Annotated in this window: 49 protein-coding genes and 3 pseudogenes (2 of these 52 only partly in view); 16 read left to right on the top strand and 36 right to left on the bottom strand. The window is 62.3% G+C overall.

The window, feature by feature from the left end; translation table 11 throughout:
• Positions 1-1,028 carry the 3' portion of a S9 family peptidase gene (locus tag A3M3_RS0116640; protein WP_028267269.1) on the top strand. It extends 979 nt beyond the left edge of the window, so 1,028 of the gene's 2,007 nt are visible here — the last part of the coding sequence; the start codon falls outside the window, past its left edge; it ends in the stop codon at positions 1,026-1,028.
• A 9-nt stretch (positions 1,029-1,037) separates the two neighbouring features.
• Here the strand turns inward: A3M3_RS0116640 and A3M3_RS0116635 are convergent, their stop codons facing one another.
• From A3M3_RS0116635 to A3M3_RS25660, 5 genes are all read right to left on the bottom strand, one after another.
• Positions 1,038-1,715, bottom strand: coding sequence for a peptide deformylase (locus tag A3M3_RS0116635; protein ID WP_028267268.1), 678 nt, complete (start codon positions 1,713-1,715; stop codon positions 1,038-1,040).
• A gap of 93 nt (positions 1,716-1,808) precedes the next feature.
• Positions 1,809-2,951 carry an FAD-dependent oxidoreductase gene (locus A3M3_RS0116630; RefSeq protein ID WP_028267267.1) on the bottom strand — a complete coding sequence of 381 codons (1,143 nt, stop codon included), beginning with the start codon at positions 2,949-2,951 and terminating at the stop codon, positions 1,809-1,811.
• Positions 2,944-3,672, bottom strand: a complete 729-nt coding sequence (locus A3M3_RS0116625) for a class I SAM-dependent methyltransferase (RefSeq protein ID WP_028267266.1) — start codon at positions 3,670-3,672, stop codon at positions 2,944-2,946. Before A3M3_RS0116625 ends, A3M3_RS0116630 begins: the two co-directional genes overlap by 8 nt.
• Positions 3,672-4,808, bottom strand: coding sequence for a type III polyketide synthase (locus A3M3_RS0116620; protein ID WP_028267265.1), 1,137 nt, complete (start codon positions 4,806-4,808; stop codon positions 3,672-3,674). Before A3M3_RS0116620 ends, A3M3_RS0116625 begins: the two co-directional genes overlap by 1 nt.
• Positions 4,809-4,953: 145 nt before the next feature.
• Entirely contained in the window at positions 4,954-6,465 is a 1,512-nt protein-coding gene (locus tag A3M3_RS25660; protein ID WP_035741951.1) for an MFS transporter, read from the bottom strand.
• Positions 6,466-6,698: 233 nt separating this feature from the next.
• Between A3M3_RS25660 and A3M3_RS25655 the strand changes: the two genes are divergently transcribed.
• The gene (locus A3M3_RS25655) at positions 6,699-7,364 is read left to right on the top strand and encodes a DsbA family protein (protein WP_197023283.1); all 666 of its coding nucleotides are present in this window, start codon (positions 6,699-6,701) and stop codon (positions 7,362-7,364) included.
• 17 nt (positions 7,365-7,381) lie between these two features.
• On the opposite strand, the gene A3M3_RS25650 is transcribed toward A3M3_RS25655, so the two are convergent.
• From A3M3_RS25650 to A3M3_RS25635, 5 genes are all read right to left on the bottom strand, one after another.
• Positions 7,382-7,897, bottom strand: coding sequence for a DUF7793 family protein (locus A3M3_RS25650; RefSeq protein WP_155854410.1), 516 nt, complete (start codon positions 7,895-7,897; stop codon positions 7,382-7,384).
• 155 nt (positions 7,898-8,052) lie between these two features.
• Positions 8,053-9,276, bottom strand: coding sequence for a non-hydrolyzing UDP-N-acetylglucosamine 2-epimerase (gene wecB / locus A3M3_RS25645; protein ID WP_081736845.1), 1,224 nt, complete (start codon positions 9,274-9,276; stop codon positions 8,053-8,055).
• Between the two features lie 337 nt (positions 9,277-9,613).
• Positions 9,614-9,955 carry a hypothetical protein gene (locus A3M3_RS27055; protein ID WP_028267263.1) on the bottom strand — a complete coding sequence of 114 codons (342 nt, stop codon included), beginning with the start codon at positions 9,953-9,955 and terminating at the stop codon, positions 9,614-9,616.
• 333 nt (positions 9,956-10,288) lie between these two features.
• A complete protein-coding gene (locus A3M3_RS0116585; RefSeq protein WP_028267262.1) occupies positions 10,289-10,489 on the bottom strand; it encodes a hypothetical protein in 201 nt (66 codons plus the stop codon).
• A 204-nt stretch (positions 10,490-10,693) separates the two neighbouring features.
• Complete coding sequence (locus A3M3_RS25635) at positions 10,694-11,482, bottom strand: RNA polymerase sigma factor (RefSeq protein ID WP_028267261.1); 789 nt, start codon at positions 11,480-11,482, stop codon at positions 10,694-10,696.
• A gap of 1,196 nt (positions 11,483-12,678) precedes the next feature.
• Here A3M3_RS25635 and A3M3_RS0116575 point away from each other — a divergent pair.
• The gene (locus A3M3_RS0116575) at positions 12,679-13,698 is read left to right on the top strand and encodes a LacI family DNA-binding transcriptional regulator (RefSeq protein ID WP_028267260.1); all 1,020 of its coding nucleotides are present in this window, start codon (positions 12,679-12,681) and stop codon (positions 13,696-13,698) included.
• A 60-nt stretch (positions 13,699-13,758) separates the two neighbouring features.
• Here the strand turns inward: A3M3_RS0116575 and A3M3_RS0116570 are convergent, their stop codons facing one another.
• The 3 genes from A3M3_RS0116570 to A3M3_RS28190 all read right to left on the bottom strand — a co-directional run bounded on the left by A3M3_RS0116570 (position 13,759) and on the right by A3M3_RS28190 (position 18,311).
• Positions 13,759-15,087: a zf-HC2 domain-containing protein gene (locus A3M3_RS0116570; RefSeq protein ID WP_028267259.1), complete on the bottom strand. Its 1,329-nt coding sequence runs from the start codon at positions 15,085-15,087 to the stop codon at positions 13,759-13,761.
• Complete coding sequence (locus A3M3_RS0116565; RefSeq protein ID WP_028267258.1) at positions 15,084-17,453, bottom strand: DUF7927 domain-containing protein; 2,370 nt, start codon at positions 17,451-17,453, stop codon at positions 15,084-15,086. The genes A3M3_RS0116570 and A3M3_RS0116565 overlap by 4 nt, the downstream gene beginning before the upstream one ends.
• 687 nt (positions 17,454-18,140) lie before the next feature.
• Complete coding sequence (locus tag A3M3_RS28190) at positions 18,141-18,311, bottom strand: hypothetical protein (protein ID WP_155854409.1); 171 nt, start codon at positions 18,309-18,311, stop codon at positions 18,141-18,143.
• A gap of 938 nt (positions 18,312-19,249) precedes the next feature.
• On the opposite strand from A3M3_RS28190, the gene A3M3_RS0116555 reads away from it, so the two are divergent.
• Positions 19,250-21,304, top strand: coding sequence for a hypothetical protein (locus A3M3_RS0116555; RefSeq protein WP_028267257.1), 2,055 nt, complete (start codon positions 19,250-19,252; stop codon positions 21,302-21,304).
• A gap of 409 nt (positions 21,305-21,713) precedes the next feature.
• Here the strand turns inward: A3M3_RS0116555 and A3M3_RS28185 are convergent, their stop codons facing one another.
• Positions 21,714-22,277, bottom strand: coding sequence for a transposase (locus tag A3M3_RS28185; RefSeq protein WP_155854408.1), 564 nt, complete (start codon positions 22,275-22,277; stop codon positions 21,714-21,716).
• A 283-nt stretch (positions 22,278-22,560) separates the two neighbouring features.
• Here A3M3_RS28185 and A3M3_RS25630 point away from each other — a divergent pair.
• Positions 22,561-23,618 (top strand): annotated as a pseudogene (locus A3M3_RS25630) (IS110 family transposase).
• Between the two features lie 1,273 nt (positions 23,619-24,891).
• Here A3M3_RS25630 and A3M3_RS29315 read toward each other — a convergent pair.
• Complete coding sequence (locus A3M3_RS29315) at positions 24,892-25,020, bottom strand: hypothetical protein (RefSeq protein ID WP_269317312.1); 129 nt, start codon at positions 25,018-25,020, stop codon at positions 24,892-24,894.
• A gap of 551 nt (positions 25,021-25,571) precedes the next feature.
• Between A3M3_RS29315 and A3M3_RS0116535 the strand changes: the two genes are divergently transcribed.
• Positions 25,572-26,225, top strand: coding sequence for a dihydrofolate reductase family protein (locus A3M3_RS0116535; RefSeq protein ID WP_028267255.1), 654 nt, complete (start codon positions 25,572-25,574; stop codon positions 26,223-26,225).
• 28 nt (positions 26,226-26,253) lie between these two features.
• Here A3M3_RS0116535 and A3M3_RS0116530 read toward each other — a convergent pair whose 3' ends face one another.
• On the bottom strand, positions 26,254-26,838 hold the full coding sequence (locus tag A3M3_RS0116530) for an HhH-GPD-type base excision DNA repair protein (protein WP_028267254.1): 585 nt from the start codon (positions 26,836-26,838) through the stop codon (positions 26,254-26,256).
• A 194-nt stretch (positions 26,839-27,032) separates the two neighbouring features.
• Between A3M3_RS0116530 and A3M3_RS29045 the strand changes: the two genes are divergently transcribed.
• On the top strand, positions 27,033-27,209 hold the full coding sequence (locus A3M3_RS29045; RefSeq protein WP_035741945.1) for a CsbD family protein: 177 nt from the start codon (positions 27,033-27,035) through the stop codon (positions 27,207-27,209).
• A 48-nt stretch (positions 27,210-27,257) separates the two neighbouring features.
• Here the strand turns inward: A3M3_RS29045 and A3M3_RS25620 are convergent, their stop codons facing one another.
• The 3 genes and pseudogenes from A3M3_RS25620 to A3M3_RS29040 all read right to left on the bottom strand — a co-directional run.
• Complete coding sequence (locus A3M3_RS25620) at positions 27,258-28,052, bottom strand: transglycosylase domain-containing protein (RefSeq protein WP_051423238.1); 795 nt, start codon at positions 28,050-28,052, stop codon at positions 27,258-27,260.
• A gap of 350 nt (positions 28,053-28,402) precedes the next feature.
• A pseudogene (locus A3M3_RS0116510) lies at positions 28,403-28,618 on the bottom strand (ABC transporter permease); the annotation flags it as partial.
• A 2-nt stretch (positions 28,619-28,620) separates the two neighbouring features.
• A pseudogene (locus A3M3_RS29040) lies at positions 28,621-28,707 on the bottom strand (PadR family transcriptional regulator); the annotation flags it as partial.
• 231 nt (positions 28,708-28,938) lie between these two features.
• On the opposite strand from A3M3_RS29040, the gene A3M3_RS0116505 reads away from it, so the two are divergent.
• Positions 28,939-29,838: a diacylglycerol/lipid kinase family protein gene (locus tag A3M3_RS0116505; protein WP_028267252.1), complete on the top strand. Its 900-nt coding sequence runs from the start codon at positions 28,939-28,941 to the stop codon at positions 29,836-29,838.
• 86 nt (positions 29,839-29,924) lie between these two features.
• Complete coding sequence (gene glgX, locus A3M3_RS25615) at positions 29,925-32,165, top strand: glycogen debranching protein GlgX (RefSeq protein WP_035741943.1); 2,241 nt, start codon at positions 29,925-29,927, stop codon at positions 32,163-32,165.
• Positions 32,166-32,249: 84 nt separating this feature from the next.
• Here the strand turns inward: glgX and A3M3_RS0116495 are convergent, their stop codons facing one another.
• From A3M3_RS0116495 to A3M3_RS0116480, 4 genes are all read right to left on the bottom strand, one after another.
• Positions 32,250-32,783 carry a hypothetical protein gene (locus A3M3_RS0116495; RefSeq protein WP_028267251.1) on the bottom strand — a complete coding sequence of 178 codons (534 nt, stop codon included), beginning with the start codon at positions 32,781-32,783 and terminating at the stop codon, positions 32,250-32,252.
• Between the two features lie 204 nt (positions 32,784-32,987).
• Positions 32,988-34,070 carry an ABC transporter permease gene (locus A3M3_RS0116490; protein ID WP_028267250.1) on the bottom strand — a complete coding sequence of 361 codons (1,083 nt, stop codon included), beginning with the start codon at positions 34,068-34,070 and terminating at the stop codon, positions 32,988-32,990.
• A 17-nt stretch (positions 34,071-34,087) separates the two neighbouring features.
• Positions 34,088-35,197: an ABC transporter permease gene (locus A3M3_RS0116485; RefSeq protein WP_028267249.1), complete on the bottom strand. Its 1,110-nt coding sequence runs from the start codon at positions 35,195-35,197 to the stop codon at positions 34,088-34,090.
• Positions 35,194-36,132 (bottom strand): ABC transporter ATP-binding protein, encoded by a 939-nt coding sequence (locus A3M3_RS0116480; protein ID WP_028267248.1) that lies wholly within the window; start codon positions 36,130-36,132, stop codon positions 35,194-35,196. Before A3M3_RS0116480 ends, A3M3_RS0116485 begins: the two co-directional genes overlap by 4 nt.
• A gap of 191 nt (positions 36,133-36,323) precedes the next feature.
• Between A3M3_RS0116480 and A3M3_RS0116475 the strand changes: the two genes are divergently transcribed.
• Complete coding sequence (locus A3M3_RS0116475; protein WP_028267247.1) at positions 36,324-36,890, top strand: type 1 glutamine amidotransferase domain-containing protein; 567 nt, start codon at positions 36,324-36,326, stop codon at positions 36,888-36,890.
• 100 nt (positions 36,891-36,990) lie between these two features.
• Here A3M3_RS0116475 and A3M3_RS0116470 read toward each other — a convergent pair whose 3' ends face one another.
• From A3M3_RS0116470 to A3M3_RS0116445, 6 genes are all read right to left on the bottom strand, one after another.
• Complete coding sequence (locus tag A3M3_RS0116470; protein WP_028267246.1) at positions 36,991-38,715, bottom strand: CocE/NonD family hydrolase; 1,725 nt, start codon at positions 38,713-38,715, stop codon at positions 36,991-36,993.
• Between the two features lie 6 nt (positions 38,716-38,721).
• The gene (locus A3M3_RS0116465) at positions 38,722-39,675 is read right to left on the bottom strand and encodes an MBL fold metallo-hydrolase (RefSeq protein WP_028267245.1); all 954 of its coding nucleotides are present in this window, start codon (positions 39,673-39,675) and stop codon (positions 38,722-38,724) included.
• Positions 39,672-40,604, bottom strand: coding sequence for an alpha/beta hydrolase (locus tag A3M3_RS0116460; RefSeq protein ID WP_028267244.1), 933 nt, complete (start codon positions 40,602-40,604; stop codon positions 39,672-39,674). The genes A3M3_RS0116465 and A3M3_RS0116460 overlap by 4 nt, the downstream gene beginning before the upstream one ends.
• Positions 40,605-40,619: 15 nt before the next feature.
• On the bottom strand, positions 40,620-41,729 hold the full coding sequence (locus tag A3M3_RS0116455; RefSeq protein WP_028267243.1) for an FAD-dependent oxidoreductase: 1,110 nt from the start codon (positions 41,727-41,729) through the stop codon (positions 40,620-40,622).
• A gap of 79 nt (positions 41,730-41,808) precedes the next feature.
• The gene (locus tag A3M3_RS0116450) at positions 41,809-42,762 is read right to left on the bottom strand and encodes a phosphotriesterase family protein (RefSeq protein ID WP_028267242.1); all 954 of its coding nucleotides are present in this window, start codon (positions 42,760-42,762) and stop codon (positions 41,809-41,811) included.
• Between the two features lie 50 nt (positions 42,763-42,812).
• A complete protein-coding gene (locus tag A3M3_RS0116445) occupies positions 42,813-43,823 on the bottom strand; it encodes a phosphotriesterase (protein WP_028267241.1) in 1,011 nt (336 codons plus the stop codon).
• Positions 43,824-44,138: 315 nt separating this feature from the next.
• Between A3M3_RS0116445 and A3M3_RS0116440 the strand changes: the two genes are divergently transcribed.
• The 5 genes from A3M3_RS0116440 to A3M3_RS0116420 all read left to right on the top strand — a co-directional run bounded on the left by A3M3_RS0116440 (position 44,139) and on the right by A3M3_RS0116420 (position 49,202).
• Positions 44,139-45,866, top strand: coding sequence for an MFS transporter (locus tag A3M3_RS0116440; protein WP_028267240.1), 1,728 nt, complete (start codon positions 44,139-44,141; stop codon positions 45,864-45,866).
• Positions 45,867-45,905: 39 nt separating this feature from the next.
• Positions 45,906-47,078, top strand: a complete 1,173-nt coding sequence (locus A3M3_RS0116435) for a cytochrome P450 (protein WP_028267239.1) — start codon at positions 45,906-45,908, stop codon at positions 47,076-47,078.
• Positions 47,075-47,269: a ferredoxin gene (locus A3M3_RS0116430; RefSeq protein WP_028267238.1), complete on the top strand. Its 195-nt coding sequence runs from the start codon at positions 47,075-47,077 to the stop codon at positions 47,267-47,269. Before A3M3_RS0116435 ends, A3M3_RS0116430 begins: the two co-directional genes overlap by 4 nt.
• Positions 47,266-48,480 (top strand): NAD(P)/FAD-dependent oxidoreductase, encoded by a 1,215-nt coding sequence (locus tag A3M3_RS0116425; protein ID WP_035741940.1) that lies wholly within the window; start codon positions 47,266-47,268, stop codon positions 48,478-48,480. Before A3M3_RS0116430 ends, A3M3_RS0116425 begins: the two co-directional genes overlap by 4 nt.
• Positions 48,481-48,587: 107 nt before the next feature.
• Complete coding sequence (locus A3M3_RS0116420) at positions 48,588-49,202, top strand: TetR/AcrR family transcriptional regulator (protein WP_028267236.1); 615 nt, start codon at positions 48,588-48,590, stop codon at positions 49,200-49,202.
• A 38-nt stretch (positions 49,203-49,240) separates the two neighbouring features.
• Here the strand turns inward: A3M3_RS0116420 and A3M3_RS0116415 are convergent, their stop codons facing one another.
• From A3M3_RS0116415 to A3M3_RS0116385, 7 genes are all read right to left on the bottom strand, one after another.
• Complete coding sequence (locus A3M3_RS0116415; RefSeq protein WP_028267235.1) at positions 49,241-50,212, bottom strand: magnesium transporter CorA family protein; 972 nt, start codon at positions 50,210-50,212, stop codon at positions 49,241-49,243.
• 73 nt (positions 50,213-50,285) lie between these two features.
• Positions 50,286-50,879, bottom strand: a complete 594-nt coding sequence (locus A3M3_RS0116410; RefSeq protein ID WP_081736841.1) for a histidine phosphatase family protein — start codon at positions 50,877-50,879, stop codon at positions 50,286-50,288.
• Positions 50,867-52,489 carry an AMP-binding protein gene (locus A3M3_RS0116405; protein WP_028267233.1) on the bottom strand — a complete coding sequence of 541 codons (1,623 nt, stop codon included), beginning with the start codon at positions 52,487-52,489 and terminating at the stop codon, positions 50,867-50,869. Before A3M3_RS0116405 ends, A3M3_RS0116410 begins: the two co-directional genes overlap by 13 nt.
• Before the next feature lie 31 nt (positions 52,490-52,520).
• Positions 52,521-52,826: a hypothetical protein gene (locus A3M3_RS0116400; RefSeq protein ID WP_028267232.1), complete on the bottom strand. Its 306-nt coding sequence runs from the start codon at positions 52,824-52,826 to the stop codon at positions 52,521-52,523.
• Between the two features lie 107 nt (positions 52,827-52,933).
• On the bottom strand, positions 52,934-53,311 hold the full coding sequence (locus A3M3_RS27050; protein WP_051423237.1) for a YegP family protein: 378 nt from the start codon (positions 53,309-53,311) through the stop codon (positions 52,934-52,936).
• Positions 53,312-53,504: 193 nt separating this feature from the next.
• Positions 53,505-54,404, bottom strand: coding sequence for an HNH endonuclease (locus A3M3_RS0116390; RefSeq protein ID WP_028267231.1), 900 nt, complete (start codon positions 54,402-54,404; stop codon positions 53,505-53,507).
• Positions 54,405-54,432: 28 nt separating this feature from the next.
• Positions 54,433-54,897 carry a GatB/YqeY domain-containing protein gene (locus tag A3M3_RS0116385; protein WP_028267230.1) on the bottom strand — a complete coding sequence of 155 codons (465 nt, stop codon included), beginning with the start codon at positions 54,895-54,897 and terminating at the stop codon, positions 54,433-54,435.
• Between the two features lie 170 nt (positions 54,898-55,067).
• Between A3M3_RS0116385 and A3M3_RS0116380 the strand changes: the two genes are divergently transcribed.
• Positions 55,068-57,202, top strand: partial view of an ATP-dependent Clp protease ATP-binding subunit gene (locus tag A3M3_RS0116380; RefSeq protein ID WP_028267229.1) — the 5' portion only. 361 nt of this gene lie beyond the right edge of the window; the window shows 2,135 of its 2,496 coding nt (coding positions 1-2,135); it begins with the start codon at positions 55,068-55,070; its stop codon lies beyond the right edge, outside the window.

Raw genomic sequence — 57,202 nt, 5'->3', positions numbered from 1 at the left:
TGGACGGCATGCTTGCGCTCAACGCCAGCCGTGGCAGCGTGCAGCTGATCAAATGGACGGCCGACGGCGAGAGCAAGGTCCTGCTCGAGGGGCCGCGGGTGGCATCGGGTGCATCGGTGGGGGGAGACACCGTGGCCGTCAGTGTCAGCGACGCTTCCAGCAACGGCGAGCTCGGCGTGCTTGAACAGGGCGGGCTGCGCTTGCTCACCGATTTTTCCGGCGCGCTCAGGGCTCAAGCAAACATTCTCGAACCGCGGGAATTCACCGCCAACGGCAAGGACGGCTATCCCGTCCATGGTTGGGCGGTCCTGCCTGAGGGCTCCGGCCCCCACCCGGTGTTGCTCACCATCCACGGCGGTCCTTTCTCGCAATACACGGCTGCCTTCTTCGACGAAGCCCAGGTCTACGCCACGGCCGGATACGCAGTGCTGATGTGCAACCCCCGCGGATCGGCCGGATACGGACAAGCCCACGGTGGCGCCATCAAGGAAAAGATGGGGACCGTCGACATGGCGGACGTCCTGAGCTTCCTGGACGGTGCACTGCACGCTTTTCCGACGATGGACAAAGACGCGATCGGGATCATGGGAGGGTCCTACGGCGGATATCTGACCGCTTGGATCATCGGACATGAACACCGCTTCAAGGCGGCAATTGTGGAACGCGGATTCCTTGATCCCGTGAGTTTCGTTGGCTCCTCGGATATCGGCTGGTTCTTCGGCGGCCAATACACGGGTGGCTCGCCCGAGGAGATGGCAAACCAAAGCCCCATGGCCGTCGTGACTTCCGTTCGAACGCCCACTTTGGTGATCCACAGCGAAAACGACCTCAGATGCCCGGTTGAACAGGGCCAGCGCTACTTCACCGCGCTCAAGGCACAGGGTGTGGACACGGCGTTGCTCCTCTTCCCGGGAGAGGACCACGAGCTTTCACGCTCCGGCGCCCCACACCACCGGCGTCAACGCTTCGAACAGGTTCTCGCGTGGTGGGCAAAGCACCTGCCGTCAGCCGCGAACCCCGAAGTTTGAACTCCACGGCTAAGGGTTGAGGAATCCCAGCCCGTGGCGTGCCTCGTCGATTCCGGGGTACGCCCAATGGGCTGTGTATTCCGCATCGTTGGCCAAGGAACGCAGCTCGGCCCTGTCCAGATAGAGTCCTCCGTTCAGGTGGTCCGTCTCGTGCTGGACTATCCGGGCCTGCCATCCGGAGAATTCGGCCGAGGCGGCACTCCCATCGGGACGCTGGTAGTGCAGGTGAACATCGCGGTGCCGCGAAACCACAGCCTGGAATCCACGCATCGACAGGCATCCTTCATAGAAGGACGCGGTAGACGTTCCCTGAGGCTGGTATCTGGGATTAAGGATCGCGAAGAAGCTCAAGGGCGTCCTCTGCCGGATCTCCGATGCAATCGGATCGATATCGAAATGGTCCTCGAGCACAGCCAGCTGCAAGGGAATGCCGAGCTGCGGTGCTGCGAGCCCCACGCCTGGGGCGGCATGCATGACATCCCGCATGCGTTCGATGAGCTGCGCCAGTTCGGTGTCCTCTAGCTGGCCATCATAAGGCGCGGCGTGTTGCCGTAACACGGGATGGCCGACTTGCACGATAGGCGGGAGGCCGTCGAGACCGAGGAGCTCCTGAACCGCGGTGCGGATCTCGGAGGCGGTAAACGGCGTGTGCGGGCCTGCAGTCAAGGGGCGCGTCTCAAAGTCCATGGGTTGAGCTTAGTGCGATGGCCCGCCAACCGTCCGGGCAACCCATCAGGGCTCCGACGTCCGACCCGCTGGCGGTTGGGCGGAGATCAGTACCTAGTGCATCGTGAATCGTCGGACCACCAGCTCCGAGAACAGCGGAAAGGTGATGGCACGGCCGATCAGCGCGTTGCGTGCGCTGAGGAGCTTCGGGGGAAGGGGACGGCCCAGCGCCATGTTCAGGCTGGCCTGCCAGATGGCTTTCTTTGCGGCGCGCTGCCTGTCCCGTTCGAAGTCCGCGAGTTCCTTGGCAGCCGGACTTCTTGCTGCTGTGCGCAAGGCATCGCTGATTATGGGCGCCAAGGCAGCCGCATCCAACCAGCCCAGGTTCATCCCTTGGCCGCCGATCGGGCTGATCTCGTGTGCGGCGTCGCCGAGCAGGAAAATTCGTCCGTGAACCATTCGGGAGACCAGGCGTGAGGTGACACCGAAGGCGCTGATCATCGTATTGCTTGCGGAATCCACCGCGCTCCCGGTCCGCTTCTTGATGAGGGCGGCGAGCGTGTGCGGAGTGGGTTCCGCACACGGGACGCCGAGCCGGACTACCCACCGGCGGATCCCGCCCGGCAGCGGAAATGACTCCACAATTCCGCCCGGCTCAAGGAAAAGGACGGCCTTGTTGCCGTACATCGTTTCGTCCAGGAAGTCGCCCATCACGTAATAGTCGGGATAGGTGCGCAGCCGTGGCTCCAGTCCCAGCCCCCCGCGCACGACGGAATGGACACCGTCGGCTGCAATGACGAAGCGGCCCGAAAACTCCACCGCGCTACCGTCTTGCTGTCCACGCAAACGCAGGCACCCGTCGTCGTCGACGACTTCCTCAACGTGCACCCCGCGACGAAGCGCAGCAGGATCGAGGGCCTCCACCGTGGACTCAAGAGTCCGGGTGGTGAGATATTGCGGAACGGAAAGGATGAAGGGGTACTCGGCCGAGGGTCGGGCGAAGTCCATGTCGGCTACTTTTCGGCCGCCGCTGTATGCGGCACCGTGGGTGATCCGGATGCCGGAAGAGACCAGCGTGTGCGCGGCACCTACGGCGTCGAGGGCCGCGAGTGCCGGGGGATGGATTCCGATGGCGCGGGATTGGCGGCTCGTTGTCACGTGTCGCTCCAGAACTGCAACCCGGTGCCCGAGTTGCAGCAGCAGGGCAGCAATATAGAGCCCGACCGGCCCTGCACCGACTACCACGACGTCAAACATCGGGAGCCTCGCCCGGCCGGTAGATCAGTAAGTTATGCCACATGCCGCTGGGTTCGACCATCCAGGCGGGGGGAGTGGCAGCCCGGAGTTCCGCTGCTGTGTAGCTCCGCCTGATAGAGGTGAGGCCGTCACCGTGAATGTAGGAGCCAAGGCCGAGCGGCCAGAAGGTGGCCCAGAAGAGGGCGTACGCGAGGGGGCTGCGCGTCAGGTCGTTGTGCAGGGCAAGTCGTCGGCACAAGTGTTCGGAATCGCGAAGGAAGGAAGCGAATTCCGGAGGGGTCAAGTGGTGCAGGATATGGTTTGAGATGATGATGTCGTAGCTGAGCCCTTCCGCCACGAGCTCCGAGCTGAACGCTTTTCGGTAGCGCACGCCCTCGACTGGCGCCGCGGAGTTCGCGAAGTGGAAGGCACGCTCGTCCGGATCGATTGCGGTAACGTCCAGACGATAACCGTCTGCCGCGGCCCGGCGCGCAAGGCTTCGGGCGACGTCACCGCCGCCGCAGCCGATGTCGAGGACCGTGGTGGGCACCGCCGTCGTGAGCAATGGCTTGATTCTGGAGCTGTACGTATTCCGCCAACCAGACACCACAGCGTTGACCAGCGCAAACCGCGCGTAACTCCTGTTCAGGCGATCGATCTCACAATCGAGGCGGTCCATGTCTTCAACGGCCGTCAGGTCCCGCGCGCCGAGAAAGCCGCCGGGGCGTGGGAAGGCGGACATCACAATCCAGGGGAAACGCGAGTGAACAGTCCCGTCTCAACCGTGAGTCCGGGCCCGAAGGCCATGGAACAGATGCGTTCTTCACGCTGTGCCGGGGTTTGTCCCAGAATGTGTTTCAGGACGAAGAGAACGGTGGCGCTGCTCATGTTGCCGTAGTTGCGGAGGACTTCGCGCGCGGGGACGAGCTGCTCTTCGGTGAGTTCAAGTTTCGATTCGACCTTGTCAAGGATGCTGCGGCCGCCGGGGTGGATGGCCCAATGGGTAATGTCCCGGTAGGGGAGCCCGGCCAGGGAGGAATCCCGCGCAAGCAGGGGTTCGAGCGCTCCGGTGATGTGCTCCTCGATGATGTGCGGCACGTATGTTCCGAGAATCATTTCGAAACCTTCGTCACCGATGTTCCAGGCCATGGCTTCTTCGCCAACGGGTGTCAGGACTGTCTCGAAATGATCCAGCCTGATCACCGGGTCCGGCCCTTCAGGTTCACGGCAAGTCACGACGGCGGCCGCCGCGCCGTCCGCAAAGATCGCCGAACCCATGATGGTGTCCGGATCATTCGAGGTCCGGACGTGGAGAGAGCAAAGCTCCACGCAGATAACGAGGACGACTGCTGAGGGGTCAGCCTGACAGAATTGCCGGGCTGCGCGGAGAGCGGGGAACGCGGCGTAGCACCCCATGAAACCCAGGTGATAGCGTTGCACCGCCGGGCTGAGCCCGAGTGCACGGACCACCTTGTAATCGGGCCCGGGGTTGAAGAACCCGGTACACGACACCGTGATGACGTGAGTTATGTCGAGTAAATCGATATCAGGACATTTCCCCACGGCGGCTTTGGCGGCCTCAATGAACAGCTTGGTGGCCTCGACCGCAAAGATCTCGTTGCGGACCTTGGTGCTTGGACTCAGCACCTGGCCCGAGACGGGGTCGAAGAATGCCGGATTTTCGGAATGGTTATCTAAGGTCAGTTCGGCGACGGCGGTGAATCGGGTGTCAATGGCGGCTGAATCGAAGCAGGTCTTCACAAGCCGGGATCCGAGCCGCGTCAAGCCAGGTTGGGATGCAAAGACGTCACGTGCTTGTGGCTGTATGAGCACTGTGGGCGGTACGGCAGTTTCCAGAGACCTCACGTAGACCGGCATGCTTCATTGTTGGCGACGAATATGCCGTTGACAATGGCAAAGGGCGGAATTGTGGTCGTTTTGAACATTTGATGTTGCCGCGTGGTGTGTAATTTCGCTGAGCCGCGGGTCGAGTGGGTCGAGCGGGGAGGAACTCAGCTCGGAATCAGCTTCCTAGCGATGGCGTAGCAGGGACCTCCGGCCGTTTGGCTGGCCGCTCGTTCGGCACCGTGATCATGATGGCGATGATGGCGACCACCACCATGAGGAGGTTGAACAGGATCCCGATGGCCCCGCCGAAGCGAAGGCCAACGTTTTCCTGGTTTCCGATGAACAGTCCCCAGGACCGGATGGTGGCCGGGTCCATGGCCTGGGCGGCCACGTACAGGGCCGCGGAGGCGGCGACGCCGATCGCGTTGCCCAGTGAGGAGGCCATCTTGTAGATGCCGGCGGCGGCACCGGCCTCGTCGTCGGGCACGTTCGAGAGGGCCGCATCCGTGGACGGTGTCGCGTAAAAGCCGAGGCCGATGCCGAACAAAGTGAAACCGATGACGGCCAACACAATGTATTGCCCGATGAGGGTGAAGGTCATTGACGTCAACAGGATTCCGATGCCGGCGATCGCGCTGCCCCAGATCATGGGCCGCTTGGGCCCGAAGCGCTGTAGCAGTTTCTCCCCGACGCGGATGGTTGCCAGGATCGCCACGAGGTAGCCGAGGGTCAGCAGGCCGGACTGCAACGAGGACAAGCCTGCGGCGACCTGGACTAGGCCAAGGGCGACGATCAGTGTCCCTGCCGCGCCATTGAGCAGGAAATTCGAGAGGGTCGCGCCGGCGAACGTCGGGTTGCGGAACAGCTTCAGGTTCAGGACCGGGTTGTTCCTGCTGGTCTCGATTCCGAAGAACACCAGTGCAGCCACGACCGCGACGACGAGGAGTCCGATTCCGGTCCAGCTCAGCCAGCCGATCCGAGGGCCCTGCGAGATATACACGTTCAGTGCCACGAGCGCGATGATGAGGCTCACCATGCCGCCCCAGTCGAATGATCCGCCGGCTTTCGCAGCCGACTTGGATTCCGGGGTGCCCCGTAGCAGGAACAATGCGATCACCGAGAGGACGATCGAGATCCAGAAGATGGACCGCCAGCCCAGGAATGATGTCGCCATCAAGCCACCGAAGAGGGCGCAGAAGCCGGAGCCGCCCCATGAGCCGATCGACCAGAAAGACAGCGCTCGCTGGCGTTCTTTTCCCTCATAGTAGTTCTTCACCAGGGCCATAGTGGACGGCATGATGCACGCTGCCGAGAGGCCTTGGACGATTCGGCCGCCCAACAGCGCTGTCGCCGTGAGACCGCCGGCGTTCTCGGGGGTCAGGGCGATCAGCAGGGACCCGAGGATGCTCAGGTAGATGCCGATGTTCATGATCCTGACGCGCCCCAGCCGGTCCGCCAGCCCGCCGGCAACCACAATGAAAATGCCTGAGAACAGCGAGGTGATCGACACCGCGAGGTTTCCCAGGGTTCGCTCGATCCCCAGTGATCCTTGGATGCCCGGGATGACGTTGAGGAGGGTCTGCGCGAACAGCCAGAAGTTGATGACCGCCAGGACGATGCCGATCAACCATGCATCGTTTGGCTTCCACTGGGTTTCGGTCTTTGTCGGGAACTGGGAAGTGCTCATAGTTCACGCATCCTCGGAGAGGTAGGACAGTCCCGTGGCTTCGTTGACGGGTGGCGCATTAAGATCAAGCTACTCCAAGACGAGGCGAAATTGGCACCCTTCGCCTGAAATTCCGCGAGGATCTGAGCAATCGAGGGGCCTGGATCTGGTGCGAACGTCGGCCGCGACGGTGTCCTTCATCACATATTCCTCAAGCCTGACTGCGGGCAGGAACTATGTGGAAGAATCTCACCATGCGTAGAAAATCCCCACGTCGTCCAGCTTTGGCCGCCACTGCTCTTGCGGGAGTTCTACTAACTGGCTGTTCTGCGCCGTCGCCAGTGCCGACTTCATCAGCTAGCATCGCGCGCCCTTCTCAGGAAAGCGCCGTCCTGGCTCGAGCGGATTCACATCATCTTCTGAAGAGCACCAACGCGAAAGCCGCGTTGGTGCTCTTCACGGATTTCCAGTGCCCCTATTGCGCCGAGATTGATCCTTTGATTCGCCAGGTAGCGAAAGACTACGCGGGCCGCATCAATGTGGTGGTTCGGAACCTCCCGCTGCCGATGCACCAGAACGCCGGGCCCGGTGCACAAGCCGTGGAGGCCGCGGCATCCCAGGGCAAGCTCTCGGAAATGATGGGATTGGTTCTTGGCGGACAGGCGGAATGGTCGAAAGCAGCGAATCCTCAACCGGTGTTCACTGAATACGCGCAGCGGTTGGGACTGGATGCCGAGAAATTTGCGGCCGCTTATTCCTCGGCCGCAGTTCAAGAACGGATCAGCAGGGATTATTCCGATGCTGTCGCACTTGGACTGCGCGGTACACCTTCGTTGATCCTCAACGGCAAGATGCTGCGCCTGGATTCCTATACCTATGACGAGATCAAGGTGCCGCTCGATGCTGCACTAGCCAGCTAAACAGGCCAACGCCCGGGTCAGTCCGCGGAGGAAATCCTCCATACGGCCTCGGCGGAGCTCATCCCGGCCGTTCGGCGCCGGGCGTGTAGCCACGCGAGAGCGTCTTGTTTATCAGAGAAGTACCGGCTGGGGCACGGCGGCAAGGGCAGCCCGCGCCGACCGTGCGCAATGACACGGTCCACGGGAGTGCTGCCCAGGATCGCGAAGGCTGTGATGGTCACTGCTTCGCTGAAGTAGCGGACCGCTTCGCGGCTGACGTGCTCGACGCCCGTGATTTGTAGCAATACTGCAGCGCCCGCGCCACCCGTCAACGCCAGATACCGTTCTTGGACCAAGGTCCCGTCCTCAGCGCTGATCCGTCCTCCCGGACGCAAAGTGATCAGGACGATCCCTTCCCCAGTGTCCTCCACCGTGACGTTCGGCGGGTTTGCAGAGGACGGTTCCGGGCCGCGTTCTGCGCCGGTCACGTCGGAATCAGGATTCACCTTCGCAGGAAGGTGCAGTTCAGCCTCGTCTTGGATCAGCATCGTCATCAAATCCCCCAGAATTGATTCAGCTGCGACCCCGTCGACGCAGCCCCACCCGGAATCCGCCGGAGCCGAGTACGGCCTAGGCTACCCGCGAACAGGTTCGGTGTCGATGAACCGAGTTATCTCACGTTACTTCGTTCCCAGGGCCCACGCGGGGACTACATCCAGTCCCAGCTGGGAAGTTGGTCGGCCCGGCGTGTTTCGACAGGTCCAGATGTAAACCGGAACGCAATCGTGAGGGGATAGAGGGAATTGGTTTCTGCAATTGCTTCTTTCGGGGCGGCGCCGTCGGCAACTCGGAGGGCGATGGCTGCAATGCGGTTGCTGGCCATGCCGTCACCGTAGGGGGAGGGGACGGAAGCCAATACCTGTTCACGGTTGCCGATGAGTAAATGGTTTGCGGTGTCGCTGATGCTTTCTCCGGGCGTGATCAGCTGGGCGAAGCCGGCTTCGATGGACTCGGGTCTTTCGGTGCTGCGCCTGATGACAAGCAGTGGCTTCTTGAGCACCGTGCATTCTTCCTGCAGGCCGCCTGAGTCCGAAACCAGCAAGCTTGCCGAGCGGGCGAGGCGTAGGAATTCGTGGTGTGGCAAGGAGTCAACAACCGACAGGCGTTCCGCGTAGTGGTCCAGGCCGAACTTTCGCATTGCGGCGCGAGTGCGCGGGTGGGCGATGAACAATACTGGCACGACTATCTCGGTAAGGCCCAAAAGTATCCGTTCAAGGGCGTCCCGGGTGTCGGTGTTTTCCGGCCGGTGGATCGTGGCGAGTACATAATCCCGGCCGAAGCTCAAAGGAAGGTTGCTTTTGCTGGTAGTACTGGCGAAGCTGTCCGCCAGGGCCAGGGATGCTTCCGTGGCTTCGACAATGGTGTTCCCGGTTACAGTGATGTGGTTGCTGTCGACGCCTTCGAAGAACAGGTTCTTGCGGTTGTTCAGGGTGGCGGCACAGTGGACATCCGCCAGCGTCCCGGTCACGAGCCGATTGATTTCTTCAGGCATCGCTCGGTCATAGGACCGCAACCCGGCTTCGACATGGATGACCGGGATTCCTGCGTAGCTGGCGGCCTGGGCGGCAGCCGAGACAGTGTTGGTATCACCTTGGACAATGACGGCCGAAGGTAGCCTTCGCTCGAACTCTGTTGCGAGCCCAGTCATGCAGGTGGAGATCTGAGTGGCACGGTTCTGCCCGCCGACTCCGTTGAGCACAACGTCCGGACCCGGAAGTCCCAAGTGTTTCTGTACTTGGCCGGAGAGCTCATCATCAAAGTGCTGCCCGGTGTGGATCAGCCGTGCACGCTCGCCCAGATGCCGGACGACGTGCGCTAGCTTAATCATTTCGGGTCGCGTACCCATCACGACGGCGACGTCGGAATCGATCATTACTTACTCCTTGAGTGGTGCAACAGCGTCAGTTCTCTCGTTGGGGAAACCGTGTCGCGGTACGAATGGTGTTTCACGGGCAAGTAGCCTCGTGGGGCCGGAAAATGACGGGCCGAAGTTGCCTGGTTCCGGCAGACGCGGACACACTGGATGTTGCCCTGGGACCAGCTCGTTCTTTGGGTAGCGAAGCGGCTGAAACTGCTGAGGGCTTACTGACCGACGCGGGGGTCATGGACGTGTCTGTTTTCATAGCCGGCAAGCAGCACGTGAACACCAAGTTGGTAGTCCTCGAGCAGGGCACCGTTCCACGGTTTGCCATTCTCGGGGCTGATCGCGTCTAATTCAGCCAGCGGGTGAATTGGCCATTCCCTCCCAAGCCCACTGTCCTGATGCGTTCGCATAGTGACTGCGCTGCAATCGCGCTTCGGAATTCCATGTCCTGCATGCGGATCAGGTAACGTGCGGCGGCGTTGACGAGCCTGCCGAGCTCGGGCAACGAACGACGGTGGTTGCGGTTCTTCATCCAGGCGATGATCTGGGATGCACCTACGGCCGGGTCCTCGAAAAGGTCACGTCCGGCAACCTGCTCCAAGGCATTGGCGGCCATCTCACCGTCAGCGTCGACCACGCACACAATCGCCTTGTCACGATCCGCGCCTGGCGGGAGGAAATCGTTCACGCAGAGTAAGCGGAATTCAAGGCATCGCCCTCGCCCGTGCGCGCGTTCAGGTGGGTGCGTTGTATGAGATGTATGGACGGGTCGGTAGCAAGCGGGCGTGGACCAGCCCGGCGGTTGAGTCGGGACGAGGATGGATAAGGACACGACAAGTGCTGTTGAGGTCGCCTCAAGAGGTGAGGCCCGCGATGTCCGCTTCCTGCTGATCGTCTCCGCTCGATGGACGAGTGGAGTGAGCGCTGACGAGGCCGCGTGCTGTTGCACTTTCACCAAACAACCGCACCCGGCCTCGCTCGGGTTTCTTAGCTTTGTTGCCCGTTGCGACGGAGGATGTATTTAGTGCGCACGAGCAGCAAGCAGGCTGCCAATAGCCCGCAGCCTGCGATGAGGTCTCCGGTAGCGGGGAACCCCGGCACCGAGCCCGACTATCGGCTCAATCATGGGGGTCGAGGCGGACGGCGCGATATTCACGTCCACCGTGCCGTTGTTGTCGAATTGCATGGCTGCTGGCGCGGACTCACCGGTGATGGAACACATTGATTCGTCTCCTTGTGGTCCTCCCACGGACGTCTGGCCGCTTTGTCCCGGTCTGGTCAGTTTCCTGGGGGCGCCGGTTATATAGCCGGGCGGGTCTTGGATGTGACGGCGTTCCCGGGAGGTTCTTTTGATCCGCCCCTCCGGCTGCGTACCGGCGGGGGTGCGGCGGTACCCGCGATTCTGCCGCAGTCTCCAGCCGCGGGGCTAGCCTGACGTGGATCCGGGAGCAACTGGTGAGCGCCTTTGGATGCCGGCTTCAAGTACTTCCGACAGGGACGTTGCACAGTTGGTGCAGGACTTGAGATGTTCTTTCATTTTCCCTATCTGCTTGTCCTTGAGGGTGCCCAGCGCATAGGTGGGGATGAGCTTGGATGTATTGTGACAGGCGGGATTTTCAGCCGCGGGGAGCAACTCTCTGAGGTATCGTAGCCTCAGTCCGACTTTGGCTCTGCGATGGAGGGCGACGGTTGCATTCGGCGTCAAACCGAGGATTGGTCCGACTTCTCTGGGAGCCATAGCTTCGACCTCGAGATACCAGAGGACTTCCTGCCACCGGGGCGGTAATGATCGCAACACTGTCTGGACAAGGTCATCAGTTGTGACTCCCGCGAAGCGTTCATCGGTTCTGCCAAGAGCGCCCTCGAGCGTCTCTATATCCATCGGTTTCTCCCGCAGTTTTCTGAGGTTGAGACGACGCATCGCATTGATCACGCTGGAGTACAGGTATGGGCCGAAGGTTTGGCTGGGGCCAAAACCTGAACGAATGGCGGACAGGATCGAGGCAAAGGCTTCATGGACAGCGTCTTCGGCTAAATGTGTGTCTGACGAATAGCGGCTGGCGACCCTGAGGGCCGTTCGCCGGTAGCGCTCGAAGAGGATGCCGTATTCTTCCGAGGAACCTGCGCGTACGGCTTCCAGCAGCTCTCCATCGCTAAGTCCCTCGAGGTACCGCGGCGTTGGTTGCGTCGGACTAGAACGCGTTTCTTGGGTCAACTTATGTCTCCTGGATAAGGTTTTTCGGGTCATCCCTTTCGGAACCTTCTTGGGGATAGGCGAATCGGGGCGGACCTTCAGTGACCTGTGTATCTGGGCCGGTTAGCGGCTGACTGATACCGAGCTGAGAGGCCTGTAACCACGCATGGGTCAGGCCCTTCTCCTTGCTATGTCATCCAGGCGGGGGCTCTGCGATGAGTTGTTGTATCCATTGCGGCGAGATGCCTGGAATCGCGCCGCTGTCGTCAGGTGGGAGGCTGGCTGGTGCTGCTCCTGCAGTGCCCGATAACTAGCCGCGTGTTGTCTGCGCTATTTCCGGCGTAGACGTCTACGCAACGCTTCGGGAACCACAGGGTTCGTGTAAGTCCCGGTCGCATCGGTCGGGCTGTTGTCACAGCGCTGGGTGGCGTCCCTGTTCTTGTCAGTCGAATCGCTAGGGTTCACCGCATCGCTGATCGATGACCGGGTGGCGTAGTCGAAGTTCGTTCCAGAGTGAAAATCCCACGTCCATGGGCCCGTCTTTGCATACCGTGCTGCTGACTGTTGGAAGTAAAATGTCCCGTCGCGATCGGTAAACGGATTCGCTGGAGTGTCCTTGGCATTCCCGTACGGGACAACGGCGCCGGAGGACACATCGTAAGTTGTTCCGGTAACCGTGTCAGTGGCCGCATTGGCACCCGGCGTCCCTAATCCCATCGTCAGACAAGCTGCGGACGCAATCATCGCTGAAACACGCAGGGTTCATTGCTCCAACGTAGTGGTCATTGGCCCTCCAACAGTTCGGTGAAGGGAAGAGGCAGCCCTGGTCGACCCTGCTGCCGCCAATGGCAAGTAACGGCAGTCGGTAGAGAAAGGGGGAATGCTGGTTCGATACATACATGCAGGCATGGGTGTTCCTTTGCATTGGCCGGGGGTGTTGTTGGTGCGCCGGGTTTGGGCCCACGCTGCAACTCACGAATGTTATGGATAACTTGAAGTTGCTAGCTCTACTTTGAACCCAGGATCCGGTGCCGTCAAGTCCCTATGTGACCCGTCTTTATTGCATCGTCACAGATCCGCGTTCAGCCGTGGACGCCGGACCGCACCGGCGCTACTGACATACAGCCTTGCCCCGTGCCGGGCGGCGTGTTACGACTGTTATGGTTGACTTGGCGGTGACTGACTTTTGGAAGCCCCGCCTTACCCTGGAGGAAAACATGGCCAAAACGCGGGCAAACAGGGCCCCGGCAATGCTCGATGTGGCGCGCGTTTCGGGCGTTTCGGCTCAGACTGTCTCCCGCGTCCTCAGCAACCATCCCAATGTTCAGGAGGGCACCCGAGACCGGGTGCTCCAAGCCGTCGAACAGCTCGGATACCGGCGCAACAACACCGCCCGGGCCCTGGTCACCGGACTTAGCCACACGATCGGCCTCGTTTCCTTGGCCACCAACTACTATTCCCGCTCCTCGCTGGCCTTGGGCATCGAATTGGAGGCGCGGGAATCTGGTTATGCCGTCAACTCGGTCACGGCATCCAGTCTCAGCGTGGAGGGCCTGACGGAGGCCGTGAACCGTCTGATTCTGCAGGGCGTGGACGGGCTCATCATTGCGACCCCCCTGCTCGGTGGAGCCAGCAGGATCCGCGAGCTCACTGCCCGAATTCCCACAGTGACCATCGACGGTTCCTTCGGGACGACGGACGAATCCGTCGGCGTCGACCAGGACACCGCCGTCGTACTGGCCACCCGGCATCTTCTGGATCTGGGTCATCGGACCGTCTGGCATCTTGCTGGCCCGCAGGAATGGTCGGATGCATCAGCCCGGCTGACTTCCTGGCGCCGCGTGCTCCAAGAAGACAACAGAGAGGTCCCCCCGGTGCTGTATGGAGACTGGAGCCCGGCATCCGGCTACCACAACGGCCTGTTGCTGGGGCGGATGCCGGAAGTGACGGCAATCCTGGTGGCAAGCGATGAAATGGCCTTCGGCGTCATGAGCGCGTTGACCGAAATGGGGCGGCGGATCCCCGAGGACGTCTCTGTCGTCGGCATCGATGACATCGATCTCTCCGCCTACGCGACCCCGCCCCTGACCACCGTGAGGCAACCCTTCCAGGACACCGGACGGCGCGCAGTGTTCCACCTGCTGCAACAGATCGCCGACCCCGAGGGGCTGCACGTTCCTCGGACAGAACAACCCACCCTGATTATCCGCGGAAGCACGGCTCCTCCGCAGTCCTAAGCAGGTTTCAGGACCCTTCTCGTCCGTGGTCAACTGTGTCTTGTGGGCCTCAAGAGGGTCTTAGCTGCCGGCGCAGGGGCTTTGCCAGGACTGTCGGAGGGATTCGACGTCGTTGAGGGATACCAATAGCGAGACGGGTGTGCCGCTGGGGCACGGGGGCCTGTCCATTTTCAGGGTCAGGACAAGGTGTGAGGACGGAAGCCCGGGAGCGCGGCAATCCACGGTCCCGTTCGCTGTGGTGGTGCACGTCCACCCGTCGGCAGGATCCGGTGTGATTTGGCTGATCGCGTGGCCGGATCCGGGATTGAGTTCCACGTGTGCGGTTGTCGTTGGATTGTCTGGGAATTGGACTTTGACATTCGCGACGACTTGGTTGGCCGAATGGCTGAGCACGTCGAATTGTGCCTCGAGTGCCGGTGGTTGCGGCGATGCGGGGTCCGACGTCGGGGGCCCCTGAGTCTTCAGCGGCACCTGACCTTGTTCAGCGGAAGTCGGAGCCAGGAACGAAAAGGACCCGAGGACCAACGCGGAGGCGATCATGACCGTTGTGAATATGGTCAACAGGGTGTCCTTGTTCCATTTCTTCGGGGCATCTGGATCCGTGGACTGGCGCTCACTCGAAGGGCATATCTGGGACAGGGGCGAGAGAGTCAGCGCAGGGAGGATTGCAGCACGATGTACCGCCACGTCCTGGATCTGGAGCAAGACGGTTCCGCACTTCTCGCAGGATTCGAGGTGCCGCTCAAGCGCGGCTTTGCGGCTTTGCTTGAGCGTGCCAAGGACGTAGGCCGGGATATGGGATGCCATATCCCGGCAGTTATCGGGCCCATTGACGGCGACGTGCTGCTGCAAGTAGCCCAAGCGTAGACCGTCTTTGGCACGGCGGTGGAGGGCAACTGTGGCGTTGGGTGACAGACCAAGCAACGGGCCGGCGTCGCGGGGTTGCATTTCCTCGATTTCCAAGTACCACAGCACTTCTCGCCAACGTGCCGGGAGGGCCTTGAAGGCCTCCCTGGCAGCGGCATTGTCGAACTCGCTGAGTACGGTATGCGTTTCCGGCGCGGCGACGTCGGGGAAGGCCGTGTCGAGGACCGGGGTTTCGCGCATGCTGCGGTGATTCATCCGGTAGACCGTGCGCGTCACGCTGGAGAGCAAGTACGGACCGAAAACTCCGACGGGACCGGAGCCTCCATGGATCGCGGAGAGGACGGCGGCGAAGGCTTCATTGACCGCGTCCTCGGCTAAGTGTCGGTCCGGAGTCTGCCGGCGGGCGACCCTCAGGGCGGCGTCTTTGTGGCGACCGAAGAGGATGCCGTAGGCGTGTCCGTTGCCCGCCCGAACGGCTTCCAGCAGCTCCCCGTCAGTGAGGGAATCCAAATCGGTTGTCACAGCCTGTTCCTCTTTACGCGCGGGTTCCTTTCAGCGCGTGATCGGCCCCGGAATTGGGCTGAGGCAGATGCCACGCCGGCAGTGAGGGCACCCACCCCCCCGACAAAAAGTGGCCAGTTCGGCGTCCTGCTGGTCGCCGTCGTGATCGTCGCCAGATCATGCTGGTCTGCTGGTGGAACGGGGGCGGCGCTGGGACCGTTGGCCGTGTACGCACTGACAATGGTGTCGGCGCTGCACTCCGGCGCCGGGGAGCCGGCAGGACAGTTGGAGCCGCCATCGACCACGCTGCGGAGCCTGTGGTTGGTTCCAGCGGTCGGTTTTACGGTCACGGTAAAGGTGATGGTTCGCTGCTCTCCCGCAGCTAGCCTCGTGGACCAGCTCAGCCGAGGGATGGTGTAGTCGACGGCGGCGGGAGCGTCACCGTTGTAGTGGGCGTCCTGAAGGGTCCCGTTCAAGTCAATGCTGATCCGGGGAGGATCTTGGATTGCGACAGCACCGGTGTTTGTTTGTTTTGCCGTGTAGCTCACCGTTTCTCCCGGAGCAGCGGCGGGTTTGTCCGTTGTCAGGGAGACCGACCACGACGAGACTGGATTTTCTAGGCATGCCTCCGCTTGGCGGCAGCTCTTGCTGGGGGTGGAATCCTGAGGGACGCCTGCCGGCAGGAGCCGGCTCAGTGCGACGTTATCGCCTCGTTTACCGTCAGGCTTGATCTTGGCAGAGTAGTGGATGGTCACGGTCTGGCCCGGCGCGAGTGCGCCCCGGATGGGGGCGATCCCTTCCTTTAAGGGCCCGACAGTCCATGTCGGGTTCGATGCGGTGAGGGGCCCGGCGAGTGTGGCGTCGTCGAGAACGCCTCGGAGGTCCTCGACGCGGTCGATGTGAGCGACGTTGGTGCCGTTGTTCCTGAATGCCACTGAGTATGCAAGGTCCTGGCCGACCTTGACAGGGGAGCCCGAAGCGGGGGCGATCGATTTGGTCACAGTGACTTGCGGAGACGCCGCAGGGATGTCAAGAACCTGCGCGGACGCTGCAGGCTTGCCAAGAACCTCTACCGTGGCACACTCGGGGGCTTTGAGCCCTACGAGAGTGGTGAAGTTCGCTGGGCAGTTGGTGAAAGTCTTAGGGGACGGGGCGTCGCTGACAGCGGACGTTACGTTCACCGTGATGGTGCAGTCTGACTGGCTTTGAAGCAGATCACCCGAGACCGTGAACGACTTGCCTCCATCGCTTGGGGATCCGGTTCCATTGGCGCACGTGCTGGCAATCGGTACGGCGCCGGCCAGGGTGAGTCCCGACGGGAGGGCGTTGGTGAATGACCAGCCAGGTTTGGCTTCAAGATCACTCGTGTTGGTGACGGTTATTCGCAGTTCGGTCGACCCCCCTGGAGGGACTGGGACGGACGTGAATGTCTGGCTCAGGGTCGGTGTGAGGTCATAGATACTGAGGTTGTCGAAGGCATGGTCATCGCCGAAGCTGGACGGGGCTTGGTTCCTCATCTGAACACCTGCATTGTTGCCGCGGATGAGGACGGGTTTTGTCCGTTTCATGGTTCCGACCGCGACCGAATTCCCGCCGAACGTCCAGCCTGAGACGCCCTGGGGTACCGGCGAGGCGAAGAACTTCCGTCCCGGGTCGTCACAGACCGAATATGGAGCGCTACCGGTGGGGACTTCGGTTCCTGCCTGGTCGATGAAGGAAATATCGAGCTTTGAGTGGCTGGGGACGGCGCATGAAACGTCGGCGACATCAACGGACAGGGCCAGAAACCGGTTCGATGCAGGCAAAGGGATAGGAGTGGCCGTTCGGAACTCGATCTGACCGAACGGTCGTGGGGAGGATATGGTGGCTTCGCCGACGACGCGGTTTGCCTGTGAGGAGGTGGCAGGATTGGTGCCGGCCGTTGAACCGTTCGCCGGTGCTGCCGGGTTTATCGAGCCCGGCACTCCCAGCCGGTATTGGCCAAGGGTGTCGGCCAGCCGCTGAAGGTTTTGCCGGGATCCGCCCCCGCCTGCCGCGTCAACGGGGCAGTCCGGCGTTGATCCGGAGTTATAGCTCAAGATGGCTCCGTTGCACAGACTCTGGTTGAGCCAGTACGAGTCCGCCGTGTAGGTGGAGCCAGAGGCGGACGTGTACGAGCGCAGCGCGGTAGCCGCCGGGCCTGCCATCTCGAAGTCTTCGGACCAAATTTTCACCGGATCCTTGATTGCCCCAACTGACTTGGATCCCGGAGCTGCCGATGCTGGCAACGCAGGGCCGTAGCCAGAGGCAACCACTGCACCCAGGGTGAGCCCGATGCCGGTGGTCAGTCCGGCGAACGCGCGGAAACGGGTCTTGCGCAGAGATAAGCGGCGGACAGAGCTCAACATGTGTGTTCTTTCGTCGTCTAACTTCGCCGCAACGGGTGCGGCCGATCCGGCGTACTTTCAGGTGATTGATGGCCAGGGCACATTGCGGGCTGTTCTACTTTCCGCTTGTCCGAATCACTACGGCGTGCCAAACCCCTCCGGGTCCGAACACATCTAACTAGCAACCAGGGGGCCGATTGTGACGCAGTGAGGAATATTGGTTTTCACGCAGGGCTCAAGCAGGGCTCTATCGGGCGAGCTGACGTCCAGTAGGGGCCATCGACTGTTGCCGCGTCGTTGTACGGCGAATTCCCATGGCTTGGTTGACTGGATTCGTGAATCCGCTGACTGTCCTGCCGATGCGCTGACCTGTGCCGAGCTGCTGGACCACGCCGTTTGCGTTTCGTGTCCATTGCTGTGTTTGGCTTCCGTTAAAGGTCGCGGTTCCGATCGCGGTCCCCGCTCAGGCGCCCGAGGCGAGAGTTCCTAAGCGCCGACGGGGGTGAATTTAGTGTTGCCCGTGCGGGGGAGATTTGCCCTGTCGGTACGGCTTGTCCGCATGTTCCGGCCGCCGGATGACAGTTGTTGTCGCTGACCCAGGCCCCGGAAGGGTGGTAGTCCTGGTCGACGGCGATGATGTCCGTATTCGTCTGGGTCGCGATGCTGCTGCCCTGGGCGGTCAGCCCATTGTCTCGGATGAGGAGTTGGTTAGGGTTTAACGGCCGAGTTGGCCAACGTCGCCGGTGCGGTGAACAGGAACTTGCGGGGATTGCCGGTTGTCGCGGTGTTGAGGGTCTGGGCCACGGCCGTGAACAGATCCTTAGTGGTGGCGCCGGTGATAGCGGTGCAGTTGTCGAGCTTCAGGGAGTCAATTCCCAAGTTGACGTAGGAGTTTGCATCCGTTGTTTGTGTCCTTGGGAACCCGACGCGACGCTCTGGCGCGTCGACGCGCCGGAAGTGTTGTAGAGACCCGCAAGCTCTCTAAGTCCCTGGTTTGGGGCGTAGTCGTTCAGTTCGTAATCGATGCCCGGCTGTGACGAGGAGCCCCAGTTGGCGCCACGGAGATTTCCTTCGGTGTTCCGGGGAACCATCCAGCAGTCGTCGACGGTCACGTTGGCGTTACGGCGTCCACCATCCGAGGCCCTTCGTGGCGACTCCTTGGTCCTGCATGCAACTGCTGGAAGGAGTAACTGCCTGTCGTCCCGTCCAGTTTGGCCTGCGGAGTGCACTGGAATCGGGCCCAGTCGTTGAAACCCATCATTGGGCGCGTGCCCCCTGAGGCATTTGTGTTGTTCGCGCCGGGGTCCGTCGACATTGGTATTCCTGATTGATAAAGATCATAAATGATTATTTTCAGTCTGAATATTCCAAGGAATGCAGGGAACTTAATCATCTGGCGAGCTCCGCGTCCAGGGTTCGGTGACAAGCTATCAGCGGCTGTGGGCTCGTGAAGCTCCTCGTCCACCAAATGCATTTCCCGCGGTTGAGCGCAGCTGGCGTCACTTAAGCCCGGGTTCCCGCTACTCCGTCTTGCGAGGGCGGGCGGCGCAGGAGCGTCAGAGCTATGGACCGGCCGGAATGACGAATAGGAAGCAGGAATCGTGACTGTGCAAAATGCGGACCGGCACCCAGTGGTCGGGGTCGGGGCAGAGACTCACTGGCAGCGCACGACGAATGGCTACCCGGGATGCACATGCCCACCGTGGCGCTATCACCCGCGATACCCAAAACCCACTGACCCCGGTTGCGCCGAGCACGGCCCCGCCGAAGAGAAGCGTTGACCACGAGGGACTGACCCGGCGGAAAGGACCTTGTGGGTGTTTTCAGAACCAATCGAAGACAGAAAGATGCGTGAAATCGCCATGACGACTTTTGCTCTAAAGAACCACGGCGGCACCGAAGTCCCCCAACCGGTCCCGCGCCCCAAAATCAGGCGCTTTCTGAAGGGCGCCGCGATTGTTTGCATCGCGCTTGCTGCCGCTACAACTGTTGCCACAAATGTGCCTCCCGCATTCGCAGCAGCCGGCGCAGACGTATTCGTTCCAGAGCTGAGTGTTATTCCTGCACAAGGAAGCCGCCCGTCTGCTCCAAAAACCATCTTTCTGAACTTCGATGGCGGTTCTTTGACGAAAACGTCCTGGAATAAAGTCACTGGATTAAATCTCTTGCCCTTCAAAGCGAGCGGTATGACTGACGCCGAGAAGCTCGAGACATACCAGGAAACAGTCCAAGCCTTCTCTTCATTCGACGTAAATGTCGTGACGACGAAGCCGAGCGTAGATGATCTCGTGAAGACTACGCCCGCCGACTCGCGCTACGGCGTGGTGGTCAACATCAGCAGCAACACCAGGGAGGACCCCGGGTTCGACAAGATCTATAGCGACCCCAGCAACACGGGAATCGCCCCGGAGAACGGCTTCGGTAGTGCCTACGCGAACCAGATCTTCGTTTCTTCCACCTACGCGAGGAACCAGGCGGGCACTCGTATTAATGGGCAAAAGGCGTACGACGGAGATCCCGGACATGCAATCGGAAACGTCGCGTCCCACGAAATCGGCCACACCCTCGGCCTGCATCATCACGGGTTCACCCCATCATCTACCGGTCAGACCGGGTACTACCGGCCGGACGACGGGATCTGGGGACCGATCATGGGTTCAACAGACCGTGTGGCGTTCTCCCGCTGGTCTGATGGCTACCCCGGGGACACCAACCCGGCACAGGACGATATGAAAGTGATGACGACAGAACAAAATATCAAAGATGCAACAAGTTCTGTCGGATTCGATTCCGCTGGTTCCCAAGTCAGAAGCTATTGCACGTCGAGCGATGGAACGACATACGCACCGGAACTCACCGGGGGAGCCTCGCAATGCTCAGCTGCGGCCAAAGCTAATCCTGCTAATGCTGTTTCTGTTGAAACCTATTACTCTGGCAAGGTCGCCTTCGTCAAGACTTCGGAATCAAACAATCCGGCAGCTCCTCGCGAATTAAATACCACCACGACATCTCTGTCCGCGAACGGACAACTCGTAACAAACGATGCACCCAACTACTATTCCCTTCATCTTGGCAAGGGGCCGGCGTCAATTGACGTAACGCCTATCGGCCCCTTTAGCCGACTTGACGTCAAAGTTTCTCTGTTTCGATCGGGTGGTGAAATCCTCGCCGGACCCATCGACCCAGCTGCGCAGACAGTCGTTCAGACAATGAGGAGCGGAAACGGAACTTTTGTTCAACAGATCCCCGGCGAGGCCACTGGGACCGGTGCCCGGATTGATCTGGATGTTCCCGCCGATGGTTTATATGTTCTCAAGGTTGAGCAGGCTTCACTGGGCAACATGAATGCCAACACCGCTGAAAAGACCGTGGCTTCGCCTGCATACGGAAGCCTCGGCTGGTACACGGTTCGCGGAACAATCACGCAAGCTGCGCCGACTGCTTCTGCGGCCGTGCCGCCGTCTGTGCCGTCTGCTTCTGCGGCTGTGCCGCCGTCTGTGCCGTCTGCTTCTGCGGCTGTGCCGCCGTCTGTGCCGTCTGCTTCTGCGGCTGTGCCGCCGTCTGTGCCGTCTGTGCCGTCTGCTTCTGCGGCTGTGCCGCCGTCTGTGCCGTCTGTGCCGTCTGTGCCGTCTGTGCCGTCTGCTTCTGCGGCTGTGCCGCCGTCTGTGCCTGCGTTTGCAGGAGCGCCGCGGCCGGAATCTACGGCTCTTAAAGGGCGGCAGACGGGCCCAGTTTCAGCAGTCGTAGGCACTGCCCTCGCCGAAACTGGCGCAGGCAGTGCTCCGTATTGGTTAATCACCGGCGTGTTCGCTCTGTTCATTGGGGGCTGGGTGGTTGCTATTGCGTCCGGTCGGCGTCGCGGACGGCACTAGGCAGTCGAACAACTTCCAATCGAGGGTCCGGCTTCTTCGTCAATTCGACAGGGTTTCTGCTGTTAATTTCACGAGGCAGCCGGTGGAAATGACGTGCCGTGACCGGGAAGGAGAAGGGAGGGCAAGGCGCTCGTTGATGCAAGAGTTCGGTTTAGGGGCTTGTATCCCTTAAGTACCCCCTGTTGAGGTGGGGTGGTCGTCGTTTACGGTGGCCTTGGGAGGGGCCGGGGTGGTGCCGGTTTTCGGCTCGGCGTCATGGCTCTCGAAAGAGATCGTTGCCGCTGGCCTGTCTTCCAAGTAGACCCGATTGAGGGAATTGGTGAAGGAGGGAGGCGGTGCGCTGCACCGGCGTTCCTCCGTCAGCACCGGATAACTCACAAGCGCGGGAGGCCCGTATCAGAGGGCATCCTCAACAGTTGCGGGCGTGTCTGGGAGATCGCCCCAGGCGCTTGAATTGGGCGCATGACGGTTCTCCCGAGGCGGGATGCCCGCTTAGTGGCTTTGGCTGGTGGACCGGCAACGACGGGTTGTCCCATCGCAGGTATTTGATGCGAGAAGGAGAACCATCAGGCAGGATCAGGATAAACCCGCCGTCCTTGTGCGGGCAGAGGCCGGTATCGACGCCGCGATCACGGCACGGCACCACATCGCATTGCGCGAATTTTTCGATGACGGAACCGAGCATCCGAGCCGTTTCACGGTCGACCCCACCCTGGCCGGTCTGGAGCGTCTTTCGCAGCGGCTGGCCCGGCAGCTGAGGTTGTCGCCGCCGCGCAGCAAGAGCATCCTGTGTGCCCAAGCCTTGTCGATGGCCCGGCCGGGCGCCCTTGACCTGCTGCGAGGGGTCTTGCCGTGTCTCGGTCATCGCCTGGTTGGTCAGGGAGCTCAGCTGGAAATGGTCAACAGCGACACCAGTGCGGGGAAGCCACATCCGCAACGCTTTGCGGAACGCCGCCGAGAGATCGATCGCCACGACCTAAATGGCCAGCCGCCAGCGCAGGGGCCGGGCGAACAACCAGTCCCCGACCCGTTACATCTTATTGGGTCCCGAGAGCCGGGGGTTTGGCCGCTGGACCCGGTATGACTTTCTTGCTCTGTCATTGATGATCAGGGGGTGTTGTCACCGGCTCCGGAGACACGCGTTGACTGCTGATAGGGACAGCGCCGGCCCTTTTTTTGAGGGGCGAGGTCTCTTTGTAACGGGGGTGCCAGCATCGGGTGTCGTGACTGCGGCCAGAGGACGCGAAGGGGTGCGTATGGACGAGGAGATCGCAGTTTTCTGCGGGCTGGATGTCGGAAATCCGAAGATCACGCGACCGCTCTGGACCGCTCGGGCGAGCGGATTTTCGAAAAGCCGTTGCCGCAGGACGAGGCCAGGCTCCGTGAGTTGTTCACAGGCCTGCAGAAACGCGGCAGAGTGCTGGTGATCGTTGACCAGCCCAACACCATCGGAGCACTGCCGATAGCCGTGGCTCGGGACTGCGGATCCACCGTGGCCTACCTGCCCGGACTGGCCATGCGCTAGGCCGCGGACCTGTGCCCGGGCAAGTCCAAAACCGATGCCCGGGACGCCTTCATCATCGCGGACACCGCACGCTCGGTGCCCCACACCTTGCGGTCGGTGGACCGGGACAGCGAAGTGCTGGCCGCCCTGAAAGTACTCTCCGTTTTCGACGCTGACCTGACCCACGAATGCACACAGGCGATCAACCGGCTGCGGACCCTGCTCCTGCAGATCTTCCCCGCCTTGGAGCGCGTCTTCCCCGGCACCGCGCTGACCAGGACCCTGGTACTGGAGTTGTTCATCAAATACGCCGGGCCGATCGGACTGCGGGCCGCCGGGCGCTGAAACGTGCTGCGCTGGGCCAGGAACCACAGCCGGAAAGACCCCGCCAAGCTCATCGACGCGATCTTCACAGCCCTGGACGAACAGACCGTCACCGTGATCGGCACCGACGCCGTTGAACTCGTGATTCCACGCGTCGCAGCCCAGATCAAGGAACTCAAAGAACAGCGGGCCTCCGCAGGCCACCTTGCCGCCTATGCCGGAATCGCACCCGTCACACGGCGTTCCGGCACCTCGATCCGCGGGGAGTTCCCCGCCCGTTCCGGCAACAAACAACTTAAAAAACGCGCTCTTCAGATCCGCCTGGATCGCCAGCTGCCACACCCGGAGTCCAAGGACTACTACGAAAAGAAGCGGGCCCAGGGAAAGAAGCACAACGCCGCCGTCATCTGCCTGGCCCGCCGCCGCTGCGACGTCATCTTCTCAATGCTCAAACACGGCACCCTCTACGAAGACAAACCTGCCTAGACCGCTTGACGAAAAACATAGGGACCCCCTGTGGTCCCGGCCGTCGACTTGTCAGGGATCTTCGCCTCGTGAAGGGGAAGATCCCCGGGGAGTTGGCCCCGCGGCCGGTACTGACCGGAGCCATTGATCCACGCCACCGCATCGTCAGGTGAGGTTCTTTCGGATGAATGCGACGCAGTGGTTCCTGTCGCCGCCGGGACTGACTGTGGTGAATGGCTTTTCAGGGTACCTGGCGGTCGCCCACAACCGCGTTGTTCAGCAGCCCCTAGGGCGCCGCGGACGTGAAGTGGACGATGAGGCTCAGGGGTCGCAAAACTTTTCAGAACGAAAGTGTTTGTTTTTGTTGGAGTCCCGTCACGATCAATGGATTGCAAGCTACTAGTAGAAAGCTGGGTAACGGATGGTCCCCCGTCCGTCACCTAGCCAGTGTGCCCCTATTGTCCGCTTGGCTGTGGGGTACGGGGTTGCTGCCTGAGACCTGGCAAACTCCGCGGCCGGCCGTGAACGTGCGGCCGGCCGCACTATTGAATGCTCTGGCATCTGAAACCAGAAAATGGCTCGAAGAAGATCAATGAGCCAGATCCCAGCTGGAACGCCGAGCCGTCAAAACTTCGCGTAGCCACACGGCGCCACCTACCGACCCAGCAACCGCTTCCGCGGATCCGGCGTATGGGCCGCCCCAAAAATCTGATCCAGCTTTGTTATCAGTTTCGCGTCACAGGAGTCAAACTCGGGCCTACTACTTATGTAACAGCACAAGTCAAGTCACAAGCCAGTGATAGCTCGGCTGTTATATCAAGGAATCCACGACGGTCGTTTGAAAGCAGAAGCGCACTGCCTCAAATCTCCGGGCACCCGGGTCCATGCACACGTGGAGCTTCGTCCGCAGTTCAACTCGACAAGAACGGAATAATCATGACTCTTTTTTCTTTGACGCCCACCTTTAACTTCAACCTTGCCCTCCACTTCCTCAGGATCGGCTGAGGAAGTCCCGTACCCAGTAGTCGAGAAGTGCCCCGCACGTTGTGTGTGCGGGGCACTTCTCCTTGGCTGGGATCTCCACCAATCCTGCGCCAAGCTGCAACACCACGGGCCGCAATTGAGGTCCTCAGGTTCACGATCTGGGTTCCACGATCACTGCGGCACGCAAGCTGCACCCTCAAAGGCGGAGCTTTGACGCAGCATTCAAATCCATCGGACTACGGCACACCCTGCAGATGCCTCCGTAACGACTCGTGTCAAGATGCTCGCAAACGGGTCGCGCATGCCTCAGCTATTTGTGCTCGCGTGGATGATCATTCAAGGGCTGTGTCTTTGAGGCGGCGAGGGAGATGAGCTGGGTTTGGATGGTGGTAATGCCCCGGGCCAAGTCGGCGGGGTTGGTGGCATCCATCAGTGCCACTTGGTCCGCGACTTATCGTAGATCCGGGTTTTCTTCCCGTGGTTTGTTCGAGTGCCAGCCGGTTGCTTTGGTGGTGGCGGTGAAGAGATTCAGCCGTTCCCGGACCAAGGCCTTGAGGAGCTTGACCTCGGCGGCGGTGTCATAGCGGTAGTGGAAGGCGCACCGGGCGGACCGCGTCGTTCTCGGTCCGGGCCCTGGGAGTCATCGTGGCGGCAGATACTTACCCGGTGACAGTCACGAGCGCGCATAGAACCGGTATCTTCTCCGAACCGGGTTCCGCGGGCATGCGCCCGCGCCTTGATCACCGTGACTGCCCTGCGGTGGCTCATCGTCAGTCCCATCCCTCAAGGATGTCCGCACCTGCACCTTCCCGGACCTTTTCCAGTGAGGCAACGTATCCGGCTACGCGGAGGTTTTCAATGAGTCAACACGCCCCCTTGAACCCTGTTAGCTCCAAGTCTAGCATTGCCGGCACGCACACGGCAGGAACCAACCGTCTTGTGCTGTGGGCCCACCCGAGACCGACGTCTATCAAAGGCGGATCGAAAGCCATGTGCGAGACAACTGGGGAGGCGTCATCAGCCGGGCTGATGATTGATCTGATCATTTCTTTGGACGGGTACGCCTCGGCCGAGGGATGGCCCGGCTGGTGGGGACTGGAGGGGCCGGAATACCTGGCGTGGCTCCAGCAAGAAGGGGAAAAGGACTACGCCACCCTCCTTGGCGCGAAAACGTATCGGCTCATGTCCGGCATGTCAGAGGCTGCTGCGGCCGAGGGCTCGGGTTTCTCCGTCGACGAGGGGGCCAGCCTGACCGGCCTGGCCGCTGTGCCCAAGGTCGTCTTCTCCTCCACATTGCAGGCGCCCCTGACTTGGCCGAATTCGGAGCTGGTCACCCGGGACGCCGTCGAAGCCGTGGCGGAGATGAAACGGCGCGGGACGGGATCCTTGCGCACCCTCGGCAGCCTCAGTCTCTGCCGATCGCTGCTGGCCGCGGGCCTCGTGGACAGGTTCCGGGTGGTCGTCTTCCCTGTGATCACCGGCCGGACGGGGCGGGAACGGATCTACGACGGCTATCCGGATGTCTCGCTCGAGATGGTGGAGAGCAGGACCTTTGACGGCCGGCTCCAGTTGCTTGAGTACGTCCCAACCGTGCTCAACGGGCCGCCAAGCAGCGGTTCAACGTGGAGCACAACAAGGGAATAGGCAACGAACAATTTTGGTAACGTGCTTCTCAGCGTTCGGTTGCCTTGGCCGCTTTGCTGGCGGCCTTGGCGGCCTGCTTGTTCGCCCGCACTTTTTTGAGCGAGTCCGAGTCCACGATGTCGGCGACAGAAAGATATGCGCCCTCCTGGCCGTAAGGGTTCGCGGCCTCGCGCCAGCCTTGCGCCTGGAGTCCGCACTGTTTGCCCAGTAGCGCCAGGAAGATCTTTGCCTTTTGTTCTCCGAAGCCGGGCAATCCCTTCAACCTGCGGAGCACTTCCTCGCCGTCAGGGTCGTCCTTGGTCCAGATCGCAGTTGCGTTCCCATCCCAGTCGCGTTCTACCGTCCCGGCGAGGTTCTGAACGCGGCTCGCCATGGAACCAGGGAAGCGGTGGATGGACGGACGCTCCTTGAAGATCTCAACGAAGTGTGCCGGGTCCAATTCGGCAATAGCTGCGGGCGCCACGGTCCCCATGCGCGTCCGGATCTTTTCGGGGCCCGCAAACGCAGATTCCATGGTCACCTGTTGGTCAAGCAGCATGCCGATGAGAAGTGCGAACGAGTCGTCGCCGAGCAATTGATCGGCGGCCGGGTCGCCAGTGATGTGCAGTTCCATGCGCCCATCCTCCCACCTGCTTCCCCTCATCCGCAGGACGCAAATCGAGTTTGCTACCCGGAAGCCCGATCGCCTCAGCCCAGGTCAGTAAGGAAAGTCTCGTGAGCAGTGCCATTGCAACAGCTCCGTCCCTACAATTAATTGCGGGTTCCTGCGGCATCCCGCCGAAGGAACCCGGGCTAAGGAGAGCGACCATGGGTTGGGGTGAGAGGATCCATCACGCTGCCGGGAAACTCCACGGCAGGGCGGAGGAATCAGCAGGCGAGGCTACCAGCAATGACCGGCTGAAGGCTAGGGGCAAGGCCCGTCAAGTCGGAGCCGATCTGAGGCAGGCAGGCGAAAAGATCAAGGGCGCTTTGAGGAAGCGCTAATCCGTCGACGTCGGCAACAGGGCGCGGGCCGCATGGGCCGCGCCCTCTCTATGATCCGGCTTCGCTTTGGATGCGGTCCTTCACAGCCTGAGGCATGGTGGAGCACGCGTCGCTGTCGGAGCGCTGGGCTGCATGGCTGCCGGCCGTGTCCGTAATGCCGACGGTCGCGACGGCCGCCTGCCATCCGCCCAGGCCGACGAGCTGCCGGGGCACCCAAACATTTGCGGCTCCGTTCACGAGGTTCCACACCGCAGGATGGACCCCCGTGCCCAGATAGATGCCTCCGTTGGGGTCCCGCTTGACCAGATCGGGCAGTGGAAGAACACCCATCAGCTGCGCAGACTGGTAGTCCGACATGTTCCACGGCGGTGTTCCAAAGTAGTACCAGCTGGCGGCGCAGACCCCATACAGATGGGGCCCGAACTGGGCGTAATTAAGGTACAGTTCCAAAGTCCGCTGGGGACTCAACGTGTAACTGAATTGGGTTGCCAGGACGGCCTCGATGCCTTTGCGGACGGCGCTCTGGTCGTCCCAGAGGAAGATGTTCTTGACCAGCTGCTGGGGGATGGTGGAGCCGCTCGGGTCGGGCTTTCCCTCGAAATAGGCTTGTGCCCTGGCCTGGAAGTCTCCGAGGTCGAAGGCGCCGCTGCGGGTGCCGAGCTGTTCGTCTTCGTGGGCAATCGTCGCGGCGAGCAGGTGCCGGCTGATGTGGTTGATGGAGACGAACTGGTAGACGTTGGGCTCGCCCGCCTCCAGCATGTAAGCGGTGCGCGGCGGGGTCACACCCATGCTGAACAGGAACGCAAGGACCTGGATCAGGACGAGGGGGGCGGCCAGGGCCAAGAGGAGCTTACAGCGCCACTTGCGCTTACCCGGCTTACCCGGACGACTGTCCGTGACGGCCGGCGGATGGGCCTGATCCGGCCCCCCTGCGGGCCGACTTGTCCGGTCCGCTGCAAGCCCTCCCGGTGAAGCAAAGCGCCCCGGCTGCGGAGGTCGCGGCGGGATCGGTGGTGTTGGACTGCCCATCGGTCTGCCTTCGCTTCTCGTTCCGCCCCGTCACACTTAATGGGATGGAGGATTAATGGGATGGAGGATGGCACGAAAGTCTACCGGGCTGTTCTGGTTGTTACGTTCTCCGGCCCTGCAGTTCCCCTTGAGGGAGTTCCAGAAGGTGTTCGATGGCGGCCGCCTCCCGGCGTTGTGGCCGTGGGGACGAAAGTTGAACTGATGAACGGCAGGAAGATCAGCGGGTAGGAGAATCCGCCGGCCACCAGCACGATGATCAGGACCGCGAGCCCTTTGGCGGCCAGCGAGGTCAGGACATGCGCCCACAGTACAGAGGATCGTGCGATCGGCATGGACTGGAAACGCTCGAAGATGCCGCTCTTCAGATCGGTGAACAATCGGCTTTCTTGCCTTGCCCGTAGGGCGAATACACCTTGCGTGGCGGGCCCTTCTCGGACGGACGCTTCTCGACGTCGACCAAGCCTTTTCGGGGGGCTGCAGTGCGTCGAGGGAAGAGGCTTGCCCTTAGGGCGCAATGAGACGGTAAGTATACTTACTGAGGTGACCGCCCGACGTCGGTCCCAAGTGTCCATCCCTTAAGGAACCTCGCTCGGAGGTGCTTTGCTCGTCTCGGCGGGGTTCTTGCGTCGGCCGGTGCAGCGAAAGTGAATGAAGTAGTAACAGGGCCTACAGTTCAAACCAGCGAAGATGTGGAGCGGCAATGACTTCTGCAAGGACCTTCGACTCGATCGTCATCATTTTCAATCCCAACAGCACCGGGGATGCCCCCCGGCTGGCGGAGCGGCTCTGCGGGAAATTGAAGGATGTTCTCAGCTACCCGGTGGACATCCGGCTCCAGCCGACCAGCCATGCCGGGCATGCCGTTGAACTGGCACGCGACGCCGTCCGCGGCACTGGGGATGTGCTGGTGGTGTCTGTCAGCGGTGATGGCGGCTACAACGAGGTTGTCAACGGCGTGATGCAGGCCGGCAATCCCGGGGCTGTGTGCGCCGTGCTGGCGGCTGGGAATGCGAATGATCACCGGCGGATCATTGGTACCAGGCCGCTGGAAGAAGCCATCGCCGAGGGCTCTGTTCGGACCATTGACCTGCTGCGCGTCCATGCCGGACAAGGACCGGACTCGCCCGCGGAGTATGCCCACTCATATGTCGGCGTCGGGCTGACTCCGGTAATGGCTATGGATCTGGAAAAGGGCGGCAAAGGCGCCCTTCGGGAAAAGATCTCCGTCATCCGGACCTTCTTGAAAATCAAGCCATTTGAAATACGCCACACCGACGGTAAGCGCCGCCGGCTCTACAGTCTGGTGCTTGCCAATATCCCGGAGATGGCGAAGTACGTCACACTTAGCGACGCGGATGACAAGCTCGCTGATGGAAAGTTCGAAGTGATCATCTTTCCCCACGTGGCAAAATGGCGGGTCCTCTGGGCGACCTTGAGGGCGGCCACGCAAGGTCTTGGTGAACAACCGAGCGTGAGCAGCTATTCGTTCACCACCCTGAAGCCCCTCTCCTATCAGATCGACGGTGAAGTGAAATCCGTCGACGCCAACATCGCGGTCAGGGTTGAGTGCGCCCCTGCGGCGCTCTCAACCCTTGGATAGTCCCACCGGCGATGGGATATAGTCAGCAGCCTTAGTAGTTGCTGCGGCGTGGTGCAGGAAGTTATCCGGCACGTGAAGGAGAACACATGGACGTTTGGCCAGGATCCGCGTATCCGTTGGGTGCTACTTTCGATGGCACGGGGACGAATTTCGCGTTGTTCAGCGAAAAAGCGGAGAAGGTGGAGTTGTGTCTCTTTGACGAGGACGGGGGCGAGGTCAGCTATACCGTCAGCGAGGTGGATGGTTATGTGTGGCATTGCTATCTTCCGCATGTTCAGCCGGGGCAGAAGTACGGGTACCGGGTGCATGGTGTGTATGACCCGTCTGCGGGTCAGCGTTTCAATCCGAACAAGCTGCTGCTGGATCCGTATGCGAAGGCGGTGCACCGGCAGATCGATTGGGATCCGGCTCTTTTTTCGTACAACATGGGGGATCCGGATTCCCGGAATGATAAGGATTCCGCGCCCCACATGATGATGGGTGTGGTGATCAATCCGTTTTTTGATTGGGCCGGGGATCAGCAGCTTCGGATCCCGTATCACCGTTCCGTGATCTATGAGGCGCACGTGAAGGGCCTGACCCAGCTCCACCCGGAGGTTCCCGAGGAGCAGCGGGGGACGTACGCCGGCGTCGCCCACCCGTCGGTCATTTCCCACTTGCAGAAGCTCGGCATCACGGCCATCGAACTCATGCCCGTCCACCAGTTCGTCAACGACGGCATCCTGCAGGACAAGGGGCTGAACAACTACTGGGGGTACAACACGATCGGGTTCTTCGCCCCGCACAACAGCTACAGCTCCGCGGGGGACGCAGGCCAGCAGGTCCAGGATTTCAAGGCCATGGTCAGGTCCCTCCACCGGGCTGGCATCGAGGTCATTCTCGACGTCGTGTACAACCACACCGCCGAAGGCAACCACCTTGGCCCGACGCTGTCCTTCAAGGGGATCGATAATTCCGCGTATTACCGCCTGGTGGAGGGCGATGAGAAGCATTACATGGACTACACGGGGACGGGTAATTCGTTGAACGTGCGCAGCCCGCATTCCCTGCAGTTGCTCATGGATTCCCTGCGTTATTGGGTCACCGAAATGCATGTCGATGGTTTCCGCTTCGACCTTGCCTCCACGCTGGCCCGGGAGTTCTATGACGTGGACAAGCTTTCGACCTTCTTCGAACTCATCCAGCAGGATCCGGTGGTCTCGCAGGTCAAGCTGATCGCGGAGCCGTGGGACGTGGGTCCGGGCGGCTACCAGGTGGGAAACTTCCCGCCGCAGTGGACGGAGTGGAATGGCCAGTACCGGGACACGGTGCGTGATTTCTGGCGTGGCGAGCCGTCCACCCTGGGCGAGTTCGCTTCGCGGTTGACTGGTTCGGCGGATCTTTACGAGCATTCCGGGCGGCGTCCGGTGGCGTCGATCAATTTCGTCACGGCCCATGACGGGTTCACGTTGGCTGATCTTGTGTCGTATAACGAGAAGCACAACGAGGCCAACGGTGAGGGTAACAATGACGGGGAGTCTCATAACCGTTCGTGGAATTGCGGGGTGGAGGGGCCCACGGAGGATCCGAAGGTCCTGGGTCTGCGGGCCCGTCAGCAGCGGAACTTCATCGCCTCGATGTTGCTGTCCCAGGGTGTTCCGATGCTGTTGCATGGTGATGAGCTGGGCCGGTCGCAGCGGGGGAATAACAATGGTTATTGCCAGGACTCCGAGCTGACCTGGATCAACTGGGACAGCGTGGACCAGCCGCTCGTGGAGTTCACGGCCGCGGTCAGCGCGTTGCGGGCCAAGCATCCCACGTTCCGGCGCAGCCGGTTCTTCGACGGACGTCCGGTACTGCGGGGCGAAGGCGAGAGGCTTCCGGACATCGAATGGTTGGACCCGGATGGAAGCACCATGCAGCCCGAGGACTGGGACAACGGCTTCGGCCGTTCCGTAGGCGTGTTCCTCAACGGCGACGGCATCCAAGGAAAGGACAACCAGGGAAGGCGCATCACGGACGTCAACTTCCTGCTCTACTTCAACGCCCACGACGACGAAGTCAAGTTCAGGCTGCCCTCCGACGAATACGCGCCGGCCTGGGACATCCTGATCGACACCGCGGGGGAGAGCGCCGACTCCACGCCCGTCGAAGCAGACGGCATGATGTCGCTCGCGGCGAAGTCACTCGTAGTGCTTCGTGCGCACAGCGCCCCCGAGGAGGTGCCCGACCACTCCGTAGCCGCGTCCCTGGCAGTGCTGACGCACACGTCGACCGCGGAAACTGCGGCGCTCACCTCACCTACTGTTCCGGATCCCAAGACGACGGGAAAGAAAGCGGACCGGTGAGCAGGATGCCGTAGCAGGAAAAGGGGCGGTCGGTTCAGGAACCGCCCGCCCCTTTTACTGCGGAATGACTATGCCGCAAGGCGGTCAGCGCAGGCCTTTGACAACGTTCTTGGGCCGCTGCATCTCGCCGTGCCTCGCCCCGAGAACGATGACCCATGCCGCGAATGCGGGAATGGTGTACTGCAACAGCTTCAGCTGCTTTTGTGCCGACTGAAGCTCAGCCGAAGCACCTGGCCGAGGCTCGGTGGCACCTTGCGCGCCCTCGTTCGCCATCTTTTCGACATTCTTGCCCAGCATCCCCGCATAGAGCGTCACGGCAGCTCCGATCAACGTCACAGCCGTCTTGTAGACAGTGTTGACGGCGACGCCGTCCTGTTTGGCGATCCGGCCCTTGTTCTCCCATGCGATCGCCAAGTCCGCAATGAGGTGCGTAGCGAAGGCCGCGGTTTGAACGGGTGCCCATTTCATCCAGCCGAGGCTCGACAATCGGATTCGTTCGGAGGGGTCCCTTGCCTCGGCGGCAGCTCCGTTGAGGCCGATAGCTCCCATCAGTGAGCCGCCAAACCAAGCGGCTGCCGTCAGATCGTGTACAGATCGGGCCAGTAGGTTTCCTGCCATGATGTGTTTCCTAACGTAGGGATCAAAACCTGAAGCACGAAAGGTGGTGGCATTACCGCCCGGGTGGACAATGGGAAGGTATCGGCACCATAGCCATGCTTAAGACAAGGTAAGCACACTTACTAATTGAGCGATAGCCACATTGGAACTTGCCGATCCGGGGACGTCGCTACGACACCCCTTATGAGTCGTGTCCATAGCCGGTCAGACGTCGGCCAGCCGTCGGCGAAGAGACATGATTCCCAAAATGAGCCCGCCTGCGGCAGTCAGCAGGAGTACGGCCAGGTCCCGCGCCAGGTTGTCGGTCGACTGGTAGAAGATCGCGGCCTCCAGAGCATCCACGCCGTAGAACGTCGGTGTGAAGTGCGCTATCGTCTGGATCCATCCGGGCAGAAAAGCCGCGACGCCGATTCCCCCGCTCAGGAAGAACAGGTAGATCGCGACGTTGATCCCCGACGCCGACACCGCTGAGAATCGACGCAAGGCGCCTCCCAGTGCCGCGCCTAGACCTGCCGCCGCTAGTGCGATGAGCCCGGTGGCCGCCAGCGCCGGCAGCCAGTACCACCCTGCTGGTCGCAGAAAGCCCGCGATCGCCGAAAGAATCAGTATCACTGCCGCCACCAGCATGGTGGTTACCCAGCATGCCAGGATCTTGCCCGCGATCAGAGTCCCGCGGCTGATCGGCGAGAGAAGCAACGCTTTGATCGTTAGGTCTTCGAATTCCCGGGCGGTGGCCAGCCCGCCGTTGACGACTCCCATGAGCGTCAGGAGCAGTACCAGGATGGGCACCAGCTCAAATTGCACCAAGCCGACGTCGTGGGGCCTCAGATCCGTCTCGGCTACGCCGATCATGATCGGGTTGTCCGGCTGGCTGGCGTAAAAGCGGGTAATCGCGGCCGGCAGCGATCGGCGAAGATCGTTGGTGAAGTCGAGGTTGAGGTTGTTGATCCGGATGTTGACCGGGTCGGGCCGGTGCATCCGGTAGTCGTCGTCGAAGGATGCGGGGATGGTGATGACAGCCGCGACCTGGAGCGTGTCCAGCAGGCCAGAGGCCTCCTCCGAGGTCGCGGGCTGGACGCGGAACGCGTCCGAGTCTTCGAGGATTGACATGAGGCGCTGGGCCTGCGGCCCGTTGTCTTCGGCTACCACGGCCACCGGGTTCCGGCCGGTTGCCCCGGCGACGATGACGATGATCAGCAAGAAGGCGATCGGCGGCAGTAGGCTGACCGCGATCGCCGACGGTGTCCGTGACCACGTCAATATGTCTTTCGCCGCGATGGCAAGCATCGCCCGGAGACCTCCCATCAGTGGGCGAACCCCCGGCGCCCGAACACAAATGCCGTGAGAGCGATCGTTCCCAGCGTGAACCCCGCCAACACGATCGTGTCGACGGCCAGGTCCTGGGTGGCGGTCTGGTAACCGTGGAAGGCGTGTTGGAAGGCGGCAATCGCATAGGTGAGCGGCGATGCGGCGGCGATGGCCCCGGGAATGGCGCCCAGCCAGTTCGCCGGTCCGAACGGCCCGCTCAAAAAGAAGAGCGGCAAGATGCAGGCAATGGAGAGCGGGATTGCTTGCTGGCGTCGACGAACGAGCGTTCCGGCGAGGACGCCGAGGGCAAGGAAGGCTGCGATCATCAGCAGCCCGAATCCGAGCACCTCCAATGGATGGAGCGGCCACACGCCGATCAGCAAAATCACGACTCCAAGCACCAGGACTGCCGACGCGGCCGTGAGGGCTGCCGAGCCGAGCATTTTGCCCAGCCCGATCGCAAGACGGCTCACCGGCGCCAGTGCCAGCTCCTTAATGGTTCCCAGCTCGTAGTCCCTCGCGGCATTGACGCTGCCTTGCAGGATCGATGCGAGCATCAAACCAGCCACGACGATGCTCACGGCGAGATAGGGAATGTAGCCGGTGTCCTGGGCCTGGACGTCGGCCTCGACCGCATTCACGACGACTTGTTCGGGGAACGCATCGGCGTAGAAGGACGTTATCGACAGTGGGACCGCCCGGCGGATGTCGTTGGTGAAATCGACGTTGAGGTTGTTGACCTCGACCGGGATGTCGACCCGGGCTCCGGCACTTAGCGCAGCATCGAAGTCCCGCGGCACCGTCACGACGGCAACGATGCTACCGGCCCGGATCTCACGCTCCGCGTCGGCCGAGGTCGCGGTGTGGATGATAAACGAATGCGAGCCGCCCATAGCTTGAACAAAGCGTTCCGCCAAAGGTCCGTTACCGTTCATCACCACGGCGATCGGAGCTTGACCGCCGCTGATCGCGAACAGCAGGAAGAGCAGCAAGAAGTTGATCGGGATGAGGATGCCGATGATCGCGAAGAGCGGCTCACGGAGGGTTAGGCGGATGTCCGTCGCCGCCACCGCCCGGACTACGCGCAGGTCATGGCGGAGGCTCATTCCCGGAGCTCCTTGCCGGTCAGGCTCAGGAATACTTCGTCCAGGCTTGGCTCCCGGCTCTGGATTTCCTCAAGGCTTGTGGAGCCAACCACCGTCGTCACGATCCTGCCGGTGACATCGGAGCCACCTTCCACGGTGACCATGAGGGAACTGTCGGACACGTTCACGGAGACGACGCCGGCCAACGCACGGACTTCTCGAAGGAGGTCCTCCCCGGGAGCCGGTCGAGTGCGCATTTCGACCACGGTGTCACCGAAGCTGCGCCGCAGCTTCGACGGCGAGTCGAGCGCCACCAGTCGGCCGTGATCGATGATGGCCAAACGGTCGCAGAGGACGTTTGCCTCCTCGAGGTAGTTGGTGGTGATGAGCACCGTGGTACCCCGCTCCTTGAGCTCCAGGATCCGGTCCCAAAGCGCCCGTCTGCTCTGCACGTCAACCCCCAGCGCGGGCTCGTCGAAGTAGAGCAGCTCGGGGTCGTGGAGTAGCGCCCGCACAAGGGCCAGCCGCCGTTTCATGCCCCCGGAAAAGGTGGAGACGCGGCTTTTCCTGCGATGCTCCAGCTGCGCAAGATCGAGCAGAGCGGTGATCTTCTTGTCGAGACCTTGCCGGGGCACGTCGAAGAGGTCTGCGTGAAAACGGAGGTTTGCTTCGGCGGTGAGCTCCTCGTAGAGGGCGTTCTCCTGCGGCACGGTCCCCAGCCGGCGTCGTATGCTTCGCGGATCCTTCAACAGGTCGATGTCCAAGACCCTGACCTCGCCCGAGCTTGGGCGGCTCAGGCCGCTGATCATGTTGATGATAGTGGTCTTGCCCGATCCGTTGGGCCCGAGGAGGCCGAAAATCTCTCCGCGCTCAACTCGCAGACTGAGGTCGTCGACGGCGGTAAAGGAGCCGAATCGCTTTGTGACGCCCATGAGCTCGATAGCGGTTTCGCCCATGCCTCTGCCTCCTCTTGTATGACGGCGTCACGGCTCCATGATGAGATGGCGCCGAACAGAATACAAGCGGTCGAGATAGTCAGCTTGCTGATTACTTCGCGCTTTCCTAGGCTGGATCCCGTCAGGCAAACAACTCTCACGGCGGTAGGCGTTGCAGTCAGGTATGCCCGCCGCCCCTTGGAGGAGAAAAAATGTCAGAACACAGCATCGCAGGCAAGAAGGTTGCGTTCTTGGTGACGGACGGTGTCGAGCAGATTGAGCTCACCGATCCGTGGCAGGCCGTGAAGGATGCCGGCGGCCAGCCCGCCCTGATTGCGCCGTCCAAGGGCCGTATCCAGGGTTTCAAGGACACAGATAAAGGCGATACCTTTGCCGTCGACCTGACGGTGGCCGAAGCCGACGCGTCGGACTTTGCGGCGTTGGTACTCCCTGGCGGGGTGGTGAACGCAGACCACCTCCGTGTCGATAAAGACGCGCAGACCTTCACTCGCGCCTTTTTTGAGCAGCACAAGCCCGTGGCATCGATTTGCCACGGGCCGTGGTTGCTGATCGAAGCCGGTGTGGTGCGCGGCCGCAATGTCACCTCGTACCACACGCTTCAGACGGACTTGCGTAACGCAGGCGCGCACTGGAGCGATGAAGAGGTCGTGGTAGACCAAGGCCTCGTCACGAGCCGTCATCCGGGTGATCTTCCGGCTTTCAACAGCAAGCTCTTGGAGGAAATCTCGGAGGGTCGGCACGCCGGCCAGACCGCCTAGGTTCCGGTCGACGACGGGTAGCCGCGGTCAGCCTGGGCCTGGGCTGACCGCGGCGGATTCCCGGGTGCGGGTTCGTGCGGTGAGGGGATGAAGCCCCCGGCTATTGGGCCTCTCGTGTTGTGATGGGCAGGACGAGGCGGGATTGATGGGCAGCGTCGCGGTAGATCTTGTGGGTGACGGGCCGGCCCACCGGGAGGTGGAAGGCGTCCGGGGGGAGCAAGGCGTTGTGTTCATCTGCCAGCGGTTCGCCGTTGGAGAGTTCGGCCACGAGGCGGTGTCCGGGCTTGAAGGTGTTGGCAAAGGGGTAGAGCCGCAGCACGTATTCCTCGATCGTCCCCGGCTCCACTGGCACGGATGCTGTGTGTGGGTGGTATGGGTTGCCTTCTGTGGTCCGGTGGTCCAGTTCGCGATGTGAGGCTTTGAGGTAGCCGGTGGTGATGAGCTGGCGTTTGCTGTTCGGGGCAGTGTCCCAGAGGCGAAGGATGAAGTTGGTGTCGCTCTGGTCGATTTCGACGAAGATGTGTGCGGCGCCGGTGCCGATCATCTCGGTGTCGTTTTCGAACGGGGCGGTGCTCCACGAGAGGATTTCGACCTTGTCCGTTACTGTCAACGGCGCTTGGTAGAAGCCGTCCGGGGCGGCGTATTCGGCTCCCATTGGTTCAGGCTCTTCAGAGAGCTTGTGCCGCGGGCGCAAGTACAGGGACTTGTATTCGATATCTTTCGGCGGCCATTGCTCCGCCGTCACTACCTCGCGGGAGCCCTCCACGAAGACGCTCACGGCCGGTTCGTCCATGACTCCGTTGTCGATGCCCTTGATCCAGTAGTCGTACCAGCGGAACATTTTGTCGTGTTCTTCGATGAAGGGGCGCGATTGCATGGGCGGGTAGGGGCCTATGGTGAGTTTTTTCGGACCCTTCAGGGTGTTGTACAGCTCGATGGTGCCGTCAAGGGTCCACCCGCGGCCCTGGTCGAGTTGCAGCCAGACCGGGATGTCGATGTTGGGCGCGAGCGTGATGGGGTTGCGCTCTTCATACCAGTCCCCGTCGAGTTCGTTCATCACGATGTCGAACCAGGCTTCGTGGTTTTTGGGGTAGTTCAGGACATGCACCAGGTTTGGCCAGGCGGCGATGTCCGGGTCCTGCAGTCGCTCGTCGACGAGCTTCTTCAGCTCTTCGGGGGAGTGTTGTTCGATCATGCGGGATTTCACGTTGTCGGTGAATGCCCACCCCGAGTCTCCTCCGCGGCCTTCGCGGGCGGCGCGGGGCATGAACCACATGATGCCGCCGTGGTAGGTGGTTTCGTAGAAGTCGTAGTGACCGCCGGAAACGAAGATCGCTTTGAGGTGGGGTGGGCGTTCAGCGGCGGCGAGTACCTGCATGGAGCCGAAGTAGGAGATGCCCACCATGCCGACGTTGCCGTCGCACCACGGCTGGTCGGCGACCCACTCGATGAAGTCGTAGGCGTCCTGGCCGAGGGAAACACCGCCGGCGTTGTAGTTGCCGATGTGCTCGCCGCCGGAGAAACCCGAGCCGCGAAGGTCGCCGATGACGTGGACGTATTCCTCCTTGACGATGCGGGCGATGTCGCCGGCCTCGATGCAACCGTCCCACATCGGGCTGGGCCGTCGCTGCGGGGGAGTGGTGAGGGCAAGGGCCTGCAGCTCCTTGCCGTAAGGGCTCAGGGCGACCAAGGCCGGGCGCGGCTTGTCCTCGGGGCCGTGGTACGCGTCCGCTGCAAGTTCTACTCCGTCGCGCATCGGAACCCGGAGGTCCTTGCGGACAGCAATAGTTTGCCCGCTCGCGTTCAGCAACTGAAAGTCATCCATGAGTGTTTACTCCTCATCTTCGGTCGAATGGTCCAACGTCGTGCGGTATCCGTGGAGGGTGGTGAAGAACGGGGCGGGTTCCAGTGTGGGGTCCCCGGCGTAACCGAGGTCTTCGGCCACGCGTGCGAAGGGAGAATACGGCGAGTCCGTATTCTGCAGGCCGGAGGCCAAGCAATCGCAGGCCGCATTTTTGACCCTGGCTTCGATCTCCAAGCTCCCTTGAAGCGCTTCCCGGGCCTGTCCGGCGTCGAGCTCTACGCCGTAGGGCGTTCCGTCTTCGCGGCGGTACGGGTGCCCCAGATACAAGTGCCGCGGACGGATTTCATCCCGCAGGTATTCAAGGCTTGAGCGGTAGCCGACCGGGTCCACGAACCCCGGGAAGCCGTTGGCCGCGCCGTGGACCTGGACCGCGTCCCCGACAAACACGTCATTCTGTCCGTCGAGGACGTACGCGACCGACCCCGGAGTGTGGCCCGGAATCGAGTGGACCGAAACGGTCACGTCCCCGCCCAACGAGAGGGACTCACCACCCCGGACTAACAGCGTCGGGTCCATCTCGCCCGAGATAACGGCATTCGTGGCCGCAGTCAGCTTCGCCTCGCCGTCGGGATCATGCAAATACTGCGCCCGTCCGGAAAGGTATTCGTCCACATGGACCCGGCGGGAGCGCAAAAATGGTGCGTCGGCCTCATGGATGACCACCTGGGCGCGGCGTCCGGTGAGTTCCCAGAGGGCGTATGCCCCGCCGATGTGGTCGATGTGTCCATGGGTCAGCAGGATCCAGCGGACGTCCTCGATCCGGCGGCCGATCGCCTCCAGTGCCGGCACCATGCCTTTGGCAGGGGAGGACGCGATCCCCGTGTCGACGATGGCCGGCTCCGGGGAGTCGATGAAGAAGCTGTAGAGGCCGAACCGGCCCCACGGCGAGACCAGGGGATGTACAGCAACCGGCTTCGTCATTGCCCGGGCCTCGCGTTCAGGAATTCACCTGTCTCCTCGAATGCCCGGTAGAACTCCGGAATCCAAGAGAAGTTCTGGACAAAACCGTGGTTGGCGCCTGAATAGCGGCTCACTTTTGTCTCGACGCCGGCTTCCGCCAAGCGCTGGCCGTAAAGTTCACCCTCGTCACGGAGGGGATCGAACTCGGCCGTGATGATGAGTGCAGGTGGAAGGCCCGCAAGGTCTGCCCTTTTGATGGGGGAGACGAGGGGATCCGCCGGGTCCGCGCCGCTCTCGACGTAGAAAGAGTTCCACGGCCTGAGGCCGATCGTCTCGAGCCCGTACCCCCGCGCGTTTTCCTGCAGCGACGCGTAACGCTCGACGTCGAAGTCCAGGTCCAGCGAGGGATAGAACAGGATCTGATGGGTGATCCGGTTGAATCCGTAGTCGTGGGCTTTAGCAGCGACCGCCGCGACGAAATTGCCGCCCGAGCTGTCGCCGGCGATCGCGAGGTTCTTCCCGTCCCACTTCAGACTTTCGCGTTCCCCGGCAGCCCAGCGGACCACCCCGTAGCAGTCATCAAGCCCTGCCGGGAACGAGGCTTCGGGTGCCAAGCGGTAGCCCACCGAGATGACCTTGTGGCCGGTTTCCTTCGCCAGAGACCGTGCCACATGGTCGTGGGTGTCCAGGCTGCCCAGGAAGAACGCCCCGCCGTGGAAGTACACCAGCAGACCATAAGAGTCCGCCTCCACCGGCGTGTAGATCCGGATGGCGACCTCGCCGATCGCCGTCGCGGCCGTCGCATCTTCGACGGCTGCGAGCGGCAGGCGGTCCGCCGCGGGGGTAACCCGTTGCTCCTCGGCGGCCCGCATCGTGGCCGGATCCGGACGGGTGCCGTCAGCCGGCGGGATGTGGTCGAGGATCTCGGCGATCTGCGGATGGATAGGCATCTTGCGACCTCCGTCTTACTGCTTGGCCGGGAATGCGGATTCCACGGCGTCGGCGTGCCAGCCTTGGCGCGACACACGCTGCAGCTCGTCCGTCAGCGGCTTCCGGGTGGCCTCGTAGATCGCCAGCGCGTCCTTGACGGAGTCGCCCTGCAGGAGTGCGTCGGCGAACCCGCCGGCGTCCAGGATCGCCGAGTTGGCGCCCTGGCCCTGGTGGTGGAGCATCGCGTGGGCAGCGTCGCCGAGCAGCGCAACGGAGTCGGTGTGCCATGAGTCCAGGGGATCGATGTCGAACACCGAACGGCTCGTCACCTGGCTCAAGTCGAGCTCCCGGGCGACCTGGATGATCCGCTCGTCGAATCCTTCGAGGATCTTCTCCAAGTACTCATGGGTGATTTCCGGCGCCCACGAGGCGTCGTCAGACGGGGCCGTGATGTCGTAGGAGAGTTGCCCGCGGTGGCGCAGCGGCAGGTTGTACGCGATCGTGCCGTTCTCGCCCATGTAGAAGCGCGGGTTGTCGTCGGTGACGAGGCCGTGGGCGTCTTCGATGGAAATGACCGCGCGGTAGGCGTGCTCGCCGGAGAACACCGGTTCCTTCTGCGAGAACAGCTGGTTGCGCACGGTCGAGCGGATGCCGTCGGCGCCGATGACGAGGTCGGCCGTGATGACCTCGCCGTTTTCGAAGGTCAGGGTCGCGTGGTCGCCGTTGTCCTCGATGGTCTCCAGCTTGTAGCCAAGGTGCACCATTCCCTCGGGGAGCACGCTCAGCAGGGCGTCGATGAAGTCCCCGCGGTGGATCATGCGGTTGTGGTTGACCTTCTCGTAGGCGTGCAGGAATGGCCACTCCTCGTTGGCGAGGACGTGCTTACCGTCCGCACTGAGGATCTCGAGGTGGTCGCTGGGCGAGCTCACCGCGGCAATCGCGTCGAAGATGCCCCACTGGCGGAACAGTTCGACGGTCGGCGGGCGCAGGCCGATGCCGGCACCAACCTGGCCCAACGCGGGCGCCTGCTCATAGACGTGGACGTTCTCCGCGCCGATATTCTGCAGGGCCTTGGCAACAGCAGCGCCGCCGTAGCCGCCGCCGATGATGGCGATGTTGAGGTTTTTGATGTCTTGAGCCTTCATTGCTTAAGTCACTTTCTTGACAATTCTTGGCCAAGGCCAAGTCTCGGGAAACGGGTGGGTTGTGGGGTCTGCCCTGAAGTCAGACGTCCAGCGAAAGGAAGTCGGCCGGGTTGGTTTCGAGGAGGAGTTTGAGGGTTGCGTCGTCGATGCCGGCCTCGCGCATATCCGGGATCATGTCCTCGAAGATGTAGTTGATGGTGTGGCCCTTGACGCCTGGCCAGCCCAGCGGGCTGCAGTTGGCGTCGGCGGAGACGAGGAGTTTGTCTGCGTAGCCTTTGTTGACGAGGTTTACGAAGTGCTGCATGCGTTCGGCGCGTTTGCGGCCCCAGAAGGGCGGATCGGGAAGTTCGAGGTCGTAGCCGAAGGTGTCGAAGCCGATCCGTCCGCCTTGTTCGTAGATCCAGTCGTGCGGGGTGATCGGGGCGTTGAGTCCGTCGTCGGCGTGGCCGAAGAGCACGCGGTCCAGGGAGAGGCCTTCTTCGTTGAAGATGGCCACGGCTGGTTCGGGGTCGATGGCCAGGTGGGTCAGGATCGGTGCACCCGTGACGACGGCGGCGCGGGCCGCGGCCCGGTAGATGCGTTTGTCCAGCTCCGTCATTCGTCCGCCGCGGCTTACGCCGACCTTGATGACGCCGGCCTTGGCGCCGGTGTTTCCGATGCCGACGGTGATCTCGTGGATGAACACTTTCGTGAGGTAGTCCACGGTGGCGCGGGAGAAGTGCGGCAGTGCGGTGTCGCCGCCGACGAACCCGGTGCAGGCCACGATGTGCACGCCCGTTTTTCGTGACAGAGACTTGTAGTAGTCGACGTCGCGGCCGTTGCAGATACCCGTGGCGTCCACGAAGGTGCCACCGCCGTATTCGCGGAACTTCCGCAGCTTGGGCACGGTTTCTTCATAGGCTTGTTCCGGAGTCTTCCACCATTTGCTGTCCAGTTCGGATCCGGGCATGCCGTAGCCGATGTGTTCGTGGACCGCCACGATTTCCAGTTCTTCGGCCGGAATGGTTCCCAGCACTGTGTTGACCTTGGTCATTGGTTCACCTCAGGAGTTCGAAAGCTTGTTGTCGGTGGGCGGGGGAGTGCTTAACGCACGGTGAGTAGCTTGCGCGGGTTCTCCGCGAGGATGCGCTGGGCGTCTTCCTCGCTCAAGCCGTGGGCCTTGAGGTGGGGTATGAACGTGGCCAGGACGTGGCTGTAGGGCAGGTCGTATTCCGGAACGCCCTTGGCGACTCCGATCGAGTTTCCCGAAAGGATGATTTTGTCGGCGTGACCGGCCTGCACGAGTTCGAGTACCAGTTCGGTGCGTTCGTGGTCGGTGAGGTAGTCCGGATGGTCATTCAAGCCCACGTGGTCGATGCCGACGAATGCTCCCCGGCGAGCCACTTCGAGGGCGGAGCCGGCGGCGTCCTTGCGGTCCAGCCCGCCCACGAGTACCCGGTCGGCCCCGATCTGCTCGTCCAGGACGATGTCCAGGTCGTGCAAGGCGGCGGCGCCGAAGCGGATGGAGACGGGGACACCGGTGTTCTTCGCGGCGCGGGCGGAGCCGCGGAACAGGCTTTCCTCGGTGGGGGTCATCCCGGCGCGGTCGGCGATGGTGGTCACGATGCCGGCGGCGGCGCGGCGTTCGAGCCGGGGGACCACCATTCCCTCGGTGACTTCCTTGCCGAAGAGATCGCTGAACTTGTCGGCCGGCCACGGGGTGGGTGGATTGGTCTGCGGCGTAAGGAAGTATCCGCCGAGTTCTTCCTCCGGGCCCAGGCCTGTGGAGGCGATGATGTGGACGCCGGTGGAGCGGGAAAGTGCCTCGTAGAGTTTGAGGTCGCGGCCGTGGAACATTCCGGTGCTGTCAACGATCGTTTGCCCGCCGTGCTCGCGGAAGTCCGTGAGTTTCGCGGCCAGGGCCTGGAAGATCTCTGCCCGGTCCATGGAGATGTCGGGAGCGTATTGGGCGCCCGGGAGCACTGACAACAAGGCCTCGTGGACCGCGACAATGCCCAATTCCGTCGCGGGTACGGGACCCAGGACCGTATTGACGGTCCGCCCATCGGCGGTATGGAACGCGTCGCCGGTATCGACGGGTACGGTGTGGCTCACTTGGCTTCTCCCTTGAAGATCGGGTTCTGAATGCAGGGGCGCCGCGGAGTGTGACCATGCCGTCGCTCCGTTGCGGTGTTGTCAGCCTCACACATTTCTTTACATCGTGTCAAGGAAATGTTCGCAACGTACATTTACTTCTCGAAAAACAGAACATGAAGCCAACGCTACGTAAGCCATCTTGACATCATGTAAAGGTTGGCTTCAGAATGTGGGGAGCGCCACATCTCTCCGGCCGATGCCGGCCCATACCTCGGTGGGCACCAGTCTTGGCGCCCCATCAGAGGATCGAACGGAAACAAGGGAGTTTCATCGATGAGTCAGACCATTTCCGTAGCGAGCCGCGGCTCGGTACGGGCCACTTTCGTGGCCGCCTACAGTGCGGTAACCCTCGCACAGATCACTAACGCATTGCCAGGGGCCCTCAGCGGCACCTTTGCCGTGGAATTCCACACCTCGGGTGCCGGACTGACCTGGATCGCGGGCATGTTCCTGATGGGCATTGTTGTGTTCGAGCTCAGCTGGGGACTCCTGGGCGACATGTTCGGACGCAAGAAGCTGCTCTACGTCGGCGCTGCCGTCAGCATCGTCGGCTCCGTCATGGCCGCGATGGCGCCCACCACAGACATGATGATCGTGGCGCAGGCCATCGGCGGGATCGGGGCCGGCATCCTCTTTCCCATATCGCTTTCCATGATCGCGGCGATCACTCCGGACCACCGTGCCCGGGCAAAGGTCATCGCCACCTGGGCAGGGTTCCTGTCGCTGGGCGCGGTGATTTCCCCGATGCTCGCCGGGTTCACGGCGCAGTTCTTCACCGTGCCCGGTGGTGCGCCGGGCGCCCCGAACGCCTTCAGTGGCTGGCGCGCAGCCTATTTGGTTGCGGCCGCTGTCGCCGTGCTCGTGCTTCTCATCGCGGTCAAGGCAAAGGATTCCGCGGCGGCCGAGGGACGGAAACTGGACCTGCCCGGCCAGGTCACTCTCGCACTCGGCCTCATTGCCGTCCTTTACGCCACGGTGACGGCGGTTGACGCCGGCTTCGGCAGCGCGCAGGTGATCGCAAGCTACATCGCTGGCGGAATCCTGCTGCTCGCCTTCGTCGTCATCGAATCACGCACCGCGCAGCCACTGATCCACCTGTCGCTGTTCAAGAACAGCTCCTACTCCATTACCGGCATTGTGGCAGTCACCGGTATGTTCGCCTTCCTCGCGATCTGCTTCAGCACGAGCGTCGCCGTCAGCGGCCTGGCGCTGGCCGAGACCTGGAAGATCGGAGTACTTTTCGTCTTCATCCAAGGTCCGGCATTCGCGTTCATTCCGGTTGTCGGATGGCTCATCCACCACGTTGCGCCACGCTGGGTGCTCACGGCCGGTTTCGCTCTCATGGCAGTCTCCGGTTTCTGGCTTTCGACGTTCGCCCTAGGCACTCCAGAGACCTTCGGGGGCACCCCGTGGACGACGTTCATTCCGCCGCTGCTGCTACTGGGTATCGGCTTCGCCCTTACGGTTGGCTCGGTGACCGCCGTGGCCATCAACACCGTCCCCGCCCAGCAAATCGGCATGGCATCCGCCACGACGAATCTCTTGCGCGACCTTGGCTTCGCGCTCGGCCCCGTCATCGGCTCGGCCATCGCCTTCGGCATTGGAGCCACGGTCTTCGCGGGTCCCCTTGCCGGGATCCTCGGGGTGGCAGGTCTGCCCGCAGATGCGGTGGCCGGGCTGGTATATGTGCCACCGTTGGGCTTCCTCTCAGGCTGGGACGGCGTCGTCGCCCAATTCTCCGGCCAAGCAGCGGCAAGCGGCGCGCCCGCCCAAGCGGTCGACGGCATGGTCAAGGCACTCGTCGCCGCCAAGCCACATATCCAGGGCGTCGCCGGGACCTCCCTGGGCCAGGGTTTCCAGACTGTCTACCTCTCCGCGGGCATCGCTGCGACCCTCTCCGCCATTCTCACTCTCTTCATCTCCGCACGGTCCTCGGCGCCTACCGCCGACGCCATTGCGGAGACCACCGAAGCAAACGAGGAGGCCGCCGTCATCGATTGACGGACGGCTTCACCCCCTACTATCCACAAGGAGAACACCGTGACTGCACCCATCGAGTCAGACATCGACATCTGGGATGACGACGTCCTCGTCGACCCCTATCCCACCTATGCCGCGCTCCGCGAGCAGGCTTCAGTGGTCCACCTTCCGAAGAACGATCTGTACGTCTTGACGCGCTACGACGTCATCCGCGACGCCCTCGGCGACCCCGAAGCCTTCTCCTCCACCAGCATCGGATTCAACCCCATGGTGAACGAGGCGCTACAGGGCACCTCCCTGGCCTCCGACCCGCCCATTCACACGCAGCTCCGCGCCACCTTGTCCCAGAACCTCACCCCGCGAGCCCTCCGTGGCCTCAAAGTCGTCATCGACGAAAAGGCCGACAAGCTCGTCGCGGAACTGGCCGCGAGCGGCAGCTTCGAGGCCATTGACGCCTTGGCCCGTGCCTTCCCGATCGAAATCGTCGCCGACCTCATTGGCTTCAGCGGTCACGTCAAGGACAACATGCTGCGCTGGGGCCAGGCTGCGATGCAGGTCATCGGCCCGCTGAACCAGCGCACCCAGGAGAGCTTCCCGATCGCCGGCGAGCTTTACGGCTGGTGCTCCTCGGTCACCGCGGACGACCTCACGCCCGGCTCCATCGGGCGCGGCATCTTTGACGCCGAGACCCGCGGCGACATTCCCGCGGGCTCCGCGGGCCACATCATCCACCAGTACCTCGGAGCCGGCGTCGACACGACCATCGCCTCTATCGGCAACATCGTTGCGCTGTTTGGTCACCACCCCGATCAGTTCGAGCTGGTCCGGGAGAACCCGGAACTCGTTCCCGCCGCGTTCGCTGAAGTGCTCCGCTACTGGGCGCCGGTCCACATCTGGGGCCGGAAGGCAACCCGCGATGTGGAAATCGATGGAGTCACGATTCCTGCAGGTGCCCAGGTGGGCATCTTGTTCGGCGCCGGCAACCGGGATCCGCGCCACTATGAGAATCCCGACACCTTCGACGTGAAACGCAACCCCGTGGACCACCTCTCGTTCGGCTACGGGCCGCATGGCTGCGCCGGGCAGGGCCTCGCGAAGCTCGAGGCGCACGCGATCATCGAAGCGCTTGCCCGAAGGGTAAAGACCCTGGTCCTCTCCGACGAGGCCCGCGAGCCCAGCAATATAACGCGGAGCTTCGAGGTGCTCCAGGTTGAAAAGGTGGTGGCAGCATGAGGATCGAACTGGACCGTCCCCGCTGCGAGGGTCACGGCCTGTGCGAGGAGGCAGCGCCCGCGCTGATGCACCTGGATGACGACGGCGAATTGGTCATCGATGTGCCGGAAGTGGATGGGTCCGATCTTGACGCCGCGAAGGCTGCGGTCAGGGTTTGCCCGGTCGCCGCGCTCCGATTGGCCGCGGCATGACCATGCGCAGGATTGTGGTGGTCGGCAACGGAATTGCCGGTCTCACGGCGTGCGATTCGCTCCGCTCGGCAGGTTTCGACGGTGAGTTGACGGTGGTGGGCGCGGAACGCCACCATCCGTATAGCCGCCCGGCCCTGTCCAAGGCGCTGCTGCACGGCGTCGATGGGGTGGGTGCCGACGGGAACAGCGAGGGCGCGCTGCAGGCGCACGAACTTCCCGAGCCGGGCCACGAAGCAAGGGAGTTGCTCGGCGTCAGCGCCGCGGGTCTGGACGTCGACGCCCGGCTGGTTCATCTGGACGGAGGCGATGACCTGCCGTATGACGGCCTTGTTATCGCCTCCGGTTCCAGGGCGAGGCGCCTTACGGCGGGAGTGCAAGGGAATAGCTCCTCGCGCGAGCTCACCTTGCGCACCATCGAGGATGCCATCCTGCTCAGGGAACGCCTCGCATCGCGTCCCTCAGTCGTCGTGGTCGGTGGCGGACCACTCGGAATGGAAGTCGCCTCAGGCTGCCTGCACGTTGGCTGCGAAGTCACGCTCGTCTCCGACGCCAAACCACTCTCGCGCCAGCTTGGCGACCATCTGTCGGACATGTTCACCTCCGCCGCCATCCGGCGCGGACTGCGGGTGGTTGCCGGCGGGCAGGCCCGCTTGCTGGACGACGACGCCGGGACACGGGTTGTCCTGGCCGACGGCAGCGAGCTCCGGGCCGATCTCGTGGTCACCGCAATTGGCGACGAACCGAATGTCGGCTGGTTGGCCGGCTCGCAGCTACTGACCGACGGGTCGCTGCGCGTCGACTCGCGTGGACGGCTGCGGCCGGACATCGTGGCTGCCGGCGATGTGGCGTTCTTCCCCACCCGCTACGGCGTTCAACGGGTTCCCCTGTGGACGAGTGCCATCGACCAGGCGAAGAACGCTGCGCTCGGACTTCTCCAAGGCGAAGCTGCGCCCGAGTTTACCTTCCAGCCGTACTTCTGGACCGAGGGTTTCGGCCTCTCGCTCAAGGCTGTCGGGTTCACGCCGGTGGTCGGGACGCCCGACTATTGCGAGCCGGGCGATGGCGGAGACTCGGTGCTCCTGCGCTGGCAGAACGACGACGGATTCGGCACCGCCGCCGCGGTCAATTACCGGATTCCGATCCCCAAACTGCGCCGCTTGGCTGATGTCGGTCCCGGGGCGCTGCGTCGGGAGGCGCCCCTAAAGCTCTGAAACCGGATCTTGCTTCACCGTCTTGACAGCGTGTCAGGGCGATTGCCGTCGCGCATCTTTCGCGCTTGCTGCGGACGGTCGCCTCACACCACCGATAGGATTGCCTTATGTCCTCCCTGCGAGAAGCCCAGAAGCAGCTGACGCGCGACACCATCGTGGAACGTGCGCTTGAGCTCTTCACGAAGAAGGGTTACGGCGCGACGACCATCGATGAAATCGCCGCGGCGGCCGGTACCACCCGGGTGACCTTCTATGCCTACTACCCTTCACGCAGCGACTTGATGAAGGACTTCATGGCGCGCGTCAATGCCGTCCTCGATCGTGCGGACGGCCCTGATCGTATGTCGACCGCCCCCGATCTCGTCGAGGTGGTGCGCGTCGGCGAGCTCGAGGGCATCCTTGCGTGGCTCGAGTCGCGCGCCGCGCTATGGCCGGTCTTCCGTCCGTACCTTGACGTGCTTGACGAAGCCGCCGCAGTCGATCGTGAGGTTCGGGACTTGGTGGAAGGGTGGCATGAGGAGGTCATTTCCGACATCGTCCGCGGCCTACAACTCGCCGGACGTTTCTCTGAGGAGACGCACCGCATCCGCGGAACACTCGCCTTCACGCAGCTCGACTTTGTCGCCACACTGTGGACACGACGCAAGCTCGAACCAAACCGCGACCATGCCCTCGAGGTGCTCGCCGACAGTTGGTATCACCTTCTCTGCGACGAAGGCTAGGACAGGCTGCCGCCCGGTGCGGCGGTCCGTGTGCTTGCCTAGATCCAGTCCCGTTTCTTGAAACCGAGATACAGGAATATCGATCCACCCGCCATGAGCGCGCTGGACATCCACAGTCCTGCATCGTTTTGGAAGCCGAAGAACGGCACATTCTGCCCGAAGAAGCCGGTGATGGCCGTGGGAACTGCGATGATCGCGGCCCAGCTGGTGACTTTCTTCATGACCAGGTTCATCTGGTTTCCCTGGATGCTGATGTGGGTTTCCAAGATAGTGGTGACCAGATCACGGAGCGATTCCGTCCATTCGGTGGCGCGCAGGACATGGTCGTAGACGTCCTGGAGGAAGGGCTGCATCGCGGGGCTGCAACCGATCAGGTCATCCCTCCGGAGGAGTGTGTTGAGGACTTCGCGCATGGGGAGGATGATCCGGCGCAGTTTGACGAGATTCTTGCGGAGCTCGAACGTTTTGCGCTGCAGCTCGTGGTCGGGGGAGTGGTCTTCGAAAAGCGACTCTTCGAGGGCGTCGATGTATCCATCGAGTTCCTGGACGGCATCGAAGTGGCCGTCGACGATCATGTCCAGGAGTCCCCAGAAGAGGAACGGTACGCCATGAGTGGTCAGGTCCGTCTCCGCATCCCAGTAGGCCATGAGCCTTTCGGTGTCGAACTCGGGTCCGTGCACGGTTACCAGGGCCTTGTGGGTCACGAAAGCCGAGATCTCGGCGACGGCGAGCTCGCTGCTGCCCGGCTGTAGCTTGGCTTGATAGGCCGCCAGGAACAAATGGTTCGGGTACCGATCGAGCTTTGGCCGCTGAAAGTCATGGACCGCGTCCTCCACGGCCAGGCGATGCAGGCCAAACACCGTTTCGACGCCGAGCAGATCATCCGCCGTCGGGTTCGTGTAGTCGATCCACAGCACGACATCGTCCTGGTGCGCCAGCGCCTCGATTTCAGGAGCGGTGACGTCATCGCGTTCGAGTTTGCCCTCGCGGTATAGCCGTATGAATACCATCCGCACCATGCTACGGGACCGTTGACACACCTCAGGACCTTGAGGAGACGTCGGTGTTCAGCCGGGAAACAGCTCAGCCCGGGATATCGGCCGTGACTCGCTCACCGTTGAAATACTCGAGCTCCCAGCCGTCGATGGAATGGTGGTGGGCCAAGTTGAGCACGGCGTTGTCGATGCTTTGCAGGGTGCGGCCAATGGCACGGCTGAGGCTCAGCCGGATGAGCGTGCCGTGGGCCACCACTAGAACACGGTGGCCGGCGAACTCCTCGGCCAAGGCATCCAGCGCACCCAAACCGCGGCTTGCCGCGTCGTCCTCGTCTTCGGCGCCGCGGAAGCCGCCGGGGATGCGCAAGGCATCCAGCTCGGGGCCGTCCTGCAATCCTTCTGCGTGTCCGAAGCTACGCTCGGCGAGCTCCGGCACATGCCGGGTCACCCTGAGTCCCAGCCCTCCGGCGATCAATTTGGCGGTTTCCACGGCGCGGCTCAGCGGGGAGCAGACCACCGCGTCCCATTCGTAAGCTGAAAGGACAGCGACGGCGTCGCGCGCCTGGTTGCGCCCGACGTCGTTCAGTGGAATGTCGGTGGACCCCTGGATCCGGCGCTGCGCATTCCAATCTGTCTGGCCATGGCGGACGAGGGCGAAGGTAGTGAAGTTCATACTGTCCATTCTGCCTTGGGGGCAGCCGCCGTCCGTGCCCGTAGCTCGCGCCGAAGGATCTTGCCTGACGCGGACTTGGGAATCACTTCGACGAACTCGACAGACCGGATGCGCTTGAACGGCGCGACGCGTGCTGCAACGAATTCCATGACATCGTCGTCCCCGAGCTCGCCCGCCCCTTGCCGGACGACGAAAGCCTTCGGCACCTCTTCGCCGTCGTCCGTTCGGACTCCGATGACTGCGGCGTCCGCGATCCGTGGGTGGGTGAGGAGAAGGGCCTCGAGCTCTGCAGGGGCTATCTGGTAGCCCTTGTACTTGATGAGTTCCTTGAGCCGATCGACGATCGTCACCACCCCGTCGGCCGTGACCGTCGCGATATCGCCTGTGCGGAGGAAGCCGTCCGGATCGATCATGGCGGCGGTCGCGTCGGGACGGTTCAGGTAGCCGAGCATGACCTGCGGTCCGCGCACCAGGAGCTGCCCGGGGGCGCTCGCCCCTCCGGCGGGGATCTCGATCTCCTCGTCGGTGGCAATGTCGAGGAGCTTGCACTGCGTGTTCGGCACGGTGTATCCGACTGAATCGAGGGGGATGTTCCCGGAATCTTCACGCGGGATGGCATGGGACACAGGGCTCAGTTCGGTCATGCCGTAGCCCTGGAGCACCGTGCACCCGAGTCGGCTCGCGACGGCGTGTCCCAGCCCGCCGTCGAGCGGTGCGGCTCCGGAGAGCACAACGCGGACGGAGGACAGATCGTAGCGGTCCACCAGTGGATGCTTCGCGAGGGCGACGGCGATGGGCGGCGCGATAAAGAGGTACGTACATCGATGGTCCTGGATGATGCGCAGAAACTCGGCGAGCTCGAACCTCGGCATGGTAACGAGCCTGGCCCGCTCGCCGAGTGCAAGATTGAGCAGCACGGTCAGACCATAGATGTGGAAGAAGGGCAAGACAGCGAGTACCACGTCGTCGGGAGTCACACGGAAAAAGGCGCGGGCCTGCGCGACGTTCGCCACCAGGTTGTACTGACTGAGCATGACGCCTTTCGGCGTTCCACTCGTCCCCGATGAATAGGGGACGACGGCGGCCGCGTGCGGGTCGACGCTGAGCCTCGGCGCAGGAAGACCGGCCTGAAGCACGTCCGTGAGCGAAGGATGCCCGTCCGCAACAACCGGATCGCCGCCGTCGAGCACCACTATCCGACCGGCCGGGATGCCGGCCGCCTGTGCCGCGGCCTCTGCCCGTTCGAGGAACGGCGAGATCGTGAATAGCCAGGTGGCACCGGAGTCGGCGAGCTGACGGCCGACTTCTTCGGCGGTATAGAGCGCATTGACGGTGGTAATGGCGGCGCCCGCGCGGAGGGTCCCGTGGAAGACGACGGCGAACGCAGGGATGTTGGGACAGAACAGTCCCAGCGTTGTGCCCGGTCCGACGCCCTGCTCCGCGAGCCAGCCTGCGGTGGCATCGATCCGGCTAACGAGCTTGCCGTAGCTTGTCTCTTCGCCTGAGGCGCCGTCCACAAGCGCAACCCGGTCCAGGTCGTCGATGCCTAGCCCGCCGAACAGGTATTCATAGAGAGCGGTTTCGGGGATTTCGACATCGGCGTACGGGCTGGTGAACATTGCGGCTCCTTCGGCGCACGACGCCGGGGAGTCAGACGGCCATCACGGCGTCAGCAGATGACCGGATCGAGAAGTTGACCTCTGATTGCCGGGAATCAGTCAGGTATGGAAGGTGGTGGGATTGCGAACAGCGGCGGAGCGCTTCCATGGCGGAAGCGTCGACACGTGCACCGCTGACGTCGATTTCCAGGGATGCGCCCTGCATGAGTGTGTTGGCGCGGCTCACGACGCCGTAAAGCTCGTGAAGGCTGCGGGAGGTGAGGTGTCCCTGGGCAGTGATACGGATCTGGGCACTGTCGATGTCCATTTTTACGAGAAGCCGGATTTTTTCGGTCATGATTCCTCTTCCGATCAGGAACCGCAACGCTGCGGTCCGGAACCAGACTAAGCGGAGGATGTGACACGGGCAACACTAAGATCGCTTAGCTTACTTCGTCCTTGTCGCTAGGACGACACCTCGGCCAACCCCGCACAGGGTGCTTCCACCAAGGTTCCCGTGTGCCAGGTCCGGCCGGTTCGATCTCTTTGCGAGAGGGGATTATGGCGCCGTGGCGGGACGGGAAGCTGCGGCATGACGGAAGGACCGGCGTGCCGCATGGCGGGAACCGGAGGCGTGGGTGATGTTCCGCGGAGTGGAACTTCCGGGCAAAGATCGGTGATCAGGCCCATTCCGGCGTACTCGCGCACATCGCTGATCCCGCATACCGCTGCGGGCTTGTCGGGAAAGGACCTGGAGATGGCTACCACTGTGCCGTCCGGCGCTTTGAGTCTGAATTTGAAGCTCGTGTCCTCGTCGATAAAGAGTTCAAACATCCCGGTCATGCGTATCCTCCTGAACAGCGGGCGGCTGGCGACGCCCGGTAGGTCTCGCCGGCGCCGGGGCGCGACGGTGCGCCCCGGTCCCTTTTAGTCCGGCAAATGGATCATCTGACTACCAGCGTGTGATGCTCGCCACGCGGTGTGTTAACCAACATACGGGGGAAGAGCCTTGACTGGCTAGTGCATGAGGGCAACACTATGGCTGTCGCTGCTCGAGAATCCGGAGGGCTGCGTCCTGGGCGGCAAGCGCCTCGTCATCGACTATCTGGCCCGGCAAGTGTCCGGCGGCGGCGATAGCCTGCCGCAATTCCGCCACGGAACGAGGGGTGCCCACGCCCAGGTGCGCCATCACGTGGCAGTTGCCGCACAGCGGTACGAGGTCGGCTATCGGATCCAGCTGGTAGCCGCTGCCAAGTTGTGAAACCGGCACCACATGGTGGACGTGGATGAAGTCTTTGCCGATATCCCCGTACGTTATTTCGAAGGAGAAACCGCACACGGCGCAAGACATTCCGTGGAAAGCCAGGCAGATCCGGCGGGCTTCGGGGTTTCTCTCGTAACGGTTCGTTTCGATCCGGCTGACGGCTTCTTCCGGATAGGTTCCGGGAACGGTCGCGCATGGCTCGGAAGCCGCTGGTCCGTGCTCGCGCCACACTCGCTGGAGGAGCGGTTCCGATTCCAAGGGGATAAGCCGTCCGGAGCCTCGGAAGGTGTTCCAGGCCACGTCCGGCACTTCACTGGAGAGGACACTCGACGGTATCTGGCTGCCGAGGGGGAGCAGGGCATCGAAGGCCACGCTGACGTACCGCTCGGTACCGATCGGCTTGGAACTGCTCGGCTTGGAAGTGTTCGGCTTGGGGCGCTTGGCTGCCTCATAGCTTTCGGACATGACGACGCCGTGTCCGATGAGCCCGCGTCCGTGGAGACCCCCGCCTTGCAGGAGAAGCCATGCTTGATTGCCTGGCTGGATCCTTCGGTGTACTCCGACGTTCCACCGGTCCAGGAACTGACCTGTTTCGGTGACCTGCTCGATCACCGCGTCGTAGTCCCAATCATTCCCACGCCCTGGGTTCCATCCCAGGATGATGGCTACCATGGCTACTCCTCCCTGGAGGCCCGTGAATCTATGCGAGTCGGGTCCGGACGATGTCGCTGACGGCTTTGCCGTCAAAGCGGCCGGCGACCTTCGCCGTGACCGGTTTCATCACGACGCCCATCTGCCTGATCGTGAGCTCCTGACCGCTGGCCTTCAGGGTTGCGATAGCTTCATCAACGATGGCCTCAACCTCGTCCGGGGTCAACATTTTGGGTAGGTATGCCTCGATCACCTCTGCTTCGGCGACTTCGGCTGCGGCTCGCTCCAGTTCGCCAGCCTCAGTGTAAATGCGGGCCGTGTCCCGGCGCTTGGCGGCTTCCTTCTGAAGCAACGCCGTCACCTGGGTGTCGTCCAGCTCGATGGGTGTCTTGCCCGACTTCTCACGCGTCTCGATTTCGCCCAAGACGTTGCGGACCGTCGTGAGCGCGGTCTTGTTACGGTCCTTCATATGGACGACGACGTCGTCGTGCAGACGCTGTTTCAGGGTGCTCATCGTAGTTCCTTCTCCTTGGTGGTTGTTTCATTCTTCACGGTCTGGACCGTCTCCGCAGAAGAGCCATGCAGCCTGCCGGCCCGGTATCTAAAATTCTGCCTCGGGCGATCCCCCAAGAAGGCCTTCGGCGACGTAGCATCAAGGTAGGCGGCAGCCAGGAGAGTGGCGAAATGTTTGAGAGATTTACGGACCGTGCCCGTCGTGTTGTTGTGCTTGCCCAAGAAGAGGCACGCATGCTCAACCATAACTACATCGGTACCGAGCACATCCTTTTGGGTTTGATCCAGGAGGGTGAAGGCGTTGCCGCCAAGGCGCTTGAGTCCCTGAGTATTTCGCTTGAGGGAGTCCGCGAGCAAGTGCAGGAGATCATCGGCCAGGGCAGGCAAGCCCCGTCCGGCCACATCCCCTTTACCCCGCGCGCCAAGAAAGTGCTTGAGCTCGCGCTCCGGGAGGCCTTGCAGCTCGGCCACAACTACATCGGTACCGAGCACATCCTGCTCGGTCTCATCCGGGAGGGCGAAGGCATTGCCGCGCAAGTCCTCGTCAAGCTTGGCGCCGACTTGGGCCGCGTCCGCCAGCAGGTCATCCAGCTGCTTTCCGGTTACGAGGGCAAGGAAACCCCTGGCGCAGTTGCCGGTCCGGGGCAAGCGGAAGTGGCCCCCGCCGGTTCGGTGGTGCTGGACCAGTTCGGCCGCAACCTGACCCAGGCTGCACGCGAAAACAAACTCGATCCCGTGATCGGCCGCGAGAAGGAGATGGAACGCGTCATGCAGGTCCTTTCCCGCCGCACCAAGAACAACCCGGTGCTGATCGGTGAGCCCGGCGTCGGCAAGACCGCCGTCGTCGAAGGCCTCGCCCAGGCGATTGTCCGCGGTGACGTCCCGTCGAGCCTGAAGGACAAGCAGCTTTACACACTCGACTTGGGCTCGGTTGTGGCGGGGTCCCGCTACCGTGGTGATTTCGAAGAGCGGCTGAAGAAGGTCCTGAAGGAAATCCGGACCCGCGGGGACATCATCCTCTTCATCGACGAGATCCATACGCTGGTGGGTGCCGGCGCTGCCGAAGGTGCCATCGATGCCGCATCGATCCTCAAGCCGTTGCTGGCCCGTGGCGAACTCCAGACCATCGGTGCCACCACCCTGGACGAGTACCGCAAGCACATTGAGAAGGATGCCGCTCTGGAGCGCCGCTTCCAGCCGATCCAGGTTCAGGAACCCTCAGTTGCCCACACCGTGGAGATCCTCAAGGGCCTGCGCGACCGCTACGAAGCGCACCACCGCGTGACCATCACGGACGGAGCGCTGGCTGCAGCGGCGAGCCTTTCGGAGCGCTACGTCTCGGACCGCTTCCTGCCGGACAAGGCGATCGACTTGATCGACGAGGCCGGGGCACGCCTGCGCATCCGCCGCATGACCCGTCCACCGGAGCTCAAAGCCATGGATGAGCGTATTGCCCAGGTCAAGATGGAGAAGGAATCGGCCATCGACGCCCAGGACTTCGAGGGTGCCGCCTCGCTGCGGGCGAAGGAGCAGAGTCTTGCGGCCGAGCGCAGGGAAAAAGAGCTCCGATGGAAGTCCGGCGGCATGGGCGGCAATTCCAAGGTCGACGAGGAGCTGATCGCCGAGGTGTTGGCAAATTCAACCGGTATCCCGGTCTTCAAGCTCACCGAGGCAGAGTCGTCGCGTCTGCTGAAGATGGAAGAAGAACTGCACAAGCGGGTTGTCGGCCAGGATGAAGCAATTAGCTCGGTCTCGCGGGCCATCCGCCGCACCCGTGCAGGCCTGAAGGATCCCAAGCGTCCCGGTGGTTCGTTCATCTTCGCCGGCCCTACCGGCGTGGGCAAGACCGAGCTCGCCAGGGCCCTGGCTGAATTCCTTTTCGCCGACGAGGAGGCCCTCATCACGCTGGACATGTCCGAGTACTCCGAGAAGCACTCGGTCTCGAGGTTGTTCGGTGCACCTCCGGGCTACGTTGGCTATGACGAGGGTGGTCAGCTGACGGAGAAGGTCCGCCGTCGTCCGTTCTCCGTGGTGCTGTTCGACGAAGTGGAGAAGGCACACTCCGACCTTTTCAACTCACTCCTGCAGATCCTCGAGGACGGGCGCCTGACAGATAGCCATGGCCGGGTGGTGGACTTCAAGAACACGGTGATCATCATGACCACCAACCTGGGCACCCGGGACATCTCCAAGAGCGTGGCGACCGGTTTCCAGTCCGGCACGGACACCACCACCGGGTACAACCGGATGCGGGCGCGGGTCACCGAAGAACTCAAGCAGCAATTCCGCCCCGAGTTCCTCAACCG

This window comes from Arthrobacter sp. MA-N2 (assembly GCF_000517125.1).
GTDB lineage: Bacteria > Actinomycetota > Actinomycetes > Actinomycetales > Micrococcaceae > Arthrobacter > Arthrobacter methylotrophus.
The sequence above is the reverse complement of the archived record's forward strand: the minus strand, read 5'-3'. Positions and strand labels throughout refer to the sequence as shown.

What these genes read in the sequence shown, in the direction of transcription:
- A3M3_RS0116635 (WP_028267268.1), bottom strand. Translation starts at nt 1,715, where the DNA reads ATGGACTTTGAGACGCGCCCCTTGACTGCAGGCCCGCACACGCCGTTT.
- A3M3_RS0116630 (WP_028267267.1), bottom strand. Translation starts at nt 2,951, where the DNA reads ATGTTTGACGTCGTGGTAGTCGGTGCAGGGCCGGTCGGGCTCTATATT.
- A3M3_RS0116625 (WP_028267266.1), bottom strand. Translation starts at nt 3,672, where the DNA reads ATGTCCGCCTTCCCACGCCCCGGCGGCTTTCTCGGCGCGCGGGACCTG.
- A3M3_RS0116620 (WP_028267265.1), bottom strand. Translation starts at nt 4,808, where the DNA reads ATGCCGGTCTACGTGAGGTCTCTGGAAACTGCCGTACCGCCCACAGTG.
- A3M3_RS25660 (WP_035741951.1), bottom strand. Translation starts at nt 6,465, where the DNA reads ATGAGCACTTCCCAGTTCCCGACAAAGACCGAAACCCAGTGGAAGCCA.
- A3M3_RS25655 (WP_197023283.1), top strand. Translation starts at nt 6,699, where the DNA reads ATGCGTAGAAAATCCCCACGTCGTCCAGCTTTGGCCGCCACTGCTCTT.
- A3M3_RS25650 (WP_155854410.1), bottom strand. Translation starts at nt 7,897, where the DNA reads ATGACGATGCTGATCCAAGACGAGGCTGAACTGCACCTTCCTGCGAAG.
- wecB (WP_081736845.1), bottom strand. Translation starts at nt 9,276, where the DNA reads ATGATCGATTCCGACGTCGCCGTCGTGATGGGTACGCGACCCGAAATG.
- A3M3_RS0116585 (WP_028267262.1), bottom strand. Translation starts at nt 10,489, where the DNA reads ATGTGTTCCATCACCGGTGAGTCCGCGCCAGCAGCCATGCAATTCGAC.
- A3M3_RS0116575 (WP_028267260.1), top strand. Translation starts at nt 12,679, where the DNA reads ATGGCCAAAACGCGGGCAAACAGGGCCCCGGCAATGCTCGATGTGGCG.
- A3M3_RS0116565 (WP_028267258.1), bottom strand. Translation starts at nt 17,453, where the DNA reads ATGTTGAGCTCTGTCCGCCGCTTATCTCTGCGCAAGACCCGTTTCCGC.
- A3M3_RS0116535 (WP_028267255.1), top strand. Translation starts at nt 25,572, where the DNA reads ATGTGCGAGACAACTGGGGAGGCGTCATCAGCCGGGCTGATGATTGAT.
- A3M3_RS0116530 (WP_028267254.1), bottom strand. Translation starts at nt 26,838, where the DNA reads ATGGAACTGCACATCACTGGCGACCCGGCCGCCGATCAATTGCTCGGC.
- A3M3_RS29045 (WP_035741945.1), top strand. Translation starts at nt 27,033, where the DNA reads ATGGGTTGGGGTGAGAGGATCCATCACGCTGCCGGGAAACTCCACGGC.
- A3M3_RS0116505 (WP_028267252.1), top strand. Translation starts at nt 28,939, where the DNA reads ATGACTTCTGCAAGGACCTTCGACTCGATCGTCATCATTTTCAATCCC.
- glgX (WP_035741943.1), top strand. Translation starts at nt 29,925, where the DNA reads ATGGACGTTTGGCCAGGATCCGCGTATCCGTTGGGTGCTACTTTCGAT.
- A3M3_RS0116495 (WP_028267251.1), bottom strand. Translation starts at nt 32,783, where the DNA reads ATGGCAGGAAACCTACTGGCCCGATCTGTACACGATCTGACGGCAGCC.
- A3M3_RS0116490 (WP_028267250.1), bottom strand. Translation starts at nt 34,070, where the DNA reads ATGCTTGCCATCGCGGCGAAAGACATATTGACGTGGTCACGGACACCG.
- A3M3_RS0116485 (WP_028267249.1), bottom strand. Translation starts at nt 35,197, where the DNA reads ATGAGCCTCCGCCATGACCTGCGCGTAGTCCGGGCGGTGGCGGCGACG.
- A3M3_RS0116480 (WP_028267248.1), bottom strand. Translation starts at nt 36,132, where the DNA reads ATGGGCGAAACCGCTATCGAGCTCATGGGCGTCACAAAGCGATTCGGC.
- A3M3_RS0116475 (WP_028267247.1), top strand. Translation starts at nt 36,324, where the DNA reads ATGTCAGAACACAGCATCGCAGGCAAGAAGGTTGCGTTCTTGGTGACG.
- A3M3_RS0116470 (WP_028267246.1), bottom strand. Translation starts at nt 38,715, where the DNA reads ATGGATGACTTTCAGTTGCTGAACGCGAGCGGGCAAACTATTGCTGTC.
- A3M3_RS0116465 (WP_028267245.1), bottom strand. Translation starts at nt 39,675, where the DNA reads ATGACGAAGCCGGTTGCTGTACATCCCCTGGTCTCGCCGTGGGGCCGG.
- A3M3_RS0116460 (WP_028267244.1), bottom strand. Translation starts at nt 40,604, where the DNA reads ATGCCTATCCATCCGCAGATCGCCGAGATCCTCGACCACATCCCGCCG.
- A3M3_RS0116455 (WP_028267243.1), bottom strand. Translation starts at nt 41,729, where the DNA reads ATGAAGGCTCAAGACATCAAAAACCTCAACATCGCCATCATCGGCGGC.
- A3M3_RS0116450 (WP_028267242.1), bottom strand. Translation starts at nt 42,762, where the DNA reads ATGACCAAGGTCAACACAGTGCTGGGAACCATTCCGGCCGAAGAACTG.
- A3M3_RS0116440 (WP_028267240.1), top strand. Translation starts at nt 44,139, where the DNA reads ATGAGTCAGACCATTTCCGTAGCGAGCCGCGGCTCGGTACGGGCCACT.
- A3M3_RS0116430 (WP_028267238.1), top strand. Translation starts at nt 47,075, where the DNA reads ATGAGGATCGAACTGGACCGTCCCCGCTGCGAGGGTCACGGCCTGTGC.
- A3M3_RS0116425 (WP_035741940.1), top strand. Translation starts at nt 47,266, where the DNA reads ATGACCATGCGCAGGATTGTGGTGGTCGGCAACGGAATTGCCGGTCTC.
- A3M3_RS0116420 (WP_028267236.1), top strand. Translation starts at nt 48,588, where the DNA reads ATGTCCTCCCTGCGAGAAGCCCAGAAGCAGCTGACGCGCGACACCATC.
- A3M3_RS0116415 (WP_028267235.1), bottom strand. Translation starts at nt 50,212, where the DNA reads ATGGTATTCATACGGCTATACCGCGAGGGCAAACTCGAACGCGATGAC.
- A3M3_RS0116410 (WP_081736841.1), bottom strand. Translation starts at nt 50,879, where the DNA reads ATGGACAGTATGAACTTCACTACCTTCGCCCTCGTCCGCCATGGCCAG.
- A3M3_RS0116405 (WP_028267233.1), bottom strand. Translation starts at nt 52,489, where the DNA reads ATGTTCACCAGCCCGTACGCCGATGTCGAAATCCCCGAAACCGCTCTC.
- A3M3_RS0116400 (WP_028267232.1), bottom strand. Translation starts at nt 52,826, where the DNA reads ATGACCGAAAAAATCCGGCTTCTCGTAAAAATGGACATCGACAGTGCC.
- A3M3_RS27050 (WP_051423237.1), bottom strand. Translation starts at nt 53,311, where the DNA reads ATGACCGGGATGTTTGAACTCTTTATCGACGAGGACACGAGCTTCAAA.
- A3M3_RS0116390 (WP_028267231.1), bottom strand. Translation starts at nt 54,404, where the DNA reads ATGGTAGCCATCATCCTGGGATGGAACCCAGGGCGTGGGAATGATTGG.
- A3M3_RS0116385 (WP_028267230.1), bottom strand. Translation starts at nt 54,897, where the DNA reads ATGAGCACCCTGAAACAGCGTCTGCACGACGACGTCGTCGTCCATATG.